Source organism: Streptococcus sp. SN-1, assembly GCF_041154385.1.
Taxonomy (GTDB): Bacteria; Bacillota; Bacilli; order Lactobacillales; family Streptococcaceae; genus Streptococcus; species Streptococcus mitis_CT.
In genome coordinates this window covers 1,268,772-1,324,770 of sequence record NZ_AP028929.1, presented here as the reverse complement: position 1 = coordinate 1,324,770, position 55,999 = coordinate 1,268,772, and the positions used below count along the sequence as shown (strand labels likewise).

Below are 55,999 nucleotides of genomic sequence, written 5' to 3'. Positions count from 1 at the left end.
GTTATGAGTTTGGTCAAGGATACCTCTCTGGTCTATGCTCTAGGAATTTCAGACCTTATCTTGGCTAGTCGCACAGCTGCCAACCGTGATGCTAGTCTGGTTCCTATGTTCTTGGCAGGAGCCATTTACTTGATTTTGATTGGGATTGTGACAATCATTTCCAAAAAAGTTGAGAAGAAGTACAGTTACTATAGATAGGAGGCTGTCATGTTAGAATTACGAAATATCAATAAAGTCTTTGGTGAAAAGCAAATTTTATCTAATTTCAGTCTAAAAATTCCTGAAAAGCAAATCCTGGCTATCGTTGGGCCTTCGGGTGGAGGGAAGACAACCCTCTTACGCATGCTTGCAGGTCTTGAAACCATTGATTCAGGGCAAATCTTTTATAATGAAGAACCTTTAGAATTGGATGAACTGGAGAAGCGCAATCTACTAGGATTTGTATTCCAAGATTTTCAACTTTTCCCTCATTTATCCGTTCTAGATAATTTGACCTTATCTCCTGTGAAAACCAGGGGAATGAAGCAGGATGAGGCTGAGAAGAAGGCGCGAGGTCTTTTGGAACAGTTAGGACTAGCAGGGCACGCAGATGTCTATCCATTTTCACTATCTGGTGGGCAAAAGCAGCGAGTAGCCTTGGCGCGTGCTATGATGATTGACCCGGAAATCATTGGCTACGATGAACCAACTTCTGCCCTAGATCCAGAATTACGCTTGGAAGTGGAAAAACTGATCTTGCAAAATAGGGAACTTGGCATGACACAGATTGTGGTTACCCATGATTTGCAGTTTGCGAAAAATATCGCAGATCAGATTCTCAAGGTTGAGCCCAAGTAGGAGGTGCTGATGACTAATAAGAAAATTGCTTTAGTATTGGTTTCGCTCCTAAGCCTCTTTTTAACTGCATGTACTCAGAAGGCTAGTGATCCAAAGCAGGATAACTGGGATAAGTATCAAGAGCAGGGGAGTATAACCATTGGTTTTGACAATACCTTCGTACCTATGGGATTTGAAGAAAAGAATGGCCAATATACAGGATTTGATATTGATTTGGCACAAGCTGTCTCAGAAAAATTAAGTGTTAAGGTGCAATTTCAACCAATTGACTGGGATATGAAGGAAACGGAATTGCAAAATGGAACTATAGATGCCATCTGGAATGGCTATTCTGCCACTGATGAACGGCGAGAGAAGGTTGCCTTTAGTATTCCATATATGGAAAATCAGCAAGTTCTAGTTGCCAAGAAAAGCCAGCAGATTCATTCAGTAGAGGATATGAAGGATAAGACCTTAGGTGCCCAAGCTGGGTCCTCTGGTTATTTGGATTTTGAAGCCCAGCCAGATTTACTGAAAAATCGTGTTAAAGACCAGAAGGCCAATCAATACCAGAGTTTCAATGAAGCCTTGATTGATTTGAAGAATGATCGAATTGATGCCTTGTTGATTGACCGAGTGTATGCTAATTACTATCTCCAGTCTGATGGTATATTAAATGACTACAATGTCTTTTCAGCAGGATTTGAAAGTGAATCCTTTGCGGTCGGAGTTAGACAAGCTGACAAAAGATTACTACAAGTTTTAAACCAAGCTTTTGTTCAACTTTACCAAGAAGGGAAGTTCCAAGAAATCAGCCAAAAATGGTTTGGAGAAGATGTAGCAACCAAAGAAGTGAAAAGTAGAGATTGAGTGTTACCTCAGTCTCTTTTTGCATCGAAAAATCCCCTGACAAGAGTCAGAGGATAAGAGTATTATTTCATTGTTGGGAAGAGCAATACATCACGGATAGTTGTTGTATCAGTGAGGAGCATGCAGAGACGGTCGATACCGATTCCCAAACCACCTGTTGGAGGCATACCATATTCAAGAGCCTCGATGTAGTCATAGTCGATGCCTGTCGCTTCATCGTCACCAAGTTCTTTGGCTTTAGCTTGGGCTTCGAAACGGCTAAGCTGATCGATTGGATCGTTCAACTCAGTAAAGGCATTACCGTACTCCTTAGTCATGATGAAGAGCTCGAAACGGTCAGTAAAGCGTTCGTCTTCAGGATTTTTCTTAGCAAGTGGAGATACAGCTACTGGATGTCCATAGACAAAGGTTGGTTGGATCAAGGTTTCTTCAACAAACTCTTCAAAGAAGGCATTGATAATATGGCCAACTTCAGTGTAGTGTTTCTCAACAGGAACTTTCTTCTCAGCAGCGATAGCTTTAGCTTCTTCCAAAGTCATGTCTTGCCAGAAATCTACACCAGTAATCTCTTTGATAGCATCCACCATGTGAACACGTTTAAATGGTTCGTTAATCTTGATTTCAGTACCTTGGTAGTTAACTGGACCATCACCTTTAACAGCTTTAGCAGCGTGCTGGATAATGCCTTCGGTCAAGTCCATGATGTCTTGGAAGTCTGCATAAGCTTGGTAGACTTCGATCGAAGTGAACTCAGGGTTATGAGTAGCATCCATTCCTTCGTTACGGAAGATACGACCAATTTCATAGACGCGTTCCATACCACCAACGATAAGGCGTTTTAAGTGAAGCTCAGTCGCGATACGAAGCACCATGTCAATGTTTTGAGCGTTGTGGTGAGTGATAAACGGACGAGCAGCAGCACCACCAGCTTCGTTATGAAGAACAGGTGTTTCCACTTCAAGGAATCCTTTTTGATCAAGGTAACGACGGATTTCAGAGATGATTTTTGAACGAGTAACAAAGCGTTCAAAGCTTTCACGGTTAGAAATCAAGTCAAGGTAACGTTTACGGTAAATTGTCTCAACGTCTGTCAAACCATGGAATTTCTCTGGCAGAGGACGAAGAGCCTTAGATAAGTGTGTGATGTGAGTCGCCTTGATAGAGAGTTCTCCCATATCTGTACGCATCACTTCACCTTCGACACCAAGGAAGTCACCAAGGTCTGCTTTTTTGAAGATTTCGTAGTTTTCTTCACCGACAGCATCCTTACGAACGTAAATCTGAATCTGGCCTTCGCGGTCTTGAAGGTGGGCAAATCCAACTTTACCTTTACCACGTTTGGTTACCAAGCGTCCTGCGATAGTAGCTGTTTCGTTTTTATCGTGCAATTGTTCTTTATCGAGGTCAGCAAATTTATCTTTTAATTCTTGTGAATTTGCAGTACGTTCAAAGCGTTTTCCAAAGGGATCGATTCCTTGTTCACGGAGCGCAGCCATTTTTTCACGGCGAACGATCTGCTGGTCATTTAGTTCTTCCATATGTTCTGTTGACATGGGATCCTCCTAGTTTTACTCAAAATTGAATACGATGAGTCATTTTTTGCGATACTCCCATTTTATCATAAATATCCAAGAAATTCACGGATAATCTTTAAAAACTAAAAAGAACTTGACACTAAAATCAAGTTCTGTTATTGATAGGAAGTATCATTCCAAGTATTGAGAGTGAATGTTTCAAAATCATGGGTTTCTAGAATTGTCAGGCTGGCATTTGCTAGACCGCCATCTTTACGAAGAAGTGGTTCTTTATATCCTAGAAGAGTACGAAGACTGGCAGTAAGATTGGCGCCGTGTCCGACAATTAGAATACGTTTAGCCGGACTATCTTTGAGTGATTTGATAAATTGGATGGTCCGTTGGGTTGTGCTATAGAGGGATTCAGCTCCGAACATTTGAGTGTCAAATTGAGCAAGATTAGATCGGAAAGCTTTGATTTGTTGCGGGTAAATAGCTTCCAAGGTTGCAATTTTCAAACCTTCCAACTTCCCCAGCTGCCATTCACGGAGATTAGAAACACTTTCTAAAGGACAGGGGGTCTGGAGTTGACTTTGGATAATCTCAGCAGATTTGACCGCTCGAGGTAAATCACTTGAATAAATCTGATCAAAAGGAATTTCCTTGAGATACTGGCCAAGTCGTTTTAGAGTGTCAATAGATTCAGGAAGAAGGGGAGAATCTCCACTAGCACCTTGAAAGCGTCCTTCTTGGTTCCAGAGGGTACGACCGTGGCGGACAAAGTAGAGTTTCATTACTTGTCCTCCAAGATATCTGCAAAGTCGGCCTTTACAAAGCTGGCCAATTCTTGTGGAGCGACGATAATGCTGTGACCAACTTCCCCAGCAGAGACAATCATTTGATCCAAGTCTAGAGCGATCTTATCGATAAAAATGGGGTAATTGTGTTTCTGACGAATTCCGACGGGATTATTGGCTCCATGAATGTAACCAGTTGTTTTTTCCAAGTCTTTTTGTGGAATCATGCTCACTTTTTTATTGCCAGAAATTTTGGCTAGTTTCTTTTCAGACAAGTGTTTAGTGATAGGAACAATTCCGATAATCGGTCCTGTCTTGTCTCCCAGAAGCGCCAAGGTTTTGAAAATCTGATCTCGTTCATAACCTTGAGGAAGCTCTCCTTCTAGGGCATTGATTTGAATCCCCTGATGTGGGATACCTGCTTTAGATAGGATTTGTTCCACCAATGTTTTTTTGATTTTAACTTTTTTTGCCATTATTTATACTTATCCTCCAATTGGCTCATCCAAATACCAAGCCAGATTCCCAGTGCAAAGAAGAAGGCGATGATGACATATCCAACAAGTGAAAGGCCTGTGTATTGGATGCTTTCAGCGTTTCCTGCATTTGGAATCAAGATCAAAAGGGTACTTGATAGGACGATACCGATGATAAAATGATAGACGCGTGAGTGGTAGTTATTTAAGGCATAATCCATCAATTTTGAAAAAATGATGAGAGTTGCACCTGCTCCGATTCCAATCGGGAAGAAGGTTCCCAAGAGGTCAAAGGTTTTAAAACCAGTCAACATGGGAGCATAGAGGCCTAAAATCAAAAGTAGATTTGATGGACTGAGGCCAGGAACTAATACGCCAAGAGCCAGCAGTGCACCAGCTAGGACGAAATTAAGAAAGCTGGCACTTAAGGTTCCAACGACAAAATTTAAGGCATAGAGTCCTAGTCCAGAAATGATAAAGGTTGCCCAGAACCAAGCCAAATCAATCTTGTCTCGGTCAGATTCTCGAGTTGATTCTTTGAGGAGGCTAGGAACTGTACCAATGATGGCGCCCGCAAAGCTCCATAAGACAAAGACCTGATAATTTTCAAGTAGGTATTCAATCGGGTAAGAAAATAAGCCGATTCCCAGAAGCATACCGATGGCAACTGGAATAAAGTACAAAACATTTTCTTTAAAGTCTTTAAAGGGATGGGCCAGAAAGCCAATCATCCGTTCATAAATTCCTAAGATTGCTGCTAGAACCCCTCCGGAAATTCCCGGTAGGATAAAACCAAGAGCAATCACAATCCCTTTAATAAGGCGTGCTAACCATGAGAGCATATTTTTCCTCCAACTATTTCTATTTCAAAAAATCCTTACTATATTGTATCACAATCAAACACAAAAAGAAAAAGCAAATGCTAAACAAATGCTTTTAAGGTTTTAAAAAGAGTTTTCGAAAGGTTTCTTCTTTGTTTTTTAAGGAAGAAATGACGTTGATATCCAAATCGTGGTCAAAGCCAGCAATTTTTCCTTTAGAAGTGTACTGGTGGATGTCGTAATCTAAGTCCGTATTAGGTTTGCTTTCGAAAAATCCAGTATTTGAACCGTATGAAGGAATCCAAACAGAGGTAAACTTGTCTGTATCAATACTGTGTTCTTCCATGAAGTAGACCCCAACGTAGATGCCGATATTTTTTGCACCAAGTGATTCTAGTTTTGCTCGAAAGGCTTCAACACCTTCGTTCATATTGGACATGGTTTTATCTTCCACGTCTAGCCAATAGTAACTAGGGCTGTATGGCGATGAAGCGTTATAAAAAACTTCAGCAGCTTTTTCCATCTCCTGGACATTTTTTCCGGCTACATAGGCATAGACACCAACTGGGACATTTCGTTTTTGAAACTCAGTGATATGGGTTTTAAAGGCCTTATCAACACCATTAACATAGGAAGCATCGTTTTCTTTTGAAGACTGAGCACCACTATGGACGCGAACGATAGCTCCAGAAATATTTTGAGACAGAGTATCGTAATTTATTTCCTCAGGACGCTGCCAACCAGAAACATCAATCACCGGTTTATCTATATTATGTAGCGCTTGCGATTCTACTTGCGCGATATTTGACTTTGTTTTTACAGGATGGTCCTCAAAACGAGGGCGATTCAGGATTAAAATGAAAATCATAATCCCAAAAAAACCAAACAAAATAAGCGGATTAATTTTCTTTCTCATATCTCATAATTTTACCTTAAAAATGAAAAAAAATCAAAAAAAATACTCAAAAAATGGGTTAAGGAAGGGACTTTGGAGCATTTTTTCATTCAAGAGCGCGGAATGATTTGAAATATGGTATAATAAAAGGGAATTTCTAGAGAAAAGAGAAGATTATGTCAAATTATGCCATTATTTTAGCAGCGGGTAAAGGGACTCGCATGAAATCTGATTTGCCAAAAGTTTTGCACAAGGTTGCGGGTATTTCTATGTTGGAACATGTTTTCCGTAGTGTGGGAGCTATCCAACCTGAAAAGACAGTAACAGTTGTAGGACACAAGGCGGAATTGGTTGAAGAGGTCTTGGCTGGACAGACAGAATTTGTGACTCAATCTGAACAGTTAGGTACCGGTCATGCAGTTATGATGACAGAGCCTATTCTAGAAGGTTTGTCTGGTCACACCTTGGTCATCGCAGGGGATACTCCTTTAATCACAGGTGAAAGCTTGAAAAACTTGATTGATTTCCACATCAATCATAAAAATGTGGCGACTATCTTGACTGCTGAAACGGACAATCCTTTTGGCTATGGACGAATTGTTCGTAATGATAATGCAGAGGTTCTTCGCATTGTTGAGCAGAAGGATGCTACAGATTTTGAAAAGCAAATCAAGGAAATCAACACTGGAACTTACGTTTTTGACAACGAGCGTTTGTTTGAGGCTTTGAAAAATATCAATACCAACAACGCTCAAGGCGAATACTATATTACAGATGTCATTGGCATTTTCCGTGAAGCTGGTGAAAAAGTTGGCGCTTATACTTTGAAAGATTTTGATGAAAGTCTTGGGGTAAATGACCGTGTGGCACTTGCGACAGCTGAGTCAGTCATGCGTCGTCGCATCAATCATCAACACATGGTCAATGGTGTTAGCTTTGTCAATCCAGAAGCAACTTATATCGATATTGATGTTGAGATTGCTCCTGAAGTTCAAATCGAAGCCAATGTTACCTTGAAGGGGCAAACAAAAATTGGTGCTGAGACTGTTTTGACAAACGGTACTTATGTGGTGGATAGCACTATCGGAGCAGGAGCTGTCATTACCAATTCTATGATTGAGGAAAGTAGTGTTGCAGACGGTGTAACAGTCGGTCCTTACGCCCACATTCGTCCAGGTTCAAGTCTGGGTGCCCAAGTTCATATTGGAAACTTTGTTGAGGTGAAAGGTTCTTCAATCGGCGAGAATACCAAGGCTGGTCATTTGACTTATATCGGAAACTGTGAAGTGGGTAACCATGTTAACTTTGGTGCTGGAACCATTACAGTCAACTATGACGGCAAAAACAAATACAAGACAGTCATTGGTAACAATGTCTTTGTTGGTTCAAATTCAACCATTATTGCGCCAGTTGAGTTAGGTGACAATTCCCTCGTTGGTGCTGGTTCAACCATTACTAAAGACGTTCCAGCGGATGCTATTGCTATTGGTCGTGGTCGTCAGGTCAATAAAGACGAATATGCAACACGCCTTCCTCATCATCCTAAGAATCAGTAGGAGTCTATCATGGAATTTGAAGAAAAAACGCTTAGCCGAAAAGAAATCTATCAAGGACCAATATTTAAACTGGTTCAAGATCAGGTTGAATTACCAGAAGGCAAGGGAACTGCCCAACGGGATTTGATTTTCCACAATGGAGCTGTCTGTGTTTTAGCTGTAACGGATGAGCAAAAACTTATCTTGGTCAAGCAGTACCGCAAAGCCATTGAGGCAGTCTCTTACGAAATTCCAGCTGGGAAATTGGAAGTAGGAGAAAATACAGACCCTGTGGCAGCAGCTCTGCGTGAACTGGAGGAAGAAACAGCCTATACAGGGAAGTTAGAACTCTTGTATGACTTTTATTCAGCTATTGGCTTTTGTAATGAAAAGTTGAAACTATACCGAGCTAGCGATTTGACAAAGGTGGAAAATCCGCGTCCCCAGGATGAAGATGAGATCTTGGAAGTCCTTGAAGTGAGCCTAGAAGAAGCTAAGGAATTAATCCAATCAGGTCATATTTGTGATGCCAAGACAATTATGGCTGTTCAATATTGGGAATTGCACAAAAAATAGAGGAGGTCAGTATGGGTAAACCTTTATTAACGGATGAAATGATTGAAAGAGCTAATAGAGGCGAAAAAATTTCGGGTCCCCCTTTTCTTGATGACGAGGAAACCAAGATTTTACCAACCTCTTCTTCCCGTTTTGGTTATGCTAATCCTAAGGATTATGGTTTTAGCCAGGAAACCTTGAAGATTCAGGTCGAACCGTCTATTCATAAAAGCCGTCGCATTGAAAATACCAAGAGAAATGTCTTCAATTCTAAACTGAATAAAATCTTATTTGCAGTCACCTTTCTCTTGATTTTGCTTGTCTTAGCAATGAAACTTTTGTAATAGAAAAGGAATTGAAATGAAAATTGGAATTATTGCGGCTATGCCAGAAGAACTGGCTTATCTGGTCCAGCATCTAGAAAATGCCCAGGAGCAAGTTGTTTTAGGCAATACCTATCATACAGGAAGCATTGCCTCGCATGAAGTCGTTCTCGTAGAGAGCGGAATTGGTAAGGTCATGTCTGCTATGAGTGTGGCGATTTTAGCTGATCATTTCCAGGTAGACGCTTTGATTAATACGGGATCTGCTGGGGCAGTAGCAGAAGGTATTGCTGTTGGGGATGTTGTGATTGCCGACAAATTAGCCTATCATGATGTGGATGTCACAGCTTTTGGCTATGCTTATGGGCAAATGGCGCAACAACCGCTTTATTTCGAATCAGATAAAAACTTTGTTGCCAAAATCCAAAAGAGTCTATCTCAATTGGATCAAAACGGGCATCTTGGTTTGATTGCCACAGGAGATAGTTTTGTTGCAGGAAATGATAAGATAGAAGCGATTAAGTCTCATTTCCCAGATGTTTTAGCCGTGGAGATGGAGGGGGCAGCGATTGCTCAGGCAGCTCATGCCCTTAATCTTCCAGTCTTAGTCATCCGAGCTATGAGTGATAATGCCAACCATGAAGCAAACATCTCTTTTGATGAGTTTATTATCGAAGCTGGATGTCGCTCTGCCCAAGTCTTATTAGCCTTTTTGAAGGCCTTAAATTAAGCGAAAATTTGACAGTTTTTCTAGCTTATGATAAGATTTAAGTAAAGAAAAGCTAGAAAACGTTTCAGAGGATATTATGAGTATTGAAATGACCGTCAGTGAGATTGCAGAGGTCTTAGGATTATCTCGCCAAGCAATCAATAACCGTGTCAAAGAATTACCAGAAGAAGACACAGATAAAAATGACAAAGGGGTAACAGTCGTTACCAGAAGTGGCTTGATTAAGCTAGAAGAAATCTATAAAAAAACGATTTTTGAAGATGAGCCTGTCAGTGAAGATGTCAAGCAGCGTGAACTGATGGAGATTCTAGTTGATGAGAAGAATGCAGAAATTCTCCGTCTCTATGAACAATTAAAAGCCAAGGATCGTCAGTTATCAGAAAAAGATGAGCAGATGCGCATCAAAGACCGTCAGATTGCTGAGAAAGACAAACAACTCGATCAGCAGCAACAATTGACTCTTCAAGCCATGAAGGATCAAGAAAATCTCAAGCTAGAGCTGGACCAAGCAAAAGAAGAAGTCCAATCCACTAAGAAAGGCTTTTTTGCTCGTTTATTTGGAGGATAATCAAGGAGCTGTTTAGGTTAAATGCTAACCTGATGGCTTCTTTTGTTTCTAAATAGTATAGTTGCTCAAGTAATACTCAATGAAAATCAAAGAGCAAACTAGGAAACTAGCCGTAGGCTGTACTTGAGTACGGCAAGGCGACGTTGACGTGGTTTGAATTTGATTTTCGAAGAGTATAAAATAACAGTATAGGAGAGGTAGAAAATGGAACGATTAGAAGATTACATTGCTTTTGACTTAGAATTTAATCAGCATGAAGGACAAACACACTTGATTCAAGTATCGGCAGTGCGTTTTAGAGATGGTCAGGAAATTGACGCCTATGATTCCTATGTCCATACTAGTGTGCCTCTAAAGAGTTTTATCAATGGATTGACGGGGATTACAGCTGAGACCTTAAAAGATGCTCCTCCAGTGGAGAAAGTCATCAAAGATTTCCAAGAGTTTGTGGGTTCTTTGCCGATGGTTGGATACAATGCTGCTAAAAGTGATTTGCCTATTCTAGCAGAGCATGGTTTAGACTACAGCCAGCAGTACAAGGTGGATTTGTATGATGAAGCTTTTGAACGTCGGAGTTCGGATTTACATGGTATTGCCAATCTCAAATTGCAAACTGTTGCCTCATTTCTTGGATTTCAAGGTCAGTCCCATAATAGCTTAGAAGATGCTCGTATGACAGCGCGTGTTTACGAGTCCTTTATAGAGTCGGATCAAGCTAGAGAATTGTTAGGGACAGAAAGTAGTCTATCAAATAATCCTTTTGGTGGCTTGGACTTGTCTCAATTATTTGACTAGGAGTGCCTATGAAACCTGAAAAACCTAAAAATCTAGGTTTTAGGAAAATCTACTTTAATCTAGATAAAATTCTCTTTCTCTTTTTCTTGATATTCATGATGATTGAGTTTGTCTGGTTACCACTTAATTCTTGGATTGCCGGACTTTTACTCCGTCAGACAGGTTATCTCTTTCTTTCCTACAACAATATTTTTGCCATTATAACGGGCTCACCCTTTGTTAGTCTTGCTTTATTTGTTCTGGTAATCGTTAATTTACTGATCGCCTATTACCAGATAGGACTTCTCTTTATCGGAGCTCGACACCTCCTCTATCATGAAAAGAGAACTCTGCTGGAGTATAGTCGCAAGGTCTTTCGCCAAAGTTTCTTATTTATGAGACAAGTGACGATTTCCAAAATGGCCTTTATCTTCTTTTATGTCATGATGCTTTTTCCATTGATTCGAAAGATTTTAAAGATTTACTATCTCAATAAAATTGTCATTCCGGACTTTATCGTTGATTATGTGGAAGACAAGTATTGGCTTGTAGGTATAGTGGTTACTATTCTTGCCTTGATACTGTTTTACATTTCAGTACGTTTCATGTTTGCCCTACCTCAGCTTTTATTTGAGAAAAAAACAGTCAAAGAAGCTGTCAGATACAGTCTAGAGAAGACAAGAAAGCACTCCTGGTTTTATACTTGGAACTTGCTTTGGATTGTCGTCAAAACCTACCTATTTTTCATTCTTCTGTTGATTCCAATCCTAGCAAGTCAGACACTGATGGATGGTCTGACCCATAAGGAATCTCTTGTTCTGGGAATTATCAACTTTGTCTTGATAAAGAATTTCCACTATATAGCCTTGACTTACTTTCTCATTAAGTTTGTTTCCTTCTTAACGGGAGAAGAACTAGAAATCACACCAAGGAGAAAGAAAGATCACTGGATGAGATGGGGAGTGATGGGCTGTGCTTGTATCTTTTTCGCTCTTGAGGGTTATGTTTATTTAGAAGCTCCAGTTTCACATAAACCTTTAATTATCTCTCATCGCGGTGTTTCAGATAAAAATGGTGTTCAAAATACCGTCCAATCACTAGAAAAAACCGCTCAGTTATCTCCAGATTTCGTTGAGACAGATGTTCAGGAAACAAAAGATGGCCAGTTTGTCATGATGCATGATGCCAATATCAAGAATCTGACAGGAGTCAATGCCAATCCCCAAGATTTAACTTTGGAAGAATTAACTAAACTAAATATTTCAGAAAATGGTTATCATAGCAAGGTGTCTAGTTTTGATGATTATCTCAATAAAGCCAATGAATTGCATCAAAAACTCCTCATTGAGATTAAAACCAGTCGAAAAGATAGCCCAGATATGATGAAACGCTTTATGGAAAAATATGGAAGTATCATCAAGCAAAATGGTCACCAAATGCAATCCTTAGACTACCATGTGATTGACCAGGTGCTAGCCTACGATTCTCAAATTCCAGTCTATTTCATCCTACCTTATAATAGTATTTTTCCAAGAACCAAGGCTACAGGTTATACCATGGAGTATTCAACTTTAGATGAAAATTTTGTCAACAAGCTTTGGAATACCGATCAGAAATTGTACGTGTGGACCATCAATAGTTCAGAGTCCTTTGATAAATCTGTTCAGTTAGGAGCTGATGGCATGATAACGGATGACTTGGAAATGATTCAAGATCAAGTTACCATTGCCCAAGAAGACCCTGAGTATACTGAATTGCTTTTCAAACAGGCCATGGAATTCTTTAATTTTTAGTAAGCAAAAAGAGGTTGATCAAAAATTCACCTCTAAAATAGTAAAAAAACGAGCGATGTATCAGTTGGATATGCTCGTTTTATTATGCCATGGTTTATAATTGATACTCAATGAAAATCAAAGAGCAAACTAGGAAGCTGGCCGCAGGTTGCTCAAAGTACAACTTTGAGGTTGCAAATAAAACTGACGAAGTCAGTAACATACGTACGGTAAGGTGATGCTGACGTGGTTTGAAGAGATTTTCGAAGAGTATGAAATAAGAATAAAACAGGAAGTAATGCCTATGAAGTGGTTGAACTAGGTTATTTATGTCAGATGTAAAAGGGTTACTAACTTCTGCGTGAAGAAGGCTTTCGAATTTATGTCAAACAGAAAATGGATGTTTCCCCTTTTGGGGCAGATGAGAGAGTATTGTTGGCATGTGCAGAGTTTATGTTAGAAATAAATAAGCTGACATAACATAGCTAGGATTCATCTTTATGAGTATGAATCTCACAAAATTGGTCAAGAATCTAGCATCTAAAACATCAATTATACAAAAACACAGTCTCTTTTTGGCTTGATTGTGGTCAAGACAGAAGTTACTGCGCAGTTTTATTTTTGAGTTGATTTTTTCTTAGACCATGTGCTTACTGAGGATTGCTTTTATTTTCTGAAGTTGGAGTATTGGACTGTTTTTCATTTTCAGTGGTAGGTTTACTTAGAGCAGGTGTAGTAGAGTCCTGAGTTGCTGTTTTCTGCTCTTCTTTTTTCTCCTCCTTGACGCTGGATTTTGGCGTTTCTTCTTGCTGTATTTTTTCTTGAGAAGTGTTATTTTCCTTATTGGGACTGGTGTTTTCCTTAGGGGATTCCTTTTGAATTTCTTTGACAATGGTTGTGGTCTGGCTTGTCGTAGGTTCTTTTTTAGTATTTTTATTATTATCCAAGGCGTTCATGATCGTGATAGTCGCAGTAATCAAGCCAAGGATACTACCGATAGTAGCAACGGTTTTTTGAAAGACCGTGAAGCCTTTTTTGATGTGTTCTGTTTTTGGTTTTGAAGTTCTACGATAATTAGACATGCATTCTCTCCTTTGATTAAAACTTATTATACCGCATTTCTTTAAAAAAATCTTAAAAAAAGAGGAATTGCCCTTTCTTGTCGCAGGCTCCGTTTCATGATACAATAGAAGGAGTGATTTTAGAAAGCGTGAGAAAACATGATTTACTTTGATAATTCGGCGACGACCAAGCCTTATCCTGAAGCCCTTGAAACTTATATGCAGGTCGCTTCAAAAATTTTAGGAAATCCATCTAGTCTCCATGGTTTGGGAGACCAGGCAACACGAATCTTAGATGCTTCTCGCCAACAGATTGCAAATTTAATAGGTAAGAAAAGCGATGAAATCTTCTTTACTTCTGGTGGGACAGAAGGAGATAACTGGGTCATCAAGGGTGTGGCCTTTGAAAAAGCCCAGTTTGGCAAGCACATCATCGTATCAGCCATTGAACATCCAGCAGTCAAGGAATCAGCTCTTTGGTTGAAATCTCAAGGTTTTGAAGTGGATTTGGCTCCAGTAGATGAGAAAGGATTTGTCGATGTTGAGGCGCTAGCAGATTTGATACGACCAGATACGAACCTCGTTTCCATCATGGCAGTGAACAATGAAATTGGCTCTGTTCAGCCCATTGAGGCTATTTCAGAACTGTTAGCAGACAAGCCGACTATTTCCTTCCACGTTGATGCGGTTCAGGCACTTGCCAAGATTCCGACTGAAAAGTATCTGACAGAACGAGTGGATTTCGCGACTTTTTCTAGTCACAAGTTCCACGGAGTTCGTGGTGTTGGTTTTGTCTATATCAAGTCTGGCAAGAAGATTACGCCTCTTTTAACAGGTGGTGGTCAGGAACGTGATTACCGTTCGACAACTGAAAATGTGGCAGGAATTGCAGCGACTGCCAAGGCTCTCCGCTTGTCTATGGAAAAGCTAGATATCTTTAGGAGCAAGACTGGGCAGATGAAGTCAGTAATTCGTCAAGCACTTCTGGACTATCCAGATATTTTTGTCTTTTCGGATGAGGAAGACTTCGCCCCTCATATTCTGACTTTTGGAATCAAGGGTGTTCGTGGTGAAGTCATCGTTCACGCCTTTGAAGACTATGATATTTTTATCTCAACGACCTCTGCTTGTTCGTCCAAGGCTGGGAAACCTGCAGGAACCCTGATTGCCATGGGAGTGGACAAGGATAAGGCTCAGTCAGCTGTGCGTCTTAGCCTAGACCTTGAAAATGATATGAGTCAGGTCGAGCAGTTTTTGACCAAGTTAAAATTGATTTACAATCAAACTAGAAAAGTAAGATAGGAGCATTCATGCAATATTCAGAAATTATGATTCGCTACGGTGAGCTGTCAACAAAGGGCAAAAACCGTATGCGTTTCATCAATAAACTTCGCAATAATATTTCAGACGTTTTGTCTATCTATCCCCAAGTTAAGGTAACGGCAGATCGCGACCGTGCCCACGCTTACCTCAATGGAGCAGATTACACAGCAGTAGCAGAATCGCTCAAACAAGTATTTGGGATTCAAAACTTTTCCCCTGTTTATAAGATTGAAAAATCTGTAGAAGTTCTGAAGTCTTCTGTGCAAGAGATTATGCAGGACATCTACAAGGAAGGCATGACCTTTAAGATTTCTAGCAAGCGTAGCGACCACAACTTTGAACTCGACAGTCGTGAACTCAACCAAACCCTTGGAGGTGCTGTTTTTGAAGCTATTCCAAATGTGCAAGCTCAAATGAAAAGTCCTGACATCAATCTTCAGGTGGAGATACGTGAAGAAGCAGCCTATCTTTCTTATGAAACCATTCGTGGGGCTGGTGGTTTGCCAGTTGGAACTTCAGGTAAAGGGATGCTCATGTTGTCAGGAGGGATTGACTCACCTGTAGCAGGTTATCTTGCACTGAAACGTGGGGTGGATATCGAGGCAGTTCACTTTGCCAGCCCACCCTACACCAGTCCTGGAGCCCTTAAAAAAGCCCAAGATTTGACTCGTAAATTGACCAAGTTTGGGGGCAATATCCAGTTTATCGAAGTGCCTTTCACAGAGATTCAAGAGGAAATCAAGGCCAAAGCGCCAGAAGCCTACCTTATGACCTTGACGCGTCGTTTTATGATGCGGATTACCGATCGTATTCGTGAGGTACGAAATGGTTTAGTTATCATCAATGGGGAAAGTCTTGGTCAAGTAGCCAGCCAAACCCTCGAAAGCATGCAGGCTATCAATGCAGTTACCAACACTCCTATCATCCGTCCAGTTGTGACAATGGATAAGTTGGAAATCATTGACATTGCTCAGGAAATTGACACCTTTGACATTTCTATCCAGCCTTTTGAAGACTGTTGTACCATTTTTGCGCCAGATCGTCCAAAGACTAATCCTAAGATTAAGAATGCGGAGCAGTACGAAGCGCGTATGGATGTTGAAGCTTTGGTTGAACGAGCTGTGGCTGGAATCATGATTACTGAGATTACACCGCAGGCTGAAAAAGATGAAGTGGATGACTTGATTGACAATCTTCTCTAATCAGAAAATCCAGAAGAATTTAGAAAAATAGATGAAAAAGTTAGTTTTTAATTCCAAAAGTGGAAGCAAAACTAACTTTTTTTCTATAATTGTGATATAATAAAATAAAATTTTGAATATAGAGAGTTTTCTGACAATGAATCAATCCTACTTTTATCTAAAAATGAAAGAACACAAGCTTAAGGTTCCTTATACAGGTAAGGAGCGCCGTGTGCGTGTTCTTCTGCCTAAAGATTATGAGAAAGACACGAATCGTTCCTATCCTGTTATTTACTTTCATGACGGGCAAAATGTTTTTTATAGCAAGGAGTCTTTCATTGGCCATTCATGGAAGATTATACCAGCTATTAAGCGTAATCCTGATATCAGTCGCATGATTGTCGTAGCCATTGATAATGATGGCATGGGGCGGATGAATGAGTATGCGGCATGGAAATTCCAAGAATCTCCTATCCCAGGGCAGCAGTTTGGCGGTAAGGGTGTGGAGTATGCCGAGTTTGTTATGGAGGTGGTCAAGCCATTTATCGATGAGACCTACCGTACCAAAGCTGATCGCCAGCATACGGCTATGATTGGGTCTTCACTAGGAGGCAATATTACCCAGTTTATCGGTTTGGAATACCAAGACCAAATTGGCTGTCTAGGGGTCTTTTCATCTGCCAACTGGCTCCATCAAGAAGCCTTTAATCGTTATATCGAGCGCAAGAAACTATCGCCTGACCAGCGTATCTTTATCTATGTTGGAACAGAAGAAGCAGATGATACGGACAAGACCCTGATGGCAGGTAATATCAAACAAGCCTATATCGATTCGTCTCTTCGCTATTACCATGATTTGGTAGCAGGGGGAGTACACTTGGGCAATCTTGTCTTAAAAGTTCAGTCTGGTGCCATCCATAGTGAAATCCCTTGGTCGGAAAATTTACCAGACTGTCTGAGATTTTTTGCAGAGAAATGGTAAGTTAGAAAAGGAGAAGGCCAATGCATATTGAAAACCTTAGCCACTGGAGTGGCAATCTTAACCGTGAAATGTACCTTAACCGTTATGGTCATGCTGGGATTCCAGTTGTGGTCTTTGCTTCATCAGGTGGTAGTCACAATGAATACTATGATTTTGGCATGATTGATGCTTGTGCTTCCTTTATCGAGGAAGGCCGTGTTCAGTTCTTTACCCTATCCAGTGTAGACAGTGAGAGCTGGTTGGCCACTTGGAAAAACGGTCACGACCAAGCGGAGATGCATCGTGCCTACGAGCGCTATGTGATTGAGGAGGCCATTCCTTTTATCAAGCATAAGACAGGTTGGTTTGATGGTATGATGACGACAGGTTGCTCCATGGGCGCCTACCATGCAGTCAACTTTTTTCTCCAACATCCAGATGTCTTTACCAAGGTGATTGCTCTTAGTGGTGTTTACGATGCACGTTTCTTTGTCGGCGATTACTACAATGACGATGCCATTTACCAAAACTCGCCAGTAGATTATATCTGGAACCAGAACGACGGCTGGTTTATTGACCGTTATCGTCAGGCAGAGATTGTGCTTTGTACGGGTCTCGGTGCCTGGGAACAAGATGGCTTGCCATCCTTCTACAAGCTTAAAGAAGCCTTTGACCAGAAACAAATTCCAGCCTGGTTTGCTGAATGGGGACACGATGTCGCCCACGACTGGGAATGGTGGCGCAAACAAATGCCTTATTTCCTTGGAAATCTCTATTTATAAAAGGAGTTACCTATGAATTACCTTGTTATTTCTCCCTACTATCCGCAAAACTTTCAACAGTTTACCATCGAACTTGCCAATAAAGGTATCACCGTCTTGGGAATTGGTCAGGAACCTTACGAGCAACTGGATGAGCCCTTGCGCAATAGCCTGACCGAGTATTTCCGTGTTGATAATCTTGAGAACATAGACGAAGTCAAACGTGCAGTTGCTTTTCTCTTTTATAAACATGGTCCTATCGACCGCATCGAATCTCATAATGAATACTGGCTTGAGTTAGATGCAAGTCTTCGTGAGCAATTCAATGTTTTTGGTGCCAAACCAGAGGATCTCAAAAAGACGAAATATAAGTCTGAAATGAAGAAGCTTTTCAAAAAAGCTGGTGTCCCTGTAGTCCCTGGAGCTGTTATCAAGACGGAAGCAGATGTGGATCAAGCTGTGAACGAAATCGGTCTTCCAATGATTGCCAAACCTGATAATGGAGTGGGAGCAGCCGCAACCTTTAAGCTTGAAACAGAAGACGATATCAATCACTTCAAGCAAGAATGGGATCATTCGACCGTTTATTTCTTTGAAAAATTTGTCACTTCCAGCGAAATTTGCACCTTTGACGGACTTGTGGACAAGGATGGCAAGATTGTCTTTTCAACGACTTTCGACTATGCCTATACACCGCTGGATCTCATGATTTACAAGATGGACAATTCTTATTACGTTCTCAAGGATATGGATCCTAAATTACGTAAATATGGTGAGGCCATTGTCAAAGAATTTGGTATGAAAGAACGGTTCTTCCATATTGAGTTCTTCCGTGAAGGGGACGACTACATTGCCATTGAGTACAATAACCGTCCTGCAGGTGGTTTTACCATTGATGTTTATAACTTTGCTCATTCCTTGGACCTCTATCGTGGCTATGCAGCTATTGTCGCGGGAGAAGAGTTCCCAGCGTCAGATTTTGAACCGCAGTATTGTTTGGCTACTTCTCGCCGTGCAAATGCTCACTATGTCTATTCTGAGGAGGACTTGCTTGACAAATATAGCCAGCAGTTCAAGGTTAAAAAAATCATGCCAGCGGCCTTTGCGGAACTTCAAGGAGATTACCTGTATATGTTGACAACTCCGAGTCGACAAGAAATGGATCAGATGATTAAGGACTTTGGTCAGCGTCAGGCTTGAGAGACTATCGGATTAAGGAAATTCACTCCCTTAGTCCTTTTGTTTTTTTATGAGAAACACAGCGGATTGACACAAGAGTAGGACAATTTTTGAGGTGCTTTTTAATATGAGCCCAGGTTTTCTCAATAAGATTGTACTCAGGTGAGTGGGGAGGAATAAGAAATAAAGCTACTTTTTCTGGGGCTTATTCATAGTAGGTGTGATTCTTTTTTTCGAATGTATCCCATAGCTTTGAGAGCATAGTGGATAGTATAGTAGATTGAAATAAGATGTGAACGAAGTGATTGAGAAAGTCAATTTTTTCTAGAAATGTTTTAGCAACCGTAATGTGCTATTCTAGATTCAATACGCTATAGTTGATGACAGCCAAATTCAGAAGCTATTTCAGTCAAATAAGCGTCTGGATTCTCAGTAAGATAGTTTTTAAGTCTATCTCTATCAACTTTTCTTGGTTTTGTTCCTTTTACTTGATGGTTTAGATCACCTATTTTCTCTTTTAGATAATGATATTACGTGAGATTTGGAAAACGTGTGATGTTTCTGTTATACTACCTATTCGCTTACAATAGGCGAGAACTTTTTTTACGTAAATCTATTGAATATGGCATAAGATGACTGCACCACATTGTGTACTATCTTTAGTTCATTTTGTCATATTTCTGTCGAAACAGGTTACTAATATTAATGTACGGGCTCTATGTATGTCAAAAATAAGTTCAGTTATTGAATAGATTTTACTAAACGAGATAGAAGAATAATTTGAGTCTTTTATGCAATCTCCATATAGGATTCATTACGACAGATACCTTAGATTCTTTTTATTGAAGAAATTTTCTGAAAATTACAAAATATACTTGCTATTTTAGAAAAAAAGTGTAGAATATAAGAAATAGGTTTTTAGAATAAGGAGTGGAATATGACAGTAACGATTGATTGGGAAAACCTTGGTTTCTCCTATATGAAATTACCTTATCGCTATATTGCTCATTTTAAAAATGGACAATGGAATCAAGGAGAACTTACAGAAGATGCAACCTTGCATATTTCAGAGTCTTCTCCAAGTCTTCACTATGGTCAACAAGCCTTTGAAGGTTTGAAAGCTTACCGTACTAAGGATGGCAGTGTTCAACTTTTCCGTCCTGACGAAAATGCTAAACGTCTGCAACGTACTTGTAATCGTCTCTTGATGCCACAAGTTCCGACAGACATGTTTGTAGAAGCTTGTAAGGCAGTTGTCCGCGCGAATGAAGAATACGTACCACCATATGGAACAGGTGGAACCCTTTATCTTCGTCCACTTTTGATTGGTGTTGGAGATATTATCGGGGTTAAACCAGCAGAGGAATACATTTTCACCATCTTTGCTATGCCAGTTGGAAATTACTTTAAGGGTGGTTTGGTCCCAACCAACTTCTTAATTCAGGATGAATACGACCGTGCAGCGCCAAATGGTACAGGTGCAGCTAAAGTTGGTGGGAACTATGCTGCCAGTCTCTTGCCAGGGAAATTGGCCAAGTCACGTCATTTCTCAGATGTTATCTATCTAGACCCTTCAACTCATACAAAGATTGAAGAAGTCGGTTCAGCTAACTTCTTTGGAATTACAGCTGACAATGAGTTTGTAACACCATTGAGTCCATCTATCTTGCCATCTATTACTAAGTATTCTTTGCTTTATTTGGCAGAACACCGCTTGGGCTTGACTCCTATTGAGGGAGATGTCCCAATTGATAACCTTGACCGTTTTGTAGAGGCAGGTGCCTGTGGTACAGCAGCAGTTATTTCGCCAATTGGTGGAATTCAGCACGGCGATGATTTCCATGTATTCTATAGTGAAACAGAAGTTGGCCCTGTGACTCGTAAACTCTATGATGAATTGACAGGTATTCAGTTTGGTGATATTGAAGCGCCAGAAGGTTGGATTGTAAAAGTAGATTAAAACAAACAAAAGGAGATTTTTGATGAAATCGAAAAAGTGGCTCTTAACAGCAGGAGTGGTCCTGAGCACAACAGCTCTTTTAGTGGCTTGTGGAAAAGCTGATAAAGAAGCAGATGCACCGACAACATTTTCATATGTCTATGCAGTAGATCCAGCATCTTTGGACTATAGTATAGCGACTCGTACATCTACAACAGATGTCATCGGGAACGTGGTTGATGGCTTGATGGAAAACGACCAATACGGAAATGTTATTCCTTCCTTGGCTGAGGATTGGTCTGTGTCAAAAGATGGTTTGACTTATACCTACAAACTTCGTAAAGGAGTTAAATGGTACACTTCTGAAGGTGAAGAATATGCAGAAGTAACAGCCCATGACTTTGTAACAGGATTGAAACATGTAGCTGATGGTAAGTCAGACGGTGTCTCGCTCATCCAAAATTCAATTAAGGGTTTGGATGCCTACATGACTGGTGAGACCAATGATTTCTCTACAGTTGGTGTTAAGGCCTTGGACGATTATACAGTTGAATATACCTTAAACAAACCAGAAAGCTTCTGGAACTCTAAAGTCACAACAGCGACGATGTTGCCTGTAAATGAAGAGTTTTTGAAGGCATCAGGTAAAGATTATGGAGCAGTTACTCCAGCAGGGATTCTTTACAATGGTCCTTATATCTTGAAGACCTTGACTTCTAAATCGTTAATCGAATACGAGAAAAATCCAAACTACTGGGATAAAGAAAAGGTAAAAATAGAGAAAATCAAATTGACCTACTACGATGGTTCTGATCAGGAATCCTTGATTCGTAGCTTCTCTTCAGGTGCCTATACGACAGCCCGTCTCTTCCCAAGTAGCTCAAACTTTGCTTCAACTTTGGAACAATACGGAGATAAAATCACCTATAGCCCACAGGATTCAAGTAGTTATTACTTCACCTTTAACGTAAATCGTCAGTCATATAATAAAACTGCGAAAACAAGTGAAGAGCAAAAGACTTCTACAAAAGAAGCTATGCTTAATAAGGACTTCCGTCAGGCTATCAACTTTGCCTTCAACCGCCATTCTTATGCTGCCCAGCTAAATGGTGAAGACGGTGCGGACAAGATTATTCGTAACAGCCTTGTTCCTGACAACTTTGTACAAGCAGGGGGTAAAAACTTTGGTCAAATCGCTCAAGCTGAGTTGGTGAACTATGGTGACCAATGGAAAGGCGTTGAGTTAGTGGATGGTAAGGATTCTATCTACAACCCTGACAAGGCTAAAGCAGCATTTGAAAAAGCTAAGAAAGACTTGGAATCTAAAGGGGTAAGCTTCCCAATTCACTTGGATGTCCCAGTTGAACAAACAGATACCATCGCCGTTCAACAAAGCAACTCTTTCAAACAGTCTATCGAATCAACTCTTGGTGCTGAAAATGTTGTCATTGATGTTCTTCAAATGACAGATAATGAAAAGGAAACAATCACTTCTCAAGCGCGTGTTCCTTCTCAAAAAGATTATGATTTGAACAGTACAGGATGGGCTCCAAGTTATCAAGACCCAGCATCTTACTTGAATATCATGGATCCTAAATCAGGTTCTGCCATGAAGCACCTCGGTATCACTAAAGGGAAAGATAAGGATGTCGTAGCGAAACTTGGTTTGGACCAGTATAAGAAATTATTGGATGATGCCGATTCAGAAACTACAAATCTTGAAGAGCGCTATGAAAAATATGCCAAGGCTCAAGCTTGGTTGACAGATAGTTCATTATTGATGCCAACAGCTTCATCTGGTGGTTCTCCAGTTGTAAGTAATGTCGTGCCATTCTCAAAACCGTACTCACAAGTTGGTATTAAAGGTGACCCATATATCTTTAAAGGAATGAAATTGCAAAAAGATATCGTTACGACAAAAGAATATGAAGAAGCACTGAAAAAATGGCAAAAAGAAAAATTGGAATCAAATGGTAAGTACCAAAAAGAACTAGAAAAACACATTAAATAAAGCATAAAACTCTATATCAGACAAGCCTGATATAGAGTTTTTTCTTGCTAGTTTTAGGATTTTCTTGTAAAATAGAAAAAGTGAAGAGAGGTATGAAATGAGTAAGAAAGATAAAAAAATCGAAATTCAAGTAGCAGATGCTAAAGTTAATGTGGGAAAAGACAGTTTTGAAGGTTATACCTTGACCATTGGTAAAAAAGTTATCGGAGAAATTGCCGAATTAGATGGACAATTTGCCATCATAAAGAATGGGAATGTCGATAGTTTTTATAAAAAATTGGAAAAAGCTGTGGAAATTTTGATTGAAAATTATAATTTAGCAAAATAAGTCTTGTTTTTTTGAAATTTTCATGATATAATAGTCCATGTTGATTGTAGGAGAGATAGCGAAGAGGCTAAACGCGGCGGACTGTAAATCCGCTCCTTCGGGTTCGGGGGTTCGAATCCCTCTCTCTCCATTTCATCAATGGGGTATAGCCAAGCGGTAAGGCAAGGGACTTTGACTCCCTCATGCGTTGGTTCGAATCCAGCTACCCCAGTTCTTAGGTAATAATCAAGATAAAAAGCAAAATATCTTAGGGTATTTTATTTTTATAATTGAAAGACGTGAACGATATGAACATGTCCTTGCGGGTGCTTAGGAAAAAAATTATAAGTATGTCAAGTTTAAGAAAAACTTGATTGTTGGAGGATTTTTTAGATGAACGAATTTGAAGATTTGCTAAATAGCGTTAGCCAAGTTGAGACTGGTGATGTTGTTAGTGCTGAAGTATTGACAGTTGATGCGACTCAAGCTAACGTTGCAATCTCTGGAACTGGTGTTGAAGGTGTCTTGACTCTTCGCGAATTGACAAACGATCGCGATGCAGATATCAATGACTTTGTTAAAGTAGGAGAAGTATTGGATGTTCTTGTACTTCGTCAAGTAGTTGGTAAAGATACTGATACAGTTACATACCTTGTATCTAAAAAACGCCTTGAAGCTCGCAAAGCATGGGATAAACTTGTTGGTCGCGAAGAAGAAGTTGTTACTGTTAAAGGAACTCGTGCCGTTAAAGGTGGACTTTCAGTAGAATTTGAAGGTGTTCGTGGATTTATCCCAGCTTCAATGTTGGATACTCGTTTCGTACGTAATACTGAGCGTTTTGTAGGTCAAGAATTTGATGCTAAAATCAAAGAAGTTGACGCTAAAGAAAACCGCTTCATCCTTTCACGTCGTGAAGTTGTTGAAGCAACTACTGCAGCAGCTCGTGCTGAAGTATTCGGTAAATTGGCTGTTGGTGATGTTGTAACTGGTAAAGTTGCACGTATCACAAGCTTCGGTGCTTTCATCGACCTTGGTGGTGTTGACGGATTGGTTCACTTGACTGAATTGTCACACGAGCGTAACGTATCACCAAAATCAGTTGTAACTGTTGGTGAAGAAATTGAAGTGAAAATCCTTGATCTTAACGAAGAAGAAGGACGCGTATCACTTTCACTTAAAGCAACAACACCTGGACCATGGGATGGCGTTGAGCAAAAATTGGCTAAAGGTGATGTAGTTGAAGGAACAGTTAAACGTTTGACTGACTTTGGTGCATTTGTTGAAGTATTGCCAGGTATCGATGGACTTGTTCACGTATCACAAATTTCACACAAACGTATTGAAAATCCAAAAGAAGCTCTTAAAGTTGGTCAAGAAGTTAAAGTTAAAGTTCTTGAAGTTAACGCAGATGCAGAGCGCGTATCACTTTCTATCAAAGCTCTTGAAGAGCGTCCAGCTCAAGAAGAAGGACAAAAAGAAGAAAAACGTGCTGCTCGTCCACGTCGTCCAAAACGTCAAGAAAAACGTGATTTCGAACTTCCAGAAACACAAACAGGATTCTCAATGGCTGACTTGTTCGGTGATATCGAACTTTAATCAAATTGAAAATTCACAAAATCCTTTGTTTACTAAACAAGGGATTTTTCTTTTGTCTGTAAGCCTTTTTTGATATAATAGTTCTATGTTAGAATCAGAAAAACAATCACGTTATCAAATGTTAAATGAGGAGCTCTCTTTTTTATTGGAAGGTGAAACCAATGTTTTGGCTAATCTTTCCAACGCCAGTGCTCTTTTAAAATCACGCTTTTCCAATACTGTATTTGCAGGCTTTTATTTGTTTGATGGAAAGGAATTGGTTTTAGGTCCCTTCCAAGGCGGTGTTTCCTGTATCCGTATTGCACTAGGCAAGGGAGTTTGTGGGGAGGCAGCTCATTCTCAGGAAACTGTTATTGTTGGAGATGTAACGACTTATCCCAACTATATTTCTTGTGATAGTCGAGCTAAAAGTGAAATTGTTGTGCCCATGATAAAGAATAGTCAATTGCTTGGAGTTCTGGATCTGGATTCTTCAGAGATTGATGATTATGATGCTATGGATCGAGATTATTTGGAACAATTTGTCGCTATTTTGCTTGAAAAGACAGAATGGGACTTTACAATGTTTGGGGAGAAAGCCTAATGTATCAAGCACTTTATCGAAAATATAGAAGTCAAAACTTCTCTCAGTTGGTTGGACAGGAAGTCGTGGCTAAGACTCTTAAACAAGCAGTGGAGCAAGAGAAAATAAGTCATGCTTATCTTTTTTCTGGTCCTCGTGGAACGGGAAAAACTAGTGTGGCTAAGATTTTTGCCAAAGCTATGAACTGTCCAAATCAAGTTGGAGGTGAACCTTGTAATAGCTGTTATATTTGTCAGGCAGTGACGGACGGTAGTTTAGAAGATGTCATTGAAATGGATGCGGCTTCTAATAATGGGGTAGATGAAATTCGTGAAATTCGTGATAAATCTACCTACGCTCCTAGTCTTGCTCGCTATAAGGTCTATATCATAGATGAGGTTCACATGCTGTCTACAGGGGCCTTTAATGCCCTCTTAAAGACGCTGGAAGAGCCAACACAGAATGTGGTCTTTATATTGGCCACTACTGAATTGCACAAGATTCCTGCCACTATTCTATCCCGTGTGCAACGTTTTGAATTTAAATCGATTAAGACACAGGATATTAAGGAGCATATCCACTATATCTTAGAAAAAGAAAATATCAGTTCTGAACCAGAGGCTGTGGAAATTATTGCCAGACAGGCTGAAGGTGGAATGCGAGACGCCTTGTCTATTTTGGATCAAGCCCTGAGTTTGACACAGGGAAATGAATTGACGACTGCCATCTCTGAAGAAATTACAGGAACTATTAGTCTGTCAGCCTTGGATGATTATGTGGCTGCCTTATCTCAGCAGGATGTTCCTAAAGCCTTAGCTTGCTTAAATCTTCTCTTTGATAATGGTAAGAGCATGACTCGTTTTGTGACCGACCTTTTGCACTATTTAAGAGATTTGTTAATTGTTCAAACAGGGGGAGAAAACACTCATCATAGTCCAGTCTTTGTGGAGAATTTAGTTCTTCCTCAAGAAAATTTGTTTGAAATGATTCGCTTAGCAACAGTCAGTTTGGCAGATATTAAGTCTAGTTTGCAGCCTAAGATTTATGCTGAGATGATGACTATCCGTTTGGCGGAGATTAAGCCCGAACCAGCTCTTTCAGGGGCGGTTGAACATGAAATTGCTGCACTGAGACAGGAAGTTGCCCGTCTCAAACATGAACTCGCCAATGTGGGAACCGTAGCTAAGCCAACAAATCCAGCTCCTAGTCGTCCAACAGCAGGCAAAACAGTCTATCGTGTGGATCGCAATAAAGTTCAATCTATCTTACAGGAGGCTGTCGAAAATCCTGATTTAGCACGTCAAAATCTGATTCGCTTGCAGAATGCCTGGGGAGAGGTGATTGAAAGTCTTGGAGGTCCTGATAAGGCTCTGCTAGTTGGTTCTCAACCGGTTGCAGCCAATGAACACCATGCCATTCTTGCTTTTGAGTCTAACTTCAATGCTGGTCAAACCATGAAACGGGACAATCTCAACACCATGTTTGGCAACATCCTCAGTCAGGCTGCAGGTTTTTCACCTGAGATTTTAGCCATTTCCATGGAGGAATGGAAAGAAGTTCGCGCAGCCTTTTCAGCCAAAGCTAAATCTTCTCAAACTGAAAAAGAAGCAGAAGAAAGCCTGATTCCAGAAGGATTTGAATTTTTGGCTGATAAAGTGAAGGTAGAGGAAGACTAAAGAAAGATTTCATGATACAATAAGTTTATGAATAGACAACAATTTATTATCATCGCGCTGTTTACAGCTGCTGAGACCTATTTTTTCAATGAAGCATGGATGACTGGTCGTTATATTATGGCAGCCTTTTGGGCCATTTTGCTCTTTAGAAATTTCCGAGTTAGTTACTTGATGGGCAAGATTGTAGACGTCATTGACCAGCATTTAAAAGGAAAAGACTAGTCCTCAGCTTCTAGACAAAATCAAAGCCTTTTAGGCTTTTTTTTGTTATACTATAAAAGTATATTTATTGACCTTTTACCGTATTTTCTAGGGAAATCAAGTATGTTTCCAGTAAGAACTGTAAAGGCCTTGAAAAAGAAAGGAACTATCATGTCAGTATTAGAGATCAAAGATCTTCACGTTGAGATTGAAGGAAAAGAAATTTTAAAAGGGGTTAACCTGACCCTGAAAACAGGCGAAATCGCCGCTATCATGGGACCAAATGGTACTGGTAAATCGACTCTTTCTGCCGCTATCATGGGAAATCCAAACTATGAAGTTACCAAAGGTGAGGTCTTGTTTGATGGCGTAAACATCCTTGAGTTGGAAGTGGACGAGCGTGCGCGTATGGGACTTTTCCTTGCTATGCAATACCCATCAGAAATTCCTGGTATTACTAACGCTGAGTTTCTTCGTGCAGCTATGAATGCTGGTAAGGAAGACGATGAGAAGATTTCAGTTCGTGCGTTTATCACTAAATTGGATGAGAAGATGGAATTGCTCAACATGAAAGAAGAAATGGCAGAGCGTTACCTCAACGAAGGTTTCTCTGGTGGTGAGAAAAAACGCAATGAAATTCTTCAACTTTTGATGTTGGAACCAACTTTTGCCCTTTTGGACGAGATTGACTCTGGTCTTGATATTGACGCTCTTAAAGTCGTGTCGAAAGGTGTTAATGCCATGCGTGGTGAAGGTTTTGGTGCTATGATTATCACTCACTACCAACGTCTTTTGAACTACATCACACCAGACGTGGTACATGTGATGATGGAAGGGCGTGTTGTCCTTTCTGGTGGTCCAGAATTGGCTGCACGTTTGGAACGTGAAGGATACGCAAAACTAGCTGAAGAACTTGGCTACGACTACAAGGAAGAATTGTAATTCCCTCGTATCTTTTAGGAGAAGTAAATGACTAAAGAAAATATTAAACTTTTTTCAGAAATGCACGCTGAACCAAGCTGGTTGGCTGATCTCCGTCAAAAAGCTTTTGACAAGATTGAGACTTTGGAATTACCAGTTATTGAGCGTGTCAAATTCCACCGTTGGAATCTGGGTGATGGAACAATTACAGAAAGTGAGCCATCAGCAAACGTTCCAGATTTCACTGCACTAGATAATCACTTGAAGTTGGTGCAAGTAGGAACTCAAACTGTTTTTGAGCAAACTCCAGTTGAGTTAGCTGAACAGGGTGTTGTCTTCACAGATTTCCATACAGCTTTAGAAGAAATTCCAGAGCTTATTGAGGAATTCTTCATGTCATCTGTTAAATATGACGATGATAAGTTGGCAGCCTACCATACAGCTTATTTCAACAGTGGTGCTGTTCTCTACATTCCTGATAATGTTGAGATTAAAGAACCAATCGAAGGAATTTTCTATCAAGACAGCGATAGTGATGTGCCGTTTAACAAGCATATTATGATTATCGCTGGTAAAAATTCTAAGATTAGTTATCTGGAGCGTTTAGAGTCACGCGGTGAAGGAAGTGCCAAAGCAACTGCAAACATTACTGTTGAAGTAATTGCACGTTCTGGTGCTCAAGTGAAGTTTGCTGCGATCGACCGTCTAGGTGAAAACGTCACTGCTTACATTAGCCGTCGTGGTAAATTAGGCAACGATGCAAGCATTGACTGGGCAATCGGTGTCATGAACGAAGGAAACGTCGTTGCGGATTTTGATAGTGACTTGATTGGTAATGGTAGCCATGCCGACCTTAAAGTGGTAGCTCTTTCAAGTGGCCGTCAGGTACAAGGGATTGATACCCGAGTAACTAACTATGGTTGCAATTCAATCGGAAATATCCTCCAACATGGGGTTATTCTTGAAAAAGCAACCTTGACCTTCAATGGTATTGGCCACATTATTAAGGGTGCTAAGGGGGCAGATGCGCAACAAGAGAGCCGTGTTCTCATGCTTTCAGACCAAGCGCGTTCAGATGCCAATCCAATTCTTTTGATTGATGAAAATGACGTAACTGCAGGACACGCGGCTTCTATAGGTCAGGTAGATCCAGAAGATATGTATTACCTCATGAGCCGTGGCTTGGATAAGGCAACTGCAGAACGCTTGGTTGTTCGTGGTTTCCTTGGATCTGTTATCGTTGAGATTCCAGTCAAGGAAGTTCGTGATGAAATGATTACAACTATCGAAGAAAAATTGTCAAAACGCTAAGGGGTAGCCTATGTTAGATGTAGAAGCGATTCGCAAGGATTTTCCAATTTTAGACCAGATTGTCAACGATGAACCTTTGGTTTATCTGGATAATGCCGCGACGACACAAAAACCACTAGCAGTTCTGGAAACGATTAACCGTTATTATGAGCAGGACAATGCCAATGTTCATCGTGGCGTTCATACCTTGGCAGAAAGGGCAACAGCTTCCTATGAAGCTGCTCGTGAAACCGTTCGTAAGTTTATCAATGCAGGCTCTACAAAGGAAGTTCTCTTTACGAGGGGAACGACAACCAGTCTTAACTGGGTAGCACGCTTTGCAGAGGAAGTCTTGACTGAGGGAGATCAAGTTTTGATTTCTGTCATGGAACACCATTCCAATATCATTCCTTGGCAAGAGGCCTGCCGCAAGACTGGAGCTGAGCTTGTCTATGTCTATCTCAAGGATGGTGCTCTGGATATGGATGATTTACGAGCTAAATTGACTGATAAAGTCAAGTTTGTTTCGCTAGCTCACGCCTCAAATATTCTTGGTGTGGTCAGTCCAATCAAAGAAATCACTCAATTGGCCCACCAAGTGGGAGCCGTCATGGTGGTGGATGGTGCTCAGTCTACACCCCATATGAAGATTGATGTCCAGGATTTGGATGTTGACTTCTTTGCCTTTTCAGGTCACAAGATGGCGGGTCCAACTGGTATCGGTGTTCTTTACGGCAAAGAAAAGTATCTAGAACAAATGTCACCAATTGAATTCGGCGGCGAAATGATTGATTTCGTTTATGAGCAGTCTGCTAGCTGGAAGGAATTGCCTTGGAAATTCGAGGCAGGAACTCCTAATATGGCAGGTGCTATCGGACTAGCTACTGCAGTAGATTATCTAGAAAAAATTGGTATGGATGCGATTGAAGCTCATGAACAGGAGTTAATCTCTTACGTCTTTCCAAAACTGCAGGCTATTGAAGGTTTGACCATTTACGGTTCACAGGATTTAGCACAACGTTCGGGTGTAATTGCCTTTAACCTAGGCGACCTTCATCCTCACGACCTTGCGACTGCTTTGGATTATGAAGGAGTGGCTGTTCGAGCAGGTCACCACTGCGCCCAACCCTTGCTTCAGTATTTGGATGTCCCAGCAACAGCTCGCGCAAGTTTTTATATCTACAATACCAAGGCAGATTGCGACAAGCTAGTCGATGCTTTACAAAAGACAAAGGAGTTTTTCAATGGCACTTTCTAAACTAGATAGTCTTTATATGGCAGTGGTAGCGGACCATTCGAAAAATCCACATCATCAAGGGAAGTTAGAAGACGCTGAACAAATCAGTCTCAACAATCCGACCTGTGGGGATGTGATTAATCTCTCCGTCAAGTTTGATGCAGATGACCGCTTGGAGGATATCGCTTTTCTAAACTCAGGTTGTACCATCTCAACTGCCTCTGCTAGCATGATGACAGATGCAGTTTTAGGCAGAACTAAACAAGAAATTTTAGAACTTGCGACTATTTTTTCTGAAATGGTTCAAGGCCAAAAAGATGAACGCCAAGATCAACTAGGCGATGCAGCTTTCTTGTCAGGTGTTGCCAAATTCCCTCAACGAATCAAGTGTGCAACCTTAGCTTGGAACGCCCTCAAGAAAACAATTGAAAATCAAGAAAACAAGTAAGGCAAGTTTCTTTTGTCTTATGAATCAGTAGAAATGAAGAATGAAAGAAAGGATATTATGGCTGAAGAAAGAGTAGAACCAAAACCAATTGACCTTGGTGAATATAAATTTGGTTTCCATGATGATGTAGAGCCTGTCCTATCGACAGGAAAAGGATTGAACGAAGATGTCATTCGTGAACTATCAGCTGCTAAGGGAGAACCTGAGTGGATGTTAGAATTCCGTTTGAAGTCTTATGAAACCTTCAAAAAAATGCCTATGCAAACTTGGGGAGCAGACTTGTCAGAGATTGATTTTGATGACCTGATCTACTACCAAAAACCATCTGATAAACCAGCCCGTTCTTGGGATGAGGTTCCTGAAAAAATTAAAGAAACCTTTGAACGTATCGGGATTCCGGAAGCTGAGCGTGCTTATTTAGCAGGTGCCTCTGTCCAGTACGAGTCAGAAGTGGTTTACCACAACATGAAGGAAGAGTTCCAGAAATTGGGGATTATCTTTACAGATACAGATTCTGCCCTCAAGGAATACCCAGACTTGTTTAAACAATACTTTGCTAAGTTGGTACCGCCAACAGATAACAAATTGGCTGCCCTCAACTCAGCAGTATGGTCTGGTGGAACCTTTATCTACGTACCAAAAGGGGTCAAAGTGGATATTCCACTTCAAACTTACTTCCGTATCAACAACGAAAATACTGGTCAGTTTGAACGTACCTTGATTATCGTTGATGAGGGAGCAAGTGTCCATTATGTAGAAGGCTGTACAGCACCAACTTATTCAAGCAACAGTTTGCATGCTGCCATCGTAGAAATTTTTGCCTTGGATGGTGCTTATATGCGTTATACAACCATCCAAAACTGGTCTGATAACGTCTATAACTTGGTAACAAAGCGTGCTAAGGCTCAAAAGGATGCCACTGTTGAGTGGATTGATGGAAACTTGGGTGCCAAAACAACCATGAAATACCCATCTGTTTACCTAGATGGAGAAGGGGCGCGTGGTACCATGCTTTCTATTGCCTTTGCTAATGCAGGGCAACACCAAGATACTGGTGCTAAGATGATCCACAATGCTCCACATACTAGCTCGTCTATTGTGTCTAAATCTATCGCTAAAGGCGGAGGGAAGGTTGACTACCGTGGACAAGTAACCTTTAACAAAAACTCTAAGAAATCTGTTTCTCATATTGAGTGTGATACTATTATCATGGATGACTTATCAGCATCAGATACTATTCCATTTAATGAAATTCACAACTCGCAAGTTGCTTTGGAACACGAAGCCAAGGTTTCTAAGATTTCAGAGGAACAACTCTATTACCTCATGAGCCGTGGATTGTCAGAATCTGAAGCAACTGAGATGATTGTCATGGGATTTGTAGAGCCCTTTACAAAAGAACTTCCAATGGAGTATGCTGTTGAGCTGAACCGCTTGATTAGCTATGAAATGGAAGGGTCAGTTGGATAAAATTTGATTTTAGATTTACTAAAAATCAAGGACTTTGAAGATGAACTTGTAACAAAAAGAGACTGAGAAAAAATATTTTAAGAACAGAAAATGCATGATATCAGGTGCCAAAAAAACTTGATATTATGCGTTTTATTGTGGGAAGATTTATTGTATTCTCTCATGAAATAGAGTTTTTTCCTAAGCGCTTTTGATTTTTGATATATTTTTGTGAGGACGAAGTAAGACAATATATAAAATAGTCAGTTCAAGCCAGGGTATAGTTGTTTAGTTTAAAATAAGCATCTTATAATAAAGCTATAGCATATAGTAGAGATTTTAAACAAGGAGCATTAGATTACATCAAAGAAGGACACAGCCATGTCGAGGCAGCTAAAATTTTTGATGTTGGCGACAGAACTCTCTTCACGTGGGAAAAGAAAGACGTGAACAAGGATACTTAGAGCGAAAAAAGCGAGTAGTCAAAAAGCGAAAGATTCCTTTAGAGGAATTGAAAGTCTTTGTAGAGGCTCATCTAGACGCTCATCTAGACGCTTTTTTACGGGAAATTGTGGCACATTTTGATTGTGCTGTCCCTTCAGTCTGGGCAGCTTTAAAGCAAATTCATATCACTTTAAAAAAGATGACTAGCTTTAAGGAACAAGATTCTGAGAAAGTCGCTGAATTTCTTGATATTTTGGATAACCTAAAAGATTTACCAGTCGTATATATTGACGAAACGGGAATCGACCGCTACCTCTATCGTCCTTATACACGGGCTTCTAGAGGGGAAAAAGTCCATGAAAAGATTAGCGGACTTCAATTGTTGCAGGACAAGTAGATGGAGAGTTTATAGCTCCCATGATTTACAAGGAAAGTATGACGAGCGATTTCTTTGTGGAGTGGTTCAAAACGTAGCTCTCGCCTACTTTGAAGACACCTCATGTCATTGTCATGGACAATGCTAGTTTTCATCCCAAGAACATTTTGGATGAAAACTGCATTCAAGATAAACACTTTTTCTTATCTCTACAGCCTTATTCCCCAGATTTGAATCCTATTGAGCAAGTTTGAGATATTTTGAAGAAGAAAGTGACTGATTTATTAAGGGAAGTCCCAAATATTTTTGAATGTTTGGAACGCTTTTTTAAAACTAAATGACTATAATTATAAAATGCTTATTGATTTTGATTTAAAATGAGTCAAAAAGCCGTTGCACAACGGTTTTTTGTTATAATTAAATGAAGAATGTAGAATAAAAGGAGAATAACATGACTTTCGAAGAAATTCTGAAAAGTGTCTAGGAATGGCTTCAAATAGGAGTTTATAGGCTTTATTTTTGTGGACTTTTTGAAAAAACATAGTCACAAATGACCTATAATATTCTCCCAAAGTCCATAAAAAGGGGAGTAAAAAAAGACCTAAAATAGGTCAATAATTTACGAGTTCAGCAGGCAAGAACTAGCGTAGTCATCAGCTACGCTTTTTTAGTTGTTTTTGCTTATCTGATAGGTTTATTATACCAAAAAAGGGAGTGTGTGACCTCACGGTCTAACTCTCCCTAATCGGATAGACTATGCAAGCCTCAAGCTGTGAATATATTATACCATGTTTATCACGCGCATTGGTTGTTTTAGCTAGCGAAAAGGTGAGATAGCTAAAAGCGCGTGGTTATCAATTTTGTTGATCTTAGCAAGTCATTTTCAAGCGAATATCACGCGCAAAACTACTATATTTTACTGCTTCTTGGTTCTATAGCTCTTCCTTTTCTATTTCCTCTCTGCTTATTCTAGCTAAAAGATTATAATAAGGGTGTCCTGCTGGAATAACAGGGGGATTTTTAGTAAATTCTTCTTGTGTTAAGGTTGTTTCTTTGTCTAATATTGTACCGTCTGCTAGTTTGGTACCTTTAGGGACAATATGTGATATTGTTGGGTTCCATTTTTCTTTAACTTTTGCCATGTTAAATACTCCTTTATGGTAAAAACAGAACCGTCCCACCTCCTACTGCAGAATGAACTGTTTCAAGGGGAGATGGAAAAGCCCTGTTTATAAGTCAATTATATCATAGTTAATTATTAAGCATGGATTTTTTTATCAGCAATAGCATCTGTTAGGGTCTGTGAGAAGTTCAACCCTAGGTCACGCCCTAATGTATCCGCCCAACGTGGAATGGTTAGGGTTTTTTTAACAGGCTCTTGACTGCCTAGATATTCTGCAACGTCAACCATAACCATAGAGATAAAAGATTTACTAGGATCATAGACTAGATCTATGTCCTCATCATCCTGGAAAGGGTTGTTAGAAGCCAAAGATAAAGCGTTAATAGGAGTAGGGGTAGGAATTTCTCGCCCATTCTCGATATAATCAGCTAGGTTAATACCGAGCCAATCGCTGGCCATTGCCATAGCGTCTGCCATATCCTCCCCTTGAGTTGCTGAATGTTCAAAATCTGGGAAAGTTACAAAGTAAGGGGCGTTAGCTCCGTCTGTATCGTCATAATAAAATAAAGCTGGATAAGTGACAAGCATAGTTTACCTCCAAAATCAAAGACAAGCGGGGGACTGCCTTTATTACAGTCCTGCTTGCTTTCTTATCCCTCTTTCAGTGTACTTATTAAGTTCACCATGAGGGACAGTGATAGGTCTTTCCCCTTCCTTCTCCATTTTAACATGGGAGCCTTTACCGCCTTTGGTTTTTATCCAACCATGAGCCGTAAGGAGTTTGACCATCTCTTTTTGTGTCATAGGCATAGCGCTTTTACCTCCTGACAGTATTATTATAACACGTATTACACGTATTGTAAAGAGGTTTTACTCATTATTCTGTCGCGTTACAAAAGCCCCTAGAATCGTTTCTAAGAGCTTCTAGTTGTCCGTTGTGTTTTTAGTCATCTGCCCCAAAACAAAGCGAAATAGGGGCAAATATGAAGTCTAGGGCTCCCTATACGCACTAGTTCCTGTAGTAAGGTTAAATCAATCCCCATTTACCATACCTGTTAAGTGTTCTATAGCTTCCTGCCTTACTCGATATACCAAAGATTTAGATTTCCCTATTTCCTCAGCAACCTGCCAAGCGTCGAGAACATTCAAGTAGAACAGCCTGAGGACGGAACGCTCAAGCGGATTGGCCAGCTTATCGATTAACCTGGATACTTCCATTCTCTCCTCAGTAAGTCGCTCAATTCTCTGTAAAGTGTCCTCTTTTAGCTTTAGAACACTTATAAGGTTATTCTCTGCTGTATTTACCCTGCTTGTTTGTACTCTGGTAGTGCTCAGTTCTTGCTTTTTGATAATACCACCTTCCAAGGCTTCCAATTCCAAATATAAACCTTTAATTTCTTTATTGATCCACTTAACGCCCTCTAGTTTTTCTTTTACCTGCTCTGGTGTCATGCCTTGGCCTCCTGTGTGATATAATAATATTATTGAGATTATAGCTGAGGCGGAGTGCCTTGGCTTTTTTGCATTTTCTCTATGTTCGCTCTAGCTTCAAGCTATGTAATCTTCTCATTTGTCAGGCATATTTTTTGCCACTACCTTACCAAAACCTTACCATTGTAAAACTTCGATACCTCACCAAAACCTCACCATTCTATGGTTCTAAAAAAGTAGCTATACCTTGTGGTAACCTTGGGGTTCTATCACTAGAAAAAAAGCCCTGTACCTTGGTAAAACCTTAGTATTTTTAAATACGCAACCTCATACTTTTTATATATGCAACCTCACCCTTATCTCACCCTTTTTTGGAACGCTTACCGCACTCTTTTTTTGGAACGCTCTACTTACTTAAATCCTTGATATATCTAGCTTTTTTAACATTTAAACCGTCTAATATGTAGTATTTGTTTGTTTTGTAAATTGCACCCTACTACAAATTATCTCAGGGATCTCAAACCATTCAGCCAAAAGCTATCTCCTTTTCTGGTGTAGTTAACAAACTTTTGATAATGCTTGTAATATCGTTTCTGTCTCATGTATTTTGGTCTTTCTGGGAAACTATCAAACATATATCCGCCACGTCTAGGACTCCACCCAGGTTCTACCTTTCTAGCTTCTTTCAGTGCAAGCTCCCAGTAGTATTGACAATCTGTTTTACTTCGATTCAGTGTTGATTTGTGTGTTTTCTGGCATGATCCACAACCATATAGCAAAAGTCTCTTATAGAGTTTTCTGCATCGATTACCACAAATAGGACAGAGAAAGAAGTAGCGATTCCCTCCCTTGGTTCCTGGTATACTTGCTAAATCAAAATGATTACTCCCAAAGGTGATATACAGGTTATCTAAGTCTATCTCTAGTTTTCTACCGTCCAACTCAGCTATACCATGACTGATATTCTTGTTTTTCATTGGTTTTATAAATGTTTCAATAGCTATTGATTTTATAGTTTTCATCCGCTCCAAAATCTCCATATACAGAAAAACCCAAATCTATTGGGATAAGTAGCAATTAAACCACAAAAAGAGGCAATGCCCCTTTGTTACTATTCTTCACTGAGTAAGCCACTTACTATCACATCACGGACAAATTGGGCTTGTTTTTCTTTGGGCAGTTGCAAAGCTTCAAGTAAAGACTCCAGAACTTGCTTGTCAGTGCCTGCAATCAACTTCTTAATGATATTCTGGAACTGTCCTTCCAAGTACTCGCAAAAATGTATTCGCTGTGCTTGTGTTGGCTGCACTGGTACTGGTGAACTATCTGCAATCAGCAAGAAGCAGGCTTCCGTGATTTGGGCGAATAGCTTTGCACGCGCTTCAGGGTTTCTGTATAATTCATAGGCGTTGATGCTGGTGTCTTCCGTCCGGAGCTTCTCACCTAGTTCAATCAGTTTAGGCGTATCTTCAAGACATACTGGTGTTGCATCCGCCATAAAATAGTCACGTTTGTGATTGAGTTCCTCCAGTTCCTGATCTGCCTGTTCAAAGTATGCTGGTTCTATCATGGGATTCCTCCTTTTTTTATTTGGTTAAAAATTACGCTTCATCCTCTTGTCTTTGATGTCTGTCATGTTGTATACATTCCCCTCTGACCGTTTGCCAATTCGACTGACTAGCTTGTCATTATAAATTCTGGCCAACTCTTTTCCGTTGTGGTTGGTATTGATGATAGTTGTTTCCCGCCTATCAAAAATCTTGAAAAGAAAGGTCTGTACCCAGTTATTAGCCTCATCTTTTCGGCTATTCATAACGCTTTCTGTACCTAAATCGTCAATAAAGAGATAGTCAACCTCAGTCAGCAGCTTCAAGGCGTCATACTCTGTAAAATCACTCTGCCTATACTGCCAACCTGACTGAATGCGCGTGACGATTTCAGCAATGCTGACAAAGAGGACGCTCTTAGGGTCATTCTTAACCTTATAACCCTCGTTGATGGCTTTGGCCATGGAATAGCATAAATGACTTTTACCAGTGCCTGGTTTGCCCATAATCAGCGTGTTTCCTGTCATGCCATTTAGGTACTGCTTAGCTTGCTTGATAGCAAACTCCTTGGCCTCGTGTTCCTCTTTTGTCTCGGCTTTGAAAGTGCTAAAAGAGGCCTCTCTCAGCTCATTTGACACCGTACTTTCACGCACTAGCACATCATAGGTTGAAGAGTCCAGATCATGCCCTAGGGCTTTTTCTATGCCCTCTAGCTCCGTCTGTTTAATGTTCTCCCTAGTACATTCCATGCAGTAGGGTGATGTATAACCATCTGGCTTTTTGAATTGTACCAGGTTAATCTGATGAGTTGGACAAAGCTTATCAGTCACCTTTATTTTTTCATTAAGCTGGTCTGTATTCAGTAATTCCATTGATTCTCCTCTCCGTCAGTAGATAAACGGGTCTTGAATATCGTCATCAGACTTTCCTTGTTTCTTTTGCTGAAACAGTCTCTGTTCATCTTCGACTTGTACCATGGTTCTAATACCATTCTGTCGCCAGTTCTTGAGTATTGAATTGATATAGCTAAAAGATCGCTTGCCGTTATCTGCAGCCTTGTCTATGGCAGTCTTGATAACCTCTAGCTCTATACCGTCGAGAGTGAGATAGTCAGTCAGTATTTGATATTGTTGCCCATCCATAACCCCTATACGCTTTTGGTAATAGTTAGAGATTTCAGCAGTAGGAGCAGAAGAAGTTTTTTTCTCTATCTCTTCTTCTAACTCTTTCTCTTTCTCTTTCTCTATCTCTATCTCTATCTCTGTCTTACATGTAGTTGACAATGTTAAACCTTTAGATAACATTGTAAGATTTTCCTTTTGTTCTCGTTGCTGTTTCCGATATTCTCGCATGTATGCTGCTTGGTTGGTTTCCTGCTGTACCAGGGCTTTAGCCTGGGGTAGTTCTGCGTTTTTATCTTCGTCAATCTGTATTAAACCGCATTTTGTAAAGTATGCCATGGTCATATCTATATCATCTTCTGATACATCTAATTTTAGGGCTAACTCTTCCTTAAGATTATCAAAGTAGCCCTCGTAGTATAAAATACAGTCACTCTCTAAGCTCTCTAGCATGAGCCTAATATAAATAACTGTCATGGTGTACCCACCCGGTACAGCCTTTAGTCTCTTGATAAAAATATTATCAAAAAATTTCTTATCAATTTTTAGCCAAAAATATATTTTTGTTCTTGCCACGTTTTACTCCTTATGATTCTTTATCAGCTCCTAGAAATATTAGAATATCATCGATTCTATAAAAGACTTTGCGTGTATCCTCGATAGGAGGAGTGAACCTTTTGAGCCCTGCACGTTCCCAACGTTTTAAGGTATTGTAGTCTATCTCTAACTCTTCCTTGAGTTGTTTAGGTGTCATTAGCCCTGTTATACGTTGTTTAGGCTTTAAATAGTCTTTTAGAAAGTTTTCTACCAGTTTTAAGATGCCACGTTTTAGACTGTTTTCACTTTCTTTGCTTAAACTGAACATGTTCATCAGCTCCCTTCAACAGTTGCTTGTAACTCTCTAAATCGGCATTTAAAAGGACGGTTAGGCGTTTCTGTTCTTCCTGTACCTGGTTATAGAATGCCTTTGCTCCATCCAGTAGCTCCTCTTTGTTAGCTGGTATAAAGTAGCCTCTAAAAGCTCCGTGACGTACCCCAGCGATAGGAACACCGTAGCGCGTGATCAGACGGCTGATAATATCCTGGACGGTTCTTTCTGCTAGTTTGGTGATTAGGCTGATTTCTGCCCCTGTTATGGAGTTTTCAGCCCCTACCTTGATTAGTCTTAATACTCGCTTGTCATTCATTGTTAGACTCATTCAATTCCTCCCCATACGTTTACCCCTGCAAGCTGGATATATCGCCCATAATCAGGGTTTAAATCCTCGCTAGGTGTTTCTATCGTCTGTTTGCTTTCTCTCTCAATTTGGGCGCTTTTTTTGCGGTCTCGGTAGTTTAGATAGATCAGCAAGCCAATCAATACCACGGAAAAGATAACCGCCTGTGTATTGGTTAAATCTAGCTCATTCATTTCATCGCCTCCTCAAACTGCTCTATAAGATGATCTTTACTTACTTTCCGCTTAGCATTTTTAGAATTAAAAAGAATATCTTTTAAGGTTATAGTAGCCTCCGAATACTCCTTTTCAGCATGTTCTATATACGCCTGTTGCTCTGCTTCGTTGTCAAAAAAGTGCTTGGCTTGGCGTTTAAAGAAGGCTTGTCGCATAGCGTCCATTTCAAAAATACCAGGGTGGAAAAACATTCCCGTAGTGCTTTTAGAAACTGCCTCGATTTTATGGCGTTCATTCAATTCAGGAAGTTCAATCCAAAGTAAGCGGTGTAAATTTTCTTTGATAGCTTTTAATTGTCCTGATAAGAGTCCTATTCTTAAAAAATCATTGTTTTCGTCTGCTTGGTGTAATTCCATACTAATTCTATCCAAGCTTTTAGCGATAATATCGTATGTTGTTTCTGTCATGTTTTTTACCTCTGTTTCTTTGTCTATGTAATTGCCCTGCAGGGCTTGTCATGTTTTGACAGCTTTTTAATGTCTTTCTTGCCTTTTACTATACCGATTGCCCACGCCCAGAGTCGCCGAAGTTTGAGAGCGTGAGAAAGTACCAGTTTTAAGAGTTGGCGCTCTCCGTATGGTCAAATTGCCCTAAATATGCTATAATCTAGGTATAAATCTTTACTAAAACCTCTTTAATAATAGCTTGCCTGCTTTGTTAAATTCGTTTTAGTGTTAGTGCGAAAGGCTTTGCTGATTGGTCTCGGTAAGCCTTTTTTGTTGCAATCACGCGCTTTCTTGGCGTGTTTTTTTATTTCTGAATGCCATAGCCTTAATTTCTTGATAACTCATATTCAAGCCAATCATGGCTATGACCATGTCCTCAAAGGCTTGATATTGCTCCAGCTCGTCACTTGTCAAGCTATCAATGCCATTATAGCCCTCACGTTCTTCCCCTAACTGCTTCGCGTTCCTGTCGGTTACTGCCTTCAGTAGCAAGTTGTTCATGGTGCTATGCGCGTGCTTGGGTGCTTGTTCCCAGTTCTCAATACTGTCATGCAGTGTTTTTCTTTTTGGCTTTTCTAGCGCCCTCTGCATATAGTCTTTCGTCTGTTGTCCACTTTGTAAAGGTCGCATTTTAAATGACACCTTTCCAAATTGCTCCAATCGGCCAATCTGTTTTCTAATGTGTTCCTGTATTGCATGGTGTTTTATTCCAGCACATTCAGCTATGATTGCACTCGTAGTATACGGCTCTTTCTTACCGTCCATGTAGACTAATTCCATGTTTTTAATCCTTTCTTTAGAGTTAAGTTTAAAGTATCGTGCAACATTATATAACCTTTTTTCTAAAAAAATATATCTTCAAGTTTTATGTCGGGGAACAATGATAACAGTAGATTTTTAAAAACTAGTTTTTCAGAATCTTTAAAAGTCACATATCCTTTTTCCTTGTTCATATAACTTTGCTTGCTAATTCCAAGTGCTTCACCCATTTGTTTTTGGGTCATTCCTAACATGTTGCGATAACCTCTGACCTTATTAGGTTTGTACATAACAATCTCCTTTCTTATAACCTTATGCAACCAATTTTAGTCTATTTCAAATTGAATGTCAACACTTTTGTATAACTTTTTAAAACATTTTGTGGATTTTTAGCTTTCTGTTTGATACAATATGTCTGAAGCAAACAGGAGGCTTTGATTAATGAATGATATTGAAGATAAAAAAATAATTGGATCTCGTATAAAATCCATACGGCAAGAAAAAGGGATGACTTTAGAGGAGTTCGGGAAGCTCTTTGGAGCAGGAAAAGGTCTAGTTTCTCGATGGGAAAACGGGCTTTCTATCCCGAATCCTGAGCGTCTAAAGTCTATAGCTAAGATTGGAGATATGACTGTAAGTCAATTATTACATGGGGAACGCGGAGGAAGTCATTATAACTGGGAAGCTGTAGAAGAACTTTTTAAAAAAATTTTTAATGGTGCCTCTATTGATAAACCAGCCTTACAAAGAACTCAAGCAGTTGTTGACAAGGCTTTCTTCTTAAATTTTGGTATAGAAGATATAGTTAATATCTATTTGTTCCAAAAAAATACCTCTAAACCTTTGGAAAGTCTTGAAGACTTGCAAGATTATTTTGAGAAAACAGTGGATGGATTATCAACTTATTTAGAAGGATCTACTGGTACAGAATTAATGGATTTAGAAATGCAGATAGCATTTTTAAACAGTTATGCATATAAAATCAAAAAGTACCTTGAAACCGGTGAATGGGCTTCTGATATCATTTCTAATCTTAAGGAAAAATCTAGAAAAATAAGAAAAGATGATTAGTTTCTTAACTTCAGTGTATAGAAAGGAAAATAGATGGAACCTGCTGAATATCTAAAATCTAGACTGGATAATCAAATTGATTGGTATGATACAAAAAGCAAGTATCATCAACACCGATTTAAGATTCTAAAATACATAGAGGTATCAATGGGATTCTTAATACCATTGATAGCAATCGCTAAGCCGATTCACTTTGAATTTTTTTCTGCTGCTTGCGCAGGGATTATGCTACTTTGCGAAAGTTTTATATCAATTTCAAAACACCACGATAATTGGATTGATTACCGCAGAACCACAGAATCTTTAAAGCATGAAAAATATATGTTCTTAACAGGAACAGGTGTATATAAAAACGAAAAAGATGATTTCGCACTACTTGTTGAGCGTTGCGAAACCATCATATCTAGCGAAAATATAAACTGGGCTAATCTTCAAACAGATACAACCCAAAGAAAGGAATAGAAATGGCAGATAAAGTTTTTGTAAGTTACAGGGCAGACGACGAAGGAACTAAGCACAAGAATCTTCTAGTTGCGTGGTCTGCAAATGATTATTTTTTTCCAGAAATTAAATTTCATGATACCTCTATCGGAACTTCTATCAATTCGGTTAATGCAAACTATATCAAATCAGTAATAAAAGACCGAATAAAAGAATCAGATATCTTGTTATGTCTTGTTGGAGGAAATACTGGAAGCTCAGACTGGGTTAATTGGGAAATCGAAACCGCCTATAGCATGAATAAAAAAATCGTAGCCGTTAAAATAAACCGTCACTACGATACACCTATTTCTTTATATGGCAAGGGAGCTAAATGGGCTATGGATTTTTCGAAAAGTGCAATCGTAAAAGCCTTACTTTAAAATCTCATAAGTTTTTTGAAAAATATCTGGCTTAACTGGATATTTCTCTCCGTTAACACCAGTGATAATCCAATCGCCAGGAGAAGCCTTCATGACACCTTCTAAAGTTTCAATATACATTTCTATGTCAGTTTGAACTGCATCTACTACTACAGGCATCTTACGAACTTTAACCATGCTTTCTCCTCCTGAGTTTTTGATTATTATAGCATAAAAATTAGTATTTCCAAAATGGGAACAACTGAGAATCTCAATTAGTATGGGGCTTAAATTTTGATTTTGCAATTTCTTCATTTTCGCTCGGAGTTCAACGCCATATAAGCTCCATATCCGCCTTGTTTCTTATTATGGTACCAATTGCCGTCTGACTTCTTAAAATCGAATACAGGGAAAACTGTGAAGCCCTAGCATGATTTAAACCACAATCTAAAACCTTTTTAATAATAGCTTGCCTGCTGATGTTTTTTAGAAAGGTTTAAAACATGCAAATAACTGAAGTCAAAAAGAAAAACGGTACAACGGTGTACCGTGCTAACGTATATCTAGGAGTTGACCAGGTAACAGGGAAGAAAGCTAAAACAAGTGTAACGGGTAGGACAAGAAAAGAGGCCAAGCAGAAAGCAAAGCACGCGCAAGATGATTTTATATCAAACGGTTGTACAGTGACCAAAGTAGTACCTGTAAAGAATTATAAAGAGTTAGCTGATCTATGGCTAGACAGTTACCAGCTTACAGTAAAACCTCAGACTTTTTTAGACACTAAGAGGATGCTCTACAATCATCTTATACCTGTCTTTGGTACTCTGAAACTGACCAAGCTATCTGTTAGCTATATACAAAGCTTTATCAATGATTTATCGACTCAGCTAGTTCACTATGCCGTGGTTCATTCAATAAATAGGCGTGTCTTACAGTATGGGGTATCTCTCCAGCTCTTGCCATTCAATCCAGCTAGAGACATTATTCTTCCTAAACAGCCTAAACGTGAGAATACAGCAATCAAGTTCATAGCTTCAGACAATTTAAAGGATCTGTTGGTCCATATGGAAAAACTGGCATTTAGGAAATATAGCTATTATCTTGATTATGTTCTGTATAGCGTCTTACTTGCTACTGGGTGCCGTTTCGGTGAAGTAGTAGCCCTGGAATGGTCTGATATTGACTTAGAGAATGGAACTATAAGCATTAACAAGAATTACAGTAGATTATTAAAGTTAATAGGTACACCGAAAAGCAAAGCAGGAGTTAGGACAATCAGCATAGACAAGAAAACAGTCAACATGCTACGTCTATACAAGAATAGGCAACGCCAATTATATTTGCAGTCTGGGGCGCGTGCTTCGTCTGTGGTGTTTGCAACACCTACGAGAGAGTACCAGAATCTGGCAACCAGACAGGAGGCTTTAGATCGACGGTGTGCTGAGATTTCTATTCCTCGCTTTACTTTTCACGCTTTCCGCCATACTCACGCTAGTTTATTGCTAAATGCTGGTATCAGCTATAAAGAATTACAATACCGTTTAGGTCATGCTACTTTAGCTATGACCATGGATATATACAGCCACCTATCTACGGATAAAGAAAAAGAGGCGGTTTCATATTTTGAAAAAGCCATGAATAGCTTGTAAGTCCACAAAAAGGTGAACAAATTTATATTTCAGAACTCATAGGCTGACTAAAAAGCTTATTAAATCAACGTTTATAGACAACAAAGGAGAAAAACATGACATTTGAAGAAATACTGCCTGGGTTAAAGTCTAAGAAAAAATATGTACGTACTGGTTGGGGAGGTGCTGAAAACTATGTCCAACTTTTTGACACCATTGAACAAAAAGGGGTTGCACTTGAAGTGACGCCCTATTTCCTAATCAACGTGTCTGGAGAAGGAGAAGGTTTTTCCATGTGGAGCCCGACACCTTGTGATGTTTTGGCGACGGATTGGGTAGAAGTGCATGACTAAACGTGTACTCATTACAGGAGTGAGTTCTGGTATTGGACTAGCTCAGGCTCGACTCTTTTTAGAGAATGGCTTTCAAGTTTATGGAGTGGACCAAGGTGAAGATCCACTCTTAGATGGTGATTTCTACTTTTTACAGAGAGATTTGACCTTGGACTTGGAACCTGTTTTTGATTGGTGTCCTCAGGTGGATGTTTTGTGCAATACTGCTGGAGTTTTGGATGATTATAAACCACTTTTAGAACAATCAGCTCAGGAAATTCAAGAGATTTTTGAAATAAACTACGTGACTCCAGTTGAGTTGACTCGGTATTATTTGACGCAAATGCTGGATAATAAAAAAGGGACCATTATCAATATGTGTTCCATCGCTTCTAGCTTAGCAGGCGGTGGTGGACACGCCTATACTTCCTCTAAGCATGCCTTGGCTGGATTTACCAAGCAGTTGGCTCTAGACTATGCTGAAGCTGGGATTCAGGTCTTTGGTATCGCTCCAGGAGCAGTCAAGACGGGTATGACTGCTGCCGACTTTGAACCAGGTGGTTTAGCGGACTGGGTGGCTAGTGAAACTCCAATCAAACGCTGGATTGAGCCAGAGGAAGTAGCAGAGATCAGCCTTTTCTTAGCAAGTAGAAAAGCAAGCGCCATGCAAGGACAAATCTTGACAATAGATGGTGGCTGGTCTTTGAAGTAGGAGGAGTTAGATGGATATTCAAGAAATCACAGAAGAAAATGCATGGCCATTAGTCTTGAAGGTTAAGTCTGAATTATTAGGGTTTCCAGAACTGGGCAATACTTCTTACATGAATTGGAAGGTGAATGATGAAAAACCAACTTGCTCTTAGTGGAGAAAAAATTCTTGAAAAAGTTTATCCTCAAGTATTTCACCACATTGGAATGATTCGTGGGGAATACTTGTTGAGAGAGCTCAACCAAAACATACTATTACCAAGTTGCCAGCAATTTGTAAAAGATTATCTAGACACTATTTGCTCCTTGTACTCAGATGAAGAAGTTTGGTATCGTTTTACTGAATTAACGAATACAGAAGCCAATTGTTTAGAGGGGACTAAAGAGTATTTTGATGAAAATCATCCCTTATTTGGATATAGAGGAACTAGGCGTTTGCTGGCGTGTCCGGATGAATTTCAGGCTGAAGCACATGTCGTTACAGAAGTTTATCAAACCAATCCCAATCTATCTGTTATCTTTCCTTTTGTCAATGATGCCGACCAATTAAAACAAGCTATTACAGTATTGCATCAGCAGGGTTTTACTGGGAAAATTGCCACGATGATTGAATTACCGTCAGCGTATTTTGACTTGGATAGGATACTGGAAACGGGCATTTCAAAGATTGTAGTTGGAATGAATGATTTGACTTCTTTTGTTTTTGCCACTGTGAGAAACAGTCAATGGCATGATAAGGAAAGTCCAATAATGTTAGATATGTTGAGACAGATGCAGGATAAAGCAAGGAAGAATAAGATTGATTTTGCTGTAGCAGGCTATCTGAATACTTCTTTCATACAAAAAATGAATCAGATGGGTATTGAATGCATTCTCCATTACAGCTCTATTCCGGAGATTTTTAATTTAGAAATTGACCACCCAGATCATCTTAAACACATAAAAGAAGAAAGTAAAAAATTACAAAGGAGCACCCATGACACCGCAAGAAATGTGGAATGCATACAAGGAAATCAATCCTTCGATCGGAGATGAAATAGATGCTTGGGCTTTTGGAGTAGAAGCCGATCTCTTGGCAGATTTAGTCCTAAGAGGCGAAAAGACAGCAACAGCTTCAGCCTATGACCTCTACGCACTAGAAGGCGAGTCTCTTCCGCAAGAAGGTACCTTTGACATCATTTTAGATAGCCAAGATCAGGCTGTCTGTATTGTCGAAATTACAAAGGTTTCTGTTGAACCCTTTAATAAAGTTTCTGCTGACCATGCCTATAAGGAAGGTGAGGGAGATAAGACACTTGTCTATTGGCGCCAGGTTCATGAGGACTTTTTCACAGACTGTTTGGGTGAAGCAGGATTGATTTTTACACCTGAAAGTAAGGTTGTTTTAGAAGAATTTCGCAAGGTCTACCCCCTGTAGACTGTAGAAGGAAGAAAGTTTTGGAAATCGCTGTCCAATCCTTTTTTCTTAGACAAAACATGATATAATAAGTTTGTTTGAAGAAGAGTAGCAGCTCTTAAACTTAGATAGGAGAAAACTATGCAAGCAGTTGAACATTTTATTAAGCAATTTGTTCCTGAACATTATGATTTATTTTTAGACTTGAGTCGTGAGACCAAGACGTTTTCAGGGAAAGTGTCCATCACTGGGCAAGCACAGAGTGACCGCATTTCCCTTCATCAAAAAGACTTGGAAATCGCTTCTGTAGAACTTGCAGGTCAAGCTCGTCCATTTACAGTTGACCATGAAAATGAAGCCCTTCATATTGAACTTGCGGAAGCAGGTCAAGTTGAAGTGGTTATCGCCTTTTCTGGTAAAATCACAGACAACATGACAGGGATTTATCCTTCTTATTACACAGTTGATGGAGTCAAGAAGGAAGTCTTGTCTACTCAGTTCGAGAGCCATTTTGCGCGCGAAGCTTTCCCATGTGTGGATGAGCCAGAAGCCAAAGCAACTTTTGACCTCTCTCTACGTTTTGACCAAGCAGAAGGTGAATTGGCCTTGTCTAATATGCCAGAAATCGATGTTGAAAATCGTAAGGAAACAGGTATCTGGAAGTTTGAGACAACACCTCGCATGTCTTCTTACTTGTTGGCCTTTGTTGCGGGTGATTTGCAAGGTGTGACGGCTAAGACTAAAAACGGTACTCTTGTAGGTGTTTACTCAACGAAAGCCCACCCACTATCTAACCTTGATTTCTCACTGGATATTGCTGTTCGCTCTATCGAGTTTTACGAAGATTACTATGGAGTTAAGTACCCAATCCCTCAATCTCTCCACATCGCCCTTCCTGACTTCTCAGCTGGAGCTATGGAAAACTGGGGTCTTGTGACCTACCGTGAAGTTTACTTGGTTGTGGATGAGAACTCTACCTTTGCCAGCCGTCAACAAGTTGCCCTTGTTGTGGCCCATGAATTGGCTCACCAATGGTTTGGTAACCTCGTAACTATGAAATGGTGGGATGACCTTTGGCTCAATGAAAGCTTTGCCAATATGATGGAATATGTCTGTGTAGATGCCATTGAGCCAAGCTGGAATATCTTTGAAGATTTCCAAACAGGTGGAGTGCCTCACGCTCTTGAACGCGATGCGACTGATGGTGTTCAGTCTGTCCACGTCGAAGTTAAACATCCAGATGAAATTAATACGCTCTTTGACGGAGCTATCGTCTATGCCAAAGGAAGTCGCCTCATGCACATGCTTCGTCGTTGGCTAGGTGATGCCGATTTTGCCAAAGGTTTGCATGCCTACTTTGAAAAACATCAGTACAGCAACACCATTGGTCGTGACCTTTGGGATGCTCTTGGTCAAGCATCTGGCCGTGATGTTTCAGCCTTCATGGATTCTTGGTTGGAACAGCCTGGTTACCCAGTTCTCACTGTTAAAGTTGAAAATGATGTTTTGAAGATTTCACAAAAACAATTCTTCATCGGTGAGAACGAAGATAAGAACCGTCTCTGGGTTGTGCCACTAAACAGCAACTGGAAAGGTTTACCTGATACACTTGAAACTGAAAGTATCGAAATCCCTGGCTACGCAGCTCTTCTTGCTGAAAATGAAGGAGCTCTTCGTCTCAATACTGAAAATACAGCTCACTACATTACAGACTATCAAGGAGACTTGTTAGATGCTGTTCTTGCTGACCTAGTTGATCTTGATAACACAAGCAAATTGCAAATCGTCCAAGAACGTCGTTTGCTTGCTGAAGCAGGGCACATTTCTTATGCTGACTTGCTCCCAGTTCTTGATAAACTTGCTAAGGAAGAATCTTACCTTGTCGTTTCAGCTGTTTCTGAAGTCATTTCTGCCCTTGAGCGCTTTATCGATGAAGGAACAGAAGCTGAAAGAGCCTTCAAAGCATTGGTTGCTAAATTGGCTCGTCACAACTATGACCGTCTTGGTTTTGAAGCTAAAGACGGAGAATCAGATGAGGATGAATTGGTTCGTCAGTTGGCTGTTTCTATGATGATTCGCTCAAATGATGCAGAATCTAGTCAAGTCGCTAGCCAAATCTTCGCAGCTCACAAGGAGAATCTTGCAGGACTTCCAGCAGCTATTCGCTCACAAGTTCTGATCAATGAGATGAAACATCATGAGACAAAAGACTTGTTAGCACTTTATCTTGATACTTATACTCATGCAACAGATGCTGTCTTTAAACGCCAGTTGGCAGCAGCTCTTGCATACAGTACAGATGCGGATAATATCCAAACCTTGATTGCTGCTTGGAAGGACAAATTTGTGGTTAAACCGCAGGACTTGTCTGCTTGGTATTACCAATTCCTAGCTCACCAAGCAACTCAGGAAACAGCTTGGTCTTGGGCGCGTGAAAACTGGGCTTGGATTAAGGCAGCTCTTGGAGGAGATATGAGCTTTGATAGCTTTGTTATCCTTCCTGCGCATGTATTTAAGACTCAGCAACGTTTGGCAGAGTACAAGGAATTTTTTGAGCCACAACTTTCAGACCTTGCTCTTAGCCGTAACATCGGTATGGGAATCAAGGAAATTGCAGCGCGTGTTGACTTGATTAACCGTGAAAAAGCTGCAGTGGAAGTAGTCGTTCTTCAATACGGAAACGCATAAATAAGCCTAAAATAAAAAGAAAACTCAGCTATCTCATGTAAAACTCTTCGAAAATCAAATTCAAACCACGTCAGCGTCGCCTTACCGTACTCAAGTACAGCCTGCGGCTAGCTTCCTAGTTTGCTCTTTGATTTTCATTGAGTATAAAATGCAGAGAGTTGAGTTTTTTTTAAGGCAAATTTGGTATAATGGTTTTAATAAGGAGGAGTTTCTCATGATAAAAATCTTATTGGTTGAGGATGACTTAGGCCTGTCAAATTCAGTATTTGACTTTTTAGACGATTTTGCAGATGTCATGCAGGTATTTGATGGAGAAGAAGGTCTCTACGAAGCTGAGAGTGGCGTCTATGACTTGATTTTGCTCGATTTGATGTTACCTGAAAAAAATGGTTTCCAAGTCTTGAAAGAATTGCGTGAAAAGGGAATTACGACACCAGTTCTGATTATGACTGCCAAGGAAAGTTTGGATGACAAGGGACACGGATTTGAATTGGGAGCGGATGATTATTTGACCAAACCTTTCTACCTAGAAGAACTCAAAATGCGGATTCAGGCCCTTCTCAAACGTTCAGGTAAATTTAATGAAAACAGCTTGACTTATGGAAATATTGTAGTTAATTTGTCAACCAATACCGTTAAAGTCGAAGATACTCCTGTCGAATTGCTGGGGAAAGAGTTTGATTTACTGGTTTATTTCCTTCAAAATCAAAATGTTATTTTGCCTAAGACTCAGATTTTTGATCGTCTATGGGGATTTGATAGTGACACAACAATTTCAGTTGTCGAAGTCTATGTTTCAAAAATTCGTAAGAAATTAAAAGGAACCACTTTTGCAGAGAATTTGCAAACCTTGCGCAGTGTTGGGTATATTTTAAAAGATGTTCAGTAAACTAAAAAAAACATGGTATGCGGATGACTTTAGTTACTTTATTCGCAACTTCGGTGTCTTCACTCTGATTTTCTCCACCATGACCTTGATTATTTTACAGGTCATGCATTCGAGTCTTTATACTTCGGTGGATGATAAGCTTCATGGACTGAGTGAAAATCCTCAGGCAGTTATTCAGCTGGCAGTGAATAGGGCAACAGAAGAGATTAAAGATTTAGAGAATGCTGCCACAGATACTAGCAAGACTGAGGTGAAACCCAATGTCAGTTCTAACACAGAAGTCATTCTTTTTGATAAAAATTTTACCCAACTCCTTTCTGGAAATCGATTTTTGGGATTGGATAAAATTAAGTTAGAAAAGAAAGAACTAGGCCATATCTATCAGATTCAGGTTTTTAATAGCTATGGACAAGAAGAAATCTATCGCATGATATTGATGGAAACCAATATCAGTTCGGTTTCAACCAATATCAAGTATGCAGCTATCTTGATTAATACCAGTCAGTTGGAGCAGGCCAGTCAAAAGCACGAGAAATTGATTGTGATTGTGATGACAAGTTTCTGGATTTTGTCTTTGCTTGCCAGTCTCTATCTAGCTAGGGTCAGTGTTCGGCCCCTGCTTGAGAGCATGCAGAAGCAACAGTCCTTCGTGGAAAATGCCAGTCATGAGTTACGAACCCCACTTGCAGTTCTGCAAAATCGTTTAGAGACCCTTTTCCGTAAGCCGGAAGCTACCATTATGGATGTGAGCGAAAGCATTGCCTCTAGTTTAGAAGAAGTCCGAAATATGCGTTTTTTGACAACAAACTTGTTGAACTTAGCTCGTAGAGATGATGGCATTAAGCCAGAACTTGCAGAAGTTCCAACTAGTTTTTTCAATACGACTTTCACAAACTATGAGATGATTGCTTCGGAAAATGATCGTGTCTTCCGTTTTGAAAATCGGATTCATCGCACGATTGTCACAGACCAGCTTCTTCTGAAACAACTGATGACCATCTTATTTGATAATGCTGTCAAGTATACTGAAGAGGATGGTGAAATTGATTTTCTTATCTCGGCGACCGATCGCAATCTGTATTTACTTGTTTCTGATAATGGAGTCGGTATTTCGACAGAAGATAAGAAGAAAATTTTTGATCGTTTTTATCGAGTGGACAAGGCTAGAACCCGCCAAAAAGGTGGATTTGGTTTAGGATTATCTCTGGCCAAGCAAATTGTAGATGCGCTTAAAGGAACCATTACTGTTAAAGATAATAAACCAAAGGGAACAATCTTTGAAGTGAAGATTGCTATCCACACACCATCTAAAAAGAAAAAATAAAAATATCGCTCCAGACGGGGCGATATTTTGGATTACGTGACTTTCAGTCCGTTTCGCTAAGTCAGGTGTGATACAGGCAAACCATCCGTTTTATGGGGGGCATGATTAAAATAACATAAAAATCTTGACAGATAAACTTAAAAAATGTAAACTATTTACTGGTTAATTAATTGGTTAAATAACCAATTTAGAAAACTATTTAATCAAGTAAAGGAAGTTAAGAAAAAGCTTCATCATTTATTGAAATGAGGGATTTATGAAATTCAGTAAAAAGTATATAGCAGCTGGATCAGCTGTTATCGTATCCTTGAGTCTTTGTGCCTATGCACTGAACCAGCATCGCTCGCAGGAAAATAAGGACGATAATCGTGTCTCTTATGTGGATGGTAGCCAGTCAAGTCAGAAAACTGAAAACCTGACACCAGATCAGGTTAGCCAAAAAGAAGGAATTCAGGCTGAGCAAATTGTCATCAAAATTACAGATCAGGGCTATGTGACGTCACACGGTGACCACTATCATTACTATAATGGGAAAGTTCCTTATGATGCCCTCTTTAGTGAAGAACTCTTGATGAAGGATCCAAACTATCAACTTAAGGATGGAGATATTGTCAATGAGATCAAAGGTGGTTATATCATCAAGGTCGATGGAAAATATTATGTCTACCTGAAAGATGCAGCTCATGCTGATAATGTTCGAACCAAAGATGAAATCAATCGTCAAAAACAAGAACATGTCAAAGATAATGAGAAGGTCAGTTCAGATGTTGCTGTAGCAAGGTCTCAGGGACGCTATACGACAGATGATGGTTATGTCTTTAATCCAGCTGATATTATCGAAGATACGAGTGATGCTTATATCGTTCCTCACGGAGGTCACTACCACTATATCCCAAAAAGTGATTTGTCTGCTAGTGAGTTAGCTGCTGCTAAAGCTCATTTAGCTGGCAAAAATACGCAACCAAGTCAGTTAAGCTATTCTTCAGCAGCTAGTGACAATAACACGCAATCTGTAGCACAAGGATCAACTAGCAAGCCAGAAGGTAAGGCTGAAAATCTCCAAAGTCTATTGAAAGAACTCTACGATTCACCTAGCGACCAACGTTACAGTGAATCAGACGGTCTGGTTTTTGACCCTGCTAAGATTATCAGCCGTACGCCAAATGGAGTTGCGATTCCGCATGGCGACCATTACCACTTTATTCCTTACAGCAAGCTCTCTCCTTTAGAAGAAAAGCTTGCTAGAATGGTGCCTATCGGTGGAACTGTTTCTACAGTTTCTACAAATGAAAAACCTCATGAAGTAGCGTCTAGTCTAGGAAGTATTTCAAGCAATCCTTCTTCTTCAACGACAAGTAAGGAACTCTCTTCAACATCTGATGGTTATATCTTTAATCCAAAAGATATCGTTGAAGAAACAGCCACAGCTTATATCGTCAGACATGGTGATCATTTCCATTACATTCCTAAGACGAATCAAATTGGTCAACCGACTCTTCCAAACAATGGTCTAACAATACCTTCGCCATCACTTCTAGTCAATCCTGGTGTTTCACATGAGGAACATGAAGAAGATGGGCACGGCTTTGATGCTAATCGTATTATTGCGGAAGATGAAGCAGGATTTATCATGAGTCATGGTGACCACAATCATTACTTCTTCAAGAAGGATTTGACTGCTGATCAAATCAAGGCAGCACAAGACCACTTGAAAGGTGCAAATCCAGCAACACCAAATCCAGCTCATGATGAAGATCATCATGGACACCATCATGATGAAAACCATGATCACGGTTTTGATGCCAATCGTGTCATCAGTGAGGATGAACAAGGCTTTGTCATGTCACACGGAGATCACAATCATTTCTTCTTTAAGAAAGATTTGACAGCAGAGCAAATTAAGGCCGCACAGGATCATCTGAAAACACATCATGATGTAGAACCTGTAAAACCTCTTGCTAAAACGGTAGAGTCTTTCTCAAGAGATGCTAGTGATGAAGAAAAGATTGCTTATATCTCTAAAACTTATGGCGTTCCACTTGAAGCTATTAGAATTTCAAACGGATTCTTTGTTTTTGGAAATCCAGACCAAGCCTACGATCCAACTCATATCCATCCCTATGCTGTTCGTAAGGAACACGTTCGGATTCCTCTTCAAACTGGCAATCCAGAACTTGATTTCCTAAATGAACTTTATACTACTGCTTTGCGAGATGGTGTGTCTCCTTATAGTTTACAGGTAGAAAATGGTAGTTTTGTGATTCCTCATGGCGACCACAATCACTACATCAAGGTTCAAACGAAGGGCTATGAAGTAGCTTTGAAAAACAAGATTCCAGCCCTACAATCCAATTATCAACCTGGAGCTTTTGATGAGAAGGCAGTCTTGGAAAAAGTAGATCAACTTCTAGCTGATAGCAGAAGTATCTACAAAGACAAGCCTATCGAACAAAGACAGATTGAGTTAGCCTTAGGTCAGTTTACTGAAAACATGAAGAAACTGGCAACTAACTCTACAGCAGGTTATCTTGCGACACTTGATCTCTTTGATAAGCAATATATCCATATTGATGAGAGTGTCAAGCCTACTGAAACAAGTGCTTTAGATAAAAAATATCAAGCCTTGATTGATAAAATCAATACACTAGATACAGATTCTTATGGACTTCCTAAGAAAGACCTTCTTGTTCGACTTCAAGAAGCTAAATTGGCTAAAGATGAGGCTGCTTTAGTAGCGGTTGAATCACAACTTCAAGCTCTTCAAGACTTTAATGATCGAACAGGTGTTACAACAGTTGAATACATCAAGTACTTCTACGAACACGTAAATGACGGTCGTTTGAGTGATGAACTTCGAAACAAAGTGGCTCAGTTGACTTGGACCTTGTATCAATCTCAATCCTTCCTTAAGGCAGCAGAATTGAACAAATTATTCCCAAGTATCTATCAGGCAAAACAAGAAGTGGAAGAAGCTCTGAAAGCTCAGCCAACTACTGCGAAATCAAGTCAGACAGTTCTAGATACTGAAAAAGTTGATAATCAAAGTGCCAAGACAGCTATTTATGGCTTCTTGAAAGAATTGTATGGAGACTTTATGCCTGAAGAGCATGTGAATCATGTCAGCAAGGAACAAGTAGAAAGTCTCTTGAGCAAGGCAACTCAACTCTTAGAGCAAATCCAAGAAGAAGGAATCAGACAATCCTTGGCGGAAGAAGTAGAAAATCTCAAAGCTGCCACAAATAAGGCTGATGCAGATTTGGATGAAGTAAACAGCCAGGTGAAAGATGTCTTGACTCGTATCGCTAGTGCCCTTCAACAAGAGAAAGAAAATGCTGAGCAAGATCCTCAGACACTTGTACTCTATCAAAAACTTTACGATATCCTCATGTCACTTCACGCTTACTTAGAAAACAATAAGGGTTCTGATGAGGACTTTGATAAGGTGGATACTCTACTAGATCAACTTTCTGCTAAGAGTAAAGATAAAGCTGCTTTACTTGAATTGACAAAAGCTATTCTAGTCTTGAATCAAGAAATAAAGTCAAAAGCTAGCGCAAGTGAAGAAGCAACTCCTGCAACAAATGCTGAAGCAAATACTGATAAGACCAGTCCCGAAACTGAAACATCAGTAGCTGCAGAATCTAATAGTGAAACTGCCAGCGACGAAAACAAACCGAGCAACGCAACAGATTCTAAATCTGCTGAATCAGTTCCAGAAAAGGAAACAACAGAATCTACAACAAATACTGGAAATTAAGAAAAACCAGTAGAATAAAAAAGTTGGTAGATAAAAAGTTTGTGGTTGTAGATCTAGGAGATTTTCCCATTCAAGGCTGTTTCCTATTTCTCATTGTAATTATAAACCATGACAA

60 protein-coding genes, 2 tRNA genes and 5 pseudogenes (1 of these 67 running past the window's edge) are annotated in these 55,999 nt (G+C 39.8%); 44 read left to right on the top strand and 23 right to left on the bottom strand.

The annotated features are described in order from the left end of the window. The 3 genes in view from ACAM22_RS05955 to ACAM22_RS05945 are tightly spaced (at most 9 nt apart) and all read left to right on the top strand, a layout consistent with a single transcriptional unit that may run on beyond the window. On the top strand, nt 1–198 hold the final stretch of the coding sequence (locus tag ACAM22_RS05955) for an amino acid ABC transporter permease (protein WP_049539187.1). It extends 444 nt beyond the left edge of the window; the window shows 198 of its 642 coding nt (coding positions 445–642); the start codon falls outside the window, past its left edge; the stop codon is at nt 196–198. Nucleotides 199–207: 9 nt separating this feature from the next. After that, a complete protein-coding gene (locus ACAM22_RS05950) occupies nt 208–837 on the top strand; it encodes an amino acid ABC transporter ATP-binding protein (protein WP_369606507.1) in 630 nt (209 codons plus the stop codon). Nucleotides 838–846: 9 nt separating this feature from the next. Beyond that, nucleotides 847–1,686, top strand: a complete 840-nt coding sequence (locus ACAM22_RS05945) for an amino acid ABC transporter substrate-binding protein (RefSeq protein ID WP_049539185.1) — start codon at nt 847–849, stop codon at nt 1,684–1,686. 62 nt (nt 1,687–1,748) lie between these two features. Here ACAM22_RS05945 and lysS read toward each other — a convergent pair whose 3' ends face one another. From lysS to ACAM22_RS05920, 5 genes are all read right to left on the bottom strand, one after another. Beyond that, complete coding sequence (gene lysS, locus ACAM22_RS05940; protein WP_049539184.1) at nt 1,749–3,239, bottom strand: lysine--tRNA ligase; 1,491 nt, start codon at nt 3,237–3,239, stop codon at nt 1,749–1,751. Between the two features lie 137 nt (nt 3,240–3,376). Continuing rightward, nucleotides 3,377–3,994: a histidine phosphatase family protein gene (locus tag ACAM22_RS05935; protein ID WP_369606506.1), complete on the bottom strand. Its 618-nt coding sequence runs from the start codon at nt 3,992–3,994 to the stop codon at nt 3,377–3,379. After that, nucleotides 3,994–4,473, bottom strand: a complete 480-nt coding sequence (locus ACAM22_RS05930; RefSeq protein ID WP_001085896.1) for an aminoacyl-tRNA deacylase — start codon at nt 4,471–4,473, stop codon at nt 3,994–3,996. The genes ACAM22_RS05935 and ACAM22_RS05930 overlap by 1 nt, the downstream gene beginning before the upstream one ends. Beyond that, nucleotides 4,473–5,315, bottom strand: coding sequence for a DUF368 domain-containing protein (locus ACAM22_RS05925; protein ID WP_023937375.1), 843 nt, complete (start codon nt 5,313–5,315; stop codon nt 4,473–4,475). The genes ACAM22_RS05930 and ACAM22_RS05925 overlap by 1 nt, the downstream gene beginning before the upstream one ends. A gap of 94 nt (nt 5,316–5,409) precedes the next feature. Beyond that, complete coding sequence (locus tag ACAM22_RS05920; RefSeq protein ID WP_369606505.1) at nt 5,410–6,210, bottom strand: GH25 family lysozyme; 801 nt, start codon at nt 6,208–6,210, stop codon at nt 5,410–5,412. Nucleotides 6,211–6,365: 155 nt separating this feature from the next. On the opposite strand from ACAM22_RS05920, the gene glmU reads away from it, so the two are divergent. The 8 genes and pseudogenes from glmU to ACAM22_RS05880 form a co-directional block, all read left to right on the top strand. Further along, the gene (gene glmU, locus ACAM22_RS05915; protein ID WP_369606504.1) at nt 6,366–7,745 is read left to right on the top strand and encodes a bifunctional UDP-N-acetylglucosamine diphosphorylase/glucosamine-1-phosphate N-acetyltransferase GlmU; all 1,380 of its coding nucleotides are present in this window, start codon (nt 6,366–6,368) and stop codon (nt 7,743–7,745) included. A 9-nt stretch (nt 7,746–7,754) separates the two neighbouring features. Beyond that, complete coding sequence (locus ACAM22_RS05910) at nt 7,755–8,300, top strand: NUDIX hydrolase (protein ID WP_369606503.1); 546 nt, start codon at nt 7,755–7,757, stop codon at nt 8,298–8,300. Nucleotides 8,301–8,311: 11 nt separating this feature from the next. Continuing rightward, the gene (gene macP, locus ACAM22_RS05905) at nt 8,312–8,623 is read left to right on the top strand and encodes a cell wall synthase accessory phosphoprotein MacP (protein WP_369606502.1); all 312 of its coding nucleotides are present in this window, start codon (nt 8,312–8,314) and stop codon (nt 8,621–8,623) included. A gap of 16 nt (nt 8,624–8,639) precedes the next feature. Continuing rightward, on the top strand, nt 8,640–9,332 hold the full coding sequence (locus ACAM22_RS05900; RefSeq protein WP_261050174.1) for a 5'-methylthioadenosine/adenosylhomocysteine nucleosidase: 693 nt from the start codon (nt 8,640–8,642) through the stop codon (nt 9,330–9,332). 76 nt (nt 9,333–9,408) lie between these two features. Beyond that, nucleotides 9,409–9,900, top strand: coding sequence for a chromosome segregation protein RocS (gene rocS, locus ACAM22_RS05895; RefSeq protein WP_000021242.1), 492 nt, complete (start codon nt 9,409–9,411; stop codon nt 9,898–9,900). A gap of 204 nt (nt 9,901–10,104) precedes the next feature. Beyond that, nucleotides 10,105–10,695, top strand: coding sequence for a 3'-5' exonuclease (locus ACAM22_RS05890; protein ID WP_261050172.1), 591 nt, complete (start codon nt 10,105–10,107; stop codon nt 10,693–10,695). Between the two features lie 8 nt (nt 10,696–10,703). Continuing rightward, entirely contained in the window at nt 10,704–12,467 is a 1,764-nt protein-coding gene (locus ACAM22_RS05885) for a glycerophosphodiester phosphodiesterase (RefSeq protein WP_261050170.1), read from the top strand. A 342-nt stretch (nt 12,468–12,809) separates the two neighbouring features. Next, nucleotides 12,810–13,071: pseudogene (locus tag ACAM22_RS05880) on the top strand (IS5/IS1182 family transposase); the annotation flags it as partial. 25 nt (nt 13,072–13,096) lie between these two features. Here the strand turns inward: ACAM22_RS05880 and ACAM22_RS05875 are convergent. Continuing rightward, nucleotides 13,097–13,528, bottom strand: a complete 432-nt coding sequence (locus ACAM22_RS05875; protein ID WP_261050168.1) for a DUF6556 family protein — start codon at nt 13,526–13,528, stop codon at nt 13,097–13,099. A gap of 138 nt (nt 13,529–13,666) precedes the next feature. On the opposite strand from ACAM22_RS05875, the gene ACAM22_RS05870 reads away from it, so the two are divergent. From ACAM22_RS05870 to ACAM22_RS05850, 5 genes are all read left to right on the top strand, one after another. Next, nucleotides 13,667–14,809: a cysteine desulfurase family protein gene (locus ACAM22_RS05870; RefSeq protein WP_261050167.1), complete on the top strand. Its 1,143-nt coding sequence runs from the start codon at nt 13,667–13,669 to the stop codon at nt 14,807–14,809. A gap of 8 nt (nt 14,810–14,817) precedes the next feature. Then, nucleotides 14,818–16,032 carry a tRNA uracil 4-sulfurtransferase ThiI gene (gene thiI, locus ACAM22_RS05865; RefSeq protein ID WP_261043786.1) on the top strand — a complete coding sequence of 405 codons (1,215 nt, stop codon included), beginning with the start codon at nt 14,818–14,820 and terminating at the stop codon, nt 16,030–16,032. 136 nt (nt 16,033–16,168) lie between these two features. After that, nucleotides 16,169–16,993, top strand: coding sequence for an alpha/beta hydrolase (locus ACAM22_RS05860; protein WP_060805693.1), 825 nt, complete (start codon nt 16,169–16,171; stop codon nt 16,991–16,993). A 20-nt stretch (nt 16,994–17,013) separates the two neighbouring features. Further along, entirely contained in the window at nt 17,014–17,754 is a 741-nt protein-coding gene (locus ACAM22_RS05855) for an esterase family protein (protein WP_000546817.1), read from the top strand. A gap of 12 nt (nt 17,755–17,766) precedes the next feature. Then, the gene (locus ACAM22_RS05850; protein WP_369606501.1) at nt 17,767–18,933 is read left to right on the top strand and encodes an acetyl-CoA carboxylase biotin carboxylase subunit family protein; all 1,167 of its coding nucleotides are present in this window, start codon (nt 17,767–17,769) and stop codon (nt 18,931–18,933) included. A 22-nt stretch (nt 18,934–18,955) separates the two neighbouring features. On the opposite strand, the pseudogene ACAM22_RS05845 reads toward ACAM22_RS05850, so the two are convergent. Together ACAM22_RS05845 and ACAM22_RS05840 are read right to left on the bottom strand one after the other, a co-directional pair. Further along, nucleotides 18,956–19,090 (bottom strand): annotated as a pseudogene (locus ACAM22_RS05845) (hypothetical protein); the annotation flags it as partial. Nucleotides 19,091–19,292: 202 nt separating this feature from the next. Then, a pseudogene (locus ACAM22_RS05840) lies at nt 19,293–19,541 on the bottom strand (IS630 transposase-related protein); the annotation flags it as partial. Between the two features lie 308 nt (nt 19,542–19,849). On the opposite strand from ACAM22_RS05840, the gene ACAM22_RS05835 reads away from it, so the two are divergent. From ACAM22_RS05835 to ACAM22_RS05765, 15 genes and pseudogenes are all read left to right on the top strand, one after another. After that, on the top strand, nt 19,850–20,872 hold the full coding sequence (locus tag ACAM22_RS05835; protein ID WP_153226070.1) for a branched-chain amino acid aminotransferase: 1,023 nt from the start codon (nt 19,850–19,852) through the stop codon (nt 20,870–20,872). A 22-nt stretch (nt 20,873–20,894) separates the two neighbouring features. Further along, nucleotides 20,895–22,862, top strand: coding sequence for a peptide ABC transporter substrate-binding protein (locus ACAM22_RS05830; protein ID WP_077805000.1), 1,968 nt, complete (start codon nt 20,895–20,897; stop codon nt 22,860–22,862). 97 nt (nt 22,863–22,959) lie between these two features. Beyond that, nucleotides 22,960–23,190: a DUF2969 domain-containing protein gene (locus ACAM22_RS05825; RefSeq protein WP_000037113.1), complete on the top strand. Its 231-nt coding sequence runs from the start codon at nt 22,960–22,962 to the stop codon at nt 23,188–23,190. Nucleotides 23,191–23,239: 49 nt separating this feature from the next. Then, a tRNA-Tyr gene (locus ACAM22_RS05820) sits at nt 23,240–23,320 on the top strand. Nucleotides 23,321–23,329: 9 nt separating this feature from the next. Next, nucleotides 23,330–23,401, top strand: a tRNA-Gln gene (locus ACAM22_RS05815). Between the two features lie 161 nt (nt 23,402–23,562). Beyond that, the gene (gene rpsA / locus ACAM22_RS05810; protein ID WP_261043780.1) at nt 23,563–24,765 is read left to right on the top strand and encodes a 30S ribosomal protein S1; all 1,203 of its coding nucleotides are present in this window, start codon (nt 23,563–23,565) and stop codon (nt 24,763–24,765) included. Between the two features lie 85 nt (nt 24,766–24,850). Beyond that, nucleotides 24,851–25,348, top strand: coding sequence for a GAF domain-containing protein (locus ACAM22_RS05805; protein WP_261043778.1), 498 nt, complete (start codon nt 24,851–24,853; stop codon nt 25,346–25,348). Then, the gene (gene dnaX / locus ACAM22_RS05800) at nt 25,348–27,003 is read left to right on the top strand and encodes a DNA polymerase III subunit gamma/tau (protein WP_261050130.1); all 1,656 of its coding nucleotides are present in this window, start codon (nt 25,348–25,350) and stop codon (nt 27,001–27,003) included. Before ACAM22_RS05805 ends, dnaX begins: the two co-directional genes overlap by 1 nt. Nucleotides 27,004–27,030: 27 nt before the next feature. Then, the gene (locus ACAM22_RS05795; RefSeq protein WP_001081602.1) at nt 27,031–27,225 is read left to right on the top strand and encodes a DUF3272 domain-containing protein; all 195 of its coding nucleotides are present in this window, start codon (nt 27,031–27,033) and stop codon (nt 27,223–27,225) included. A gap of 150 nt (nt 27,226–27,375) precedes the next feature. Next, nucleotides 27,376–28,146 (top strand): Fe-S cluster assembly ATPase SufC, encoded by a 771-nt coding sequence (gene sufC / locus ACAM22_RS05790; protein ID WP_261050128.1) that lies wholly within the window; start codon nt 27,376–27,378, stop codon nt 28,144–28,146. 27 nt (nt 28,147–28,173) lie between these two features. Beyond that, the gene (sufD, locus tag ACAM22_RS05785; RefSeq protein ID WP_261050126.1) at nt 28,174–29,436 is read left to right on the top strand and encodes a Fe-S cluster assembly protein SufD; all 1,263 of its coding nucleotides are present in this window, start codon (nt 28,174–28,176) and stop codon (nt 29,434–29,436) included. 10 nt (nt 29,437–29,446) lie between these two features. After that, nucleotides 29,447–30,673, top strand: a complete 1,227-nt coding sequence (locus ACAM22_RS05780) for a cysteine desulfurase (protein WP_261050125.1) — start codon at nt 29,447–29,449, stop codon at nt 30,671–30,673. Then, entirely contained in the window at nt 30,660–31,100 is a 441-nt protein-coding gene (gene sufU, locus ACAM22_RS05775; RefSeq protein WP_369606500.1) for a Fe-S cluster assembly sulfur transfer protein SufU, read from the top strand. The genes ACAM22_RS05780 and sufU overlap by 14 nt, the downstream gene beginning before the upstream one ends. Nucleotides 31,101–31,157: 57 nt before the next feature. Then, entirely contained in the window at nt 31,158–32,570 is a 1,413-nt protein-coding gene (gene sufB / locus ACAM22_RS05770) for a Fe-S cluster assembly protein SufB (protein ID WP_369606499.1), read from the top strand. A gap of 299 nt (nt 32,571–32,869) precedes the next feature. Then, nucleotides 32,870–33,710, top strand: a pseudogene (locus ACAM22_RS05765) (IS630 family transposase). A 591-nt stretch (nt 33,711–34,301) separates the two neighbouring features. Here the strand turns inward: ACAM22_RS05765 and ACAM22_RS05760 are convergent. The 14 genes from ACAM22_RS05760 to ACAM22_RS05695 all read right to left on the bottom strand — a co-directional run bounded on the left by ACAM22_RS05760 (nt 34,302) and on the right by ACAM22_RS05695 (nt 41,539). Then, nucleotides 34,302–34,511: a hypothetical protein gene (locus ACAM22_RS05760; protein WP_075232023.1), complete on the bottom strand. Its 210-nt coding sequence runs from the start codon at nt 34,509–34,511 to the stop codon at nt 34,302–34,304. A gap of 116 nt (nt 34,512–34,627) precedes the next feature. Continuing rightward, the gene (locus ACAM22_RS05755; protein WP_261050117.1) at nt 34,628–35,080 is read right to left on the bottom strand and encodes a type II toxin-antitoxin system HicB family antitoxin; all 453 of its coding nucleotides are present in this window, start codon (nt 35,078–35,080) and stop codon (nt 34,628–34,630) included. A gap of 42 nt (nt 35,081–35,122) precedes the next feature. Beyond that, nucleotides 35,123–35,302, bottom strand: coding sequence for a type II toxin-antitoxin system HicA family toxin (locus ACAM22_RS05750; protein ID WP_001132280.1), 180 nt, complete (start codon nt 35,300–35,302; stop codon nt 35,123–35,125). Nucleotides 35,303–35,524: 222 nt separating this feature from the next. Then, complete coding sequence (locus tag ACAM22_RS05745; RefSeq protein ID WP_261050115.1) at nt 35,525–35,944, bottom strand: DUF1492 domain-containing protein; 420 nt, start codon at nt 35,942–35,944, stop codon at nt 35,525–35,527. 482 nt (nt 35,945–36,426) lie between these two features. Further along, nucleotides 36,427–36,936 (bottom strand): hypothetical protein, encoded by a 510-nt coding sequence (locus tag ACAM22_RS05740; RefSeq protein WP_261050413.1) that lies wholly within the window; start codon nt 36,934–36,936, stop codon nt 36,427–36,429. A 98-nt stretch (nt 36,937–37,034) separates the two neighbouring features. Further along, complete coding sequence (locus ACAM22_RS05735) at nt 37,035–37,493, bottom strand: hypothetical protein (protein ID WP_261050113.1); 459 nt, start codon at nt 37,491–37,493, stop codon at nt 37,035–37,037. A gap of 24 nt (nt 37,494–37,517) precedes the next feature. Next, complete coding sequence (locus tag ACAM22_RS05730; RefSeq protein WP_261050112.1) at nt 37,518–38,342, bottom strand: ATP-binding protein; 825 nt, start codon at nt 38,340–38,342, stop codon at nt 37,518–37,520. Nucleotides 38,343–38,357: 15 nt separating this feature from the next. Next, nucleotides 38,358–39,167 carry a DnaD domain protein gene (locus ACAM22_RS05725; RefSeq protein ID WP_369606498.1) on the bottom strand — a complete coding sequence of 270 codons (810 nt, stop codon included), beginning with the start codon at nt 39,165–39,167 and terminating at the stop codon, nt 38,358–38,360. 10 nt (nt 39,168–39,177) lie between these two features. Beyond that, complete coding sequence (locus ACAM22_RS05720) at nt 39,178–39,456, bottom strand: MerR family transcriptional regulator (RefSeq protein ID WP_261050109.1); 279 nt, start codon at nt 39,454–39,456, stop codon at nt 39,178–39,180. Then, the gene (locus ACAM22_RS05715; RefSeq protein WP_261050101.1) at nt 39,431–39,790 is read right to left on the bottom strand and encodes a DNA-binding protein; all 360 of its coding nucleotides are present in this window, start codon (nt 39,788–39,790) and stop codon (nt 39,431–39,433) included. The genes ACAM22_RS05720 and ACAM22_RS05715 overlap by 26 nt, the downstream gene beginning before the upstream one ends. Further along, nucleotides 39,787–40,002, bottom strand: coding sequence for a hypothetical protein (locus tag ACAM22_RS05710; protein WP_261050100.1), 216 nt, complete (start codon nt 40,000–40,002; stop codon nt 39,787–39,789). Before ACAM22_RS05710 ends, ACAM22_RS05715 begins: the two co-directional genes overlap by 4 nt. Then, nucleotides 39,999–40,451, bottom strand: coding sequence for a hypothetical protein (locus ACAM22_RS05705; protein ID WP_261050098.1), 453 nt, complete (start codon nt 40,449–40,451; stop codon nt 39,999–40,001). Before ACAM22_RS05705 ends, ACAM22_RS05710 begins: the two co-directional genes overlap by 4 nt. Nucleotides 40,452–40,769: 318 nt before the next feature. After that, nucleotides 40,770–41,270, bottom strand: a complete 501-nt coding sequence (locus ACAM22_RS05700; RefSeq protein WP_261050095.1) for a hypothetical protein — start codon at nt 41,268–41,270, stop codon at nt 40,770–40,772. A gap of 62 nt (nt 41,271–41,332) precedes the next feature. Further along, entirely contained in the window at nt 41,333–41,539 is a 207-nt protein-coding gene (locus ACAM22_RS05695) for a helix-turn-helix transcriptional regulator (protein ID WP_000277811.1), read from the bottom strand. Between the two features lie 151 nt (nt 41,540–41,690). Here ACAM22_RS05695 and ACAM22_RS05690 point away from each other — a divergent pair, with 151 nt between their 5' ends. Genes ACAM22_RS05690 through ACAM22_RS05680 form a run of 3 tightly spaced genes read left to right on the top strand, consistent with a single transcriptional unit; the run spans nt 41,691 to nt 43,183 of the window. Then, on the top strand, nt 41,691–42,320 hold the full coding sequence (locus ACAM22_RS05690) for a helix-turn-helix transcriptional regulator (protein WP_261050094.1): 630 nt from the start codon (nt 41,691–41,693) through the stop codon (nt 42,318–42,320). 33 nt (nt 42,321–42,353) lie between these two features. After that, entirely contained in the window at nt 42,354–42,782 is a 429-nt protein-coding gene (locus ACAM22_RS05685; protein ID WP_261050093.1) for a DUF4231 domain-containing protein, read from the top strand. Nucleotides 42,783–42,784: 2 nt separating this feature from the next. Continuing rightward, on the top strand, nt 42,785–43,183 hold the full coding sequence (locus ACAM22_RS05680; RefSeq protein WP_261050091.1) for a TIR domain-containing protein: 399 nt from the start codon (nt 42,785–42,787) through the stop codon (nt 43,181–43,183). On the opposite strand, the gene ACAM22_RS05675 is transcribed toward ACAM22_RS05680, so the two are convergent. Beyond that, the gene (locus tag ACAM22_RS05675; protein ID WP_261050090.1) at nt 43,175–43,360 is read right to left on the bottom strand and encodes a PGDYG domain-containing protein; all 186 of its coding nucleotides are present in this window, start codon (nt 43,358–43,360) and stop codon (nt 43,175–43,177) included. The two genes, ACAM22_RS05680 and ACAM22_RS05675, sit on opposite strands and share 9 nt — an antisense overlap. Before the next feature lie 305 nt (nt 43,361–43,665). Between ACAM22_RS05675 and ACAM22_RS05670 the strand changes: the two genes are divergently transcribed. From ACAM22_RS05670 to ACAM22_RS05625, 10 genes and pseudogenes are all read left to right on the top strand, one after another. Beyond that, on the top strand, nt 43,666–44,811 hold the full coding sequence (locus ACAM22_RS05670; protein ID WP_261050088.1) for a site-specific integrase: 1,146 nt from the start codon (nt 43,666–43,668) through the stop codon (nt 44,809–44,811). A gap of 95 nt (nt 44,812–44,906) precedes the next feature. Beyond that, a complete protein-coding gene (locus tag ACAM22_RS05665; protein ID WP_261050086.1) occupies nt 44,907–45,143 on the top strand; it encodes a DUF2829 domain-containing protein in 237 nt (78 codons plus the stop codon). Beyond that, complete coding sequence (locus ACAM22_RS05660) at nt 45,136–45,834, top strand: 3-oxoacyl-ACP reductase (RefSeq protein ID WP_261050083.1); 699 nt, start codon at nt 45,136–45,138, stop codon at nt 45,832–45,834. The genes ACAM22_RS05665 and ACAM22_RS05660 overlap by 8 nt, the downstream gene beginning before the upstream one ends. 10 nt (nt 45,835–45,844) lie before the next feature. After that, nucleotides 45,845–45,985: pseudogene (locus ACAM22_RS05655) on the top strand (NUDIX hydrolase); the annotation flags it as partial. Next, nucleotides 45,963–46,865: a putative PEP-binding protein gene (locus ACAM22_RS05650; protein ID WP_261050412.1), complete on the top strand. Its 903-nt coding sequence runs from the start codon at nt 45,963–45,965 to the stop codon at nt 46,863–46,865. The pseudogene ACAM22_RS05655 and the gene ACAM22_RS05650, both read left to right, overlap by 23 nt. Next, a complete protein-coding gene (locus ACAM22_RS05645; RefSeq protein ID WP_261050081.1) occupies nt 46,807–47,247 on the top strand; it encodes an ASCH domain-containing protein in 441 nt (146 codons plus the stop codon). The genes ACAM22_RS05650 and ACAM22_RS05645 overlap by 59 nt, the downstream gene beginning before the upstream one ends. A 120-nt stretch (nt 47,248–47,367) precedes the next feature. Then, nucleotides 47,368–49,914, top strand: a complete 2,547-nt coding sequence (locus ACAM22_RS05640) for a M1 family metallopeptidase (protein ID WP_369606497.1) — start codon at nt 47,368–47,370, stop codon at nt 49,912–49,914. 214 nt (nt 49,915–50,128) lie between these two features. Then, nucleotides 50,129–50,803 carry a two-component system response regulator CiaR gene (gene ciaR, locus ACAM22_RS05635; protein WP_369606496.1) on the top strand — a complete coding sequence of 225 codons (675 nt, stop codon included), beginning with the start codon at nt 50,129–50,131 and terminating at the stop codon, nt 50,801–50,803. After that, the gene (ciaH, locus tag ACAM22_RS05630; protein WP_369606495.1) at nt 50,793–52,127 is read left to right on the top strand and encodes a two-component system sensor histidine kinase CiaH; all 1,335 of its coding nucleotides are present in this window, start codon (nt 50,793–50,795) and stop codon (nt 52,125–52,127) included. Before ciaR ends, ciaH begins: the two co-directional genes overlap by 11 nt. 256 nt (nt 52,128–52,383) lie before the next feature. Further along, nucleotides 52,384–55,884 (top strand): pneumococcal-type histidine triad protein, encoded by a 3,501-nt coding sequence (locus ACAM22_RS05625; protein WP_369606494.1) that lies wholly within the window; start codon nt 52,384–52,386, stop codon nt 55,882–55,884. The last annotated feature ends 115 nt before the right edge of the window (nt 55,885–55,999 follow it).

Excerpts from the sequence above, each read along its gene's own strand:
- ACAM22_RS05950 (WP_369606507.1), top strand. The coding sequence starts at position 208 with ATGTTAGAATTACGAAATATCAATAAAGTCTTTGGTGAAAAGCAAATT.
- ACAM22_RS05945 (WP_049539185.1), top strand. The coding sequence starts at position 847 with ATGACTAATAAGAAAATTGCTTTAGTATTGGTTTCGCTCCTAAGCCTC.
- lysS (WP_049539184.1), bottom strand. The coding sequence starts at position 3,239 with ATGTCAACAGAACATATGGAAGAACTAAATGACCAGCAGATCGTTCGC.
- ACAM22_RS05935 (WP_369606506.1), bottom strand. The coding sequence starts at position 3,994 with ATGAAACTCTACTTTGTCCGCCACGGTCGTACCCTCTGGAACCAAGAA.
- ACAM22_RS05930 (WP_001085896.1), bottom strand. The coding sequence starts at position 4,473 with ATGGCAAAAAAAGTTAAAATCAAAAAAACATTGGTGGAACAAATCCTA.
- ACAM22_RS05925 (WP_023937375.1), bottom strand. The coding sequence starts at position 5,315 with ATGCTCTCATGGTTAGCACGCCTTATTAAAGGGATTGTGATTGCTCTT.
- ACAM22_RS05920 (WP_369606505.1), bottom strand. The coding sequence starts at position 6,210 with ATGAGAAAGAAAATTAATCCGCTTATTTTGTTTGGTTTTTTTGGGATT.
- glmU (WP_369606504.1), top strand. The coding sequence starts at position 6,366 with ATGTCAAATTATGCCATTATTTTAGCAGCGGGTAAAGGGACTCGCATG.
- ACAM22_RS05910 (WP_369606503.1), top strand. The coding sequence starts at position 7,755 with ATGGAATTTGAAGAAAAAACGCTTAGCCGAAAAGAAATCTATCAAGGA.
- macP (WP_369606502.1), top strand. The coding sequence starts at position 8,312 with ATGGGTAAACCTTTATTAACGGATGAAATGATTGAAAGAGCTAATAGA.
- ACAM22_RS05900 (WP_261050174.1), top strand. The coding sequence starts at position 8,640 with ATGAAAATTGGAATTATTGCGGCTATGCCAGAAGAACTGGCTTATCTG.
- rocS (WP_000021242.1), top strand. The coding sequence starts at position 9,409 with ATGAGTATTGAAATGACCGTCAGTGAGATTGCAGAGGTCTTAGGATTA.
- ACAM22_RS05890 (WP_261050172.1), top strand. The coding sequence starts at position 10,105 with ATGGAACGATTAGAAGATTACATTGCTTTTGACTTAGAATTTAATCAG.
- ACAM22_RS05885 (WP_261050170.1), top strand. The coding sequence starts at position 10,704 with ATGAAACCTGAAAAACCTAAAAATCTAGGTTTTAGGAAAATCTACTTT.
- ACAM22_RS05875 (WP_261050168.1), bottom strand. The coding sequence starts at position 13,528 with ATGTCTAATTATCGTAGAACTTCAAAACCAAAAACAGAACACATCAAA.
- ACAM22_RS05870 (WP_261050167.1), top strand. The coding sequence starts at position 13,667 with ATGATTTACTTTGATAATTCGGCGACGACCAAGCCTTATCCTGAAGCC.
- thiI (WP_261043786.1), top strand. The coding sequence starts at position 14,818 with ATGCAATATTCAGAAATTATGATTCGCTACGGTGAGCTGTCAACAAAG.
- ACAM22_RS05860 (WP_060805693.1), top strand. The coding sequence starts at position 16,169 with ATGAATCAATCCTACTTTTATCTAAAAATGAAAGAACACAAGCTTAAG.
- ACAM22_RS05855 (WP_000546817.1), top strand. The coding sequence starts at position 17,014 with ATGCATATTGAAAACCTTAGCCACTGGAGTGGCAATCTTAACCGTGAA.
- ACAM22_RS05850 (WP_369606501.1), top strand. The coding sequence starts at position 17,767 with ATGAATTACCTTGTTATTTCTCCCTACTATCCGCAAAACTTTCAACAG.
- ACAM22_RS05835 (WP_153226070.1), top strand. The coding sequence starts at position 19,850 with ATGACAGTAACGATTGATTGGGAAAACCTTGGTTTCTCCTATATGAAA.
- ACAM22_RS05830 (WP_077805000.1), top strand. The coding sequence starts at position 20,895 with ATGAAATCGAAAAAGTGGCTCTTAACAGCAGGAGTGGTCCTGAGCACA.
- ACAM22_RS05825 (WP_000037113.1), top strand. The coding sequence starts at position 22,960 with ATGAGTAAGAAAGATAAAAAAATCGAAATTCAAGTAGCAGATGCTAAA.
- rpsA (WP_261043780.1), top strand. The coding sequence starts at position 23,563 with ATGAACGAATTTGAAGATTTGCTAAATAGCGTTAGCCAAGTTGAGACT.
- ACAM22_RS05805 (WP_261043778.1), top strand. The coding sequence starts at position 24,851 with ATGTTAGAATCAGAAAAACAATCACGTTATCAAATGTTAAATGAGGAG.
- dnaX (WP_261050130.1), top strand. The coding sequence starts at position 25,348 with ATGTATCAAGCACTTTATCGAAAATATAGAAGTCAAAACTTCTCTCAG.
- ACAM22_RS05795 (WP_001081602.1), top strand. The coding sequence starts at position 27,031 with ATGAATAGACAACAATTTATTATCATCGCGCTGTTTACAGCTGCTGAG.
- sufC (WP_261050128.1), top strand. The coding sequence starts at position 27,376 with ATGTCAGTATTAGAGATCAAAGATCTTCACGTTGAGATTGAAGGAAAA.
- sufD (WP_261050126.1), top strand. The coding sequence starts at position 28,174 with ATGACTAAAGAAAATATTAAACTTTTTTCAGAAATGCACGCTGAACCA.
- ACAM22_RS05780 (WP_261050125.1), top strand. The coding sequence starts at position 29,447 with ATGTTAGATGTAGAAGCGATTCGCAAGGATTTTCCAATTTTAGACCAG.
- sufU (WP_369606500.1), top strand. The coding sequence starts at position 30,660 with ATGGCACTTTCTAAACTAGATAGTCTTTATATGGCAGTGGTAGCGGAC.
- sufB (WP_369606499.1), top strand. The coding sequence starts at position 31,158 with ATGGCTGAAGAAAGAGTAGAACCAAAACCAATTGACCTTGGTGAATAT.
- ACAM22_RS05760 (WP_075232023.1), bottom strand. The coding sequence starts at position 34,511 with ATGGCAAAAGTTAAAGAAAAATGGAACCCAACAATATCACATATTGTC.
- ACAM22_RS05755 (WP_261050117.1), bottom strand. The coding sequence starts at position 35,080 with ATGCTTGTCACTTATCCAGCTTTATTTTATTATGACGATACAGACGGA.
- ACAM22_RS05750 (WP_001132280.1), bottom strand. The coding sequence starts at position 35,302 with ATGCCTATGACACAAAAAGAGATGGTCAAACTCCTTACGGCTCATGGT.
- ACAM22_RS05745 (WP_261050115.1), bottom strand. The coding sequence starts at position 35,944 with ATGACACCAGAGCAGGTAAAAGAAAAACTAGAGGGCGTTAAGTGGATC.
- ACAM22_RS05735 (WP_261050113.1), bottom strand. The coding sequence starts at position 37,493 with ATGATAGAACCAGCATACTTTGAACAGGCAGATCAGGAACTGGAGGAA.
- ACAM22_RS05730 (WP_261050112.1), bottom strand. The coding sequence starts at position 38,342 with ATGGAATTACTGAATACAGACCAGCTTAATGAAAAAATAAAGGTGACT.
- ACAM22_RS05720 (WP_261050109.1), bottom strand. The coding sequence starts at position 39,456 with ATGTTCAGTTTAAGCAAAGAAAGTGAAAACAGTCTAAAACGTGGCATC.
- ACAM22_RS05715 (WP_261050101.1), bottom strand. The coding sequence starts at position 39,790 with ATGAGTCTAACAATGAATGACAAGCGAGTATTAAGACTAATCAAGGTA.
- ACAM22_RS05710 (WP_261050100.1), bottom strand. The coding sequence starts at position 40,002 with ATGAATGAGCTAGATTTAACCAATACACAGGCGGTTATCTTTTCCGTG.
- ACAM22_RS05705 (WP_261050098.1), bottom strand. The coding sequence starts at position 40,451 with ATGACAGAAACAACATACGATATTATCGCTAAAAGCTTGGATAGAATT.
- ACAM22_RS05700 (WP_261050095.1), bottom strand. The coding sequence starts at position 41,270 with ATGGAATTAGTCTACATGGACGGTAAGAAAGAGCCGTATACTACGAGT.
- ACAM22_RS05695 (WP_000277811.1), bottom strand. The coding sequence starts at position 41,539 with ATGTACAAACCTAATAAGGTCAGAGGTTATCGCAACATGTTAGGAATG.
- ACAM22_RS05690 (WP_261050094.1), top strand. The coding sequence starts at position 41,691 with ATGAATGATATTGAAGATAAAAAAATAATTGGATCTCGTATAAAATCC.
- ACAM22_RS05685 (WP_261050093.1), top strand. The coding sequence starts at position 42,354 with ATGGAACCTGCTGAATATCTAAAATCTAGACTGGATAATCAAATTGAT.
- ACAM22_RS05680 (WP_261050091.1), top strand. The coding sequence starts at position 42,785 with ATGGCAGATAAAGTTTTTGTAAGTTACAGGGCAGACGACGAAGGAACT.
- ACAM22_RS05675 (WP_261050090.1), bottom strand. The coding sequence starts at position 43,360 with ATGGTTAAAGTTCGTAAGATGCCTGTAGTAGTAGATGCAGTTCAAACT.
- ACAM22_RS05670 (WP_261050088.1), top strand. The coding sequence starts at position 43,666 with ATGCAAATAACTGAAGTCAAAAAGAAAAACGGTACAACGGTGTACCGT.
- ACAM22_RS05665 (WP_261050086.1), top strand. The coding sequence starts at position 44,907 with ATGACATTTGAAGAAATACTGCCTGGGTTAAAGTCTAAGAAAAAATAT.
- ACAM22_RS05660 (WP_261050083.1), top strand. The coding sequence starts at position 45,136 with ATGACTAAACGTGTACTCATTACAGGAGTGAGTTCTGGTATTGGACTA.
- ACAM22_RS05650 (WP_261050412.1), top strand. The coding sequence starts at position 45,963 with ATGAAAAACCAACTTGCTCTTAGTGGAGAAAAAATTCTTGAAAAAGTT.
- ACAM22_RS05645 (WP_261050081.1), top strand. The coding sequence starts at position 46,807 with ATGACACCGCAAGAAATGTGGAATGCATACAAGGAAATCAATCCTTCG.
- ACAM22_RS05640 (WP_369606497.1), top strand. The coding sequence starts at position 47,368 with ATGCAAGCAGTTGAACATTTTATTAAGCAATTTGTTCCTGAACATTAT.
- ciaR (WP_369606496.1), top strand. The coding sequence starts at position 50,129 with ATGATAAAAATCTTATTGGTTGAGGATGACTTAGGCCTGTCAAATTCA.
- ciaH (WP_369606495.1), top strand. The coding sequence starts at position 50,793 with ATGTTCAGTAAACTAAAAAAAACATGGTATGCGGATGACTTTAGTTAC.
- ACAM22_RS05625 (WP_369606494.1), top strand. The coding sequence starts at position 52,384 with ATGAAATTCAGTAAAAAGTATATAGCAGCTGGATCAGCTGTTATCGTA.